The sequence below is a fragment of the Pelomonas sp. Root405 genome (genome assembly GCF_001425165.1).
Lineage (GTDB): Bacteria > Pseudomonadota > Gammaproteobacteria > Burkholderiales > Burkholderiaceae_C > Pelomonas.
In genome coordinates this window covers 164,850-220,593 of the sequence record NZ_LMDU01000016.1, presented here as the reverse complement: position 1 = coordinate 220,593, position 55,744 = coordinate 164,850, and the positions used below count along the sequence as shown (strand labels likewise).

The 55,744-nt window shown below is 67.7% G+C and carries 52 protein-coding genes and 1 tRNA gene; 36 read left to right on the top strand and 17 right to left on the bottom strand.

The window, feature by feature from the left end; genetic code table 11:
- Window positions 1-73: 73 nt before the first annotated feature.
- Complete coding sequence (locus ASC81_RS23825; RefSeq protein ID WP_056273404.1) at window positions 74-334, bottom strand: cold shock domain-containing protein; 261 nt, start codon at window positions 332-334, stop codon at window positions 74-76.
- A gap of 183 nt (window positions 335-517) precedes the next feature.
- Between ASC81_RS23825 and clpS the strand changes: the two genes are divergently transcribed.
- Complete coding sequence (clpS, locus tag ASC81_RS23820) at window positions 518-898, top strand: ATP-dependent Clp protease adapter ClpS (RefSeq protein ID WP_082536773.1); 381 nt, start codon at window positions 518-520, stop codon at window positions 896-898.
- The gene (gene clpA / locus ASC81_RS23815; RefSeq protein ID WP_056273071.1) at window positions 895-3,222 is read left to right on the top strand and encodes an ATP-dependent Clp protease ATP-binding subunit ClpA; all 2,328 of its coding nucleotides are present in this window, start codon (window positions 895-897) and stop codon (window positions 3,220-3,222) included. The genes clpS and clpA overlap by 4 nt, the downstream gene beginning before the upstream one ends.
- A 45-nt stretch (window positions 3,223-3,267) precedes the next feature.
- Here the strand turns inward: clpA and ASC81_RS23810 are convergent, their stop codons facing one another.
- From ASC81_RS23810 to ASC81_RS23790, 5 genes are read right to left on the bottom strand one after another with little or no spacing between them, the layout of a single operon-like run.
- A complete protein-coding gene (locus tag ASC81_RS23810) occupies window positions 3,268-4,041 on the bottom strand; it encodes a zinc-dependent peptidase (protein WP_369820874.1) in 774 nt (257 codons plus the stop codon).
- The gene (locus ASC81_RS27250; RefSeq protein ID WP_056273067.1) at window positions 4,041-4,787 is read right to left on the bottom strand and encodes a UDP-2,3-diacylglucosamine diphosphatase; all 747 of its coding nucleotides are present in this window, start codon (window positions 4,785-4,787) and stop codon (window positions 4,041-4,043) included. Before ASC81_RS27250 ends, ASC81_RS23810 begins: the two co-directional genes overlap by 1 nt.
- Entirely contained in the window at window positions 4,784-5,284 is a 501-nt protein-coding gene (locus ASC81_RS27245) for a peptidylprolyl isomerase (protein WP_056273063.1), read from the bottom strand. Before ASC81_RS27245 ends, ASC81_RS27250 begins: the two co-directional genes overlap by 4 nt.
- Window positions 5,281-5,841 (bottom strand): peptidylprolyl isomerase, encoded by a 561-nt coding sequence (locus tag ASC81_RS23795; protein WP_056273062.1) that lies wholly within the window; start codon window positions 5,839-5,841, stop codon window positions 5,281-5,283. Before ASC81_RS23795 ends, ASC81_RS27245 begins: the two co-directional genes overlap by 4 nt.
- Window positions 5,842-5,858: 17 nt before the next feature.
- Entirely contained in the window at window positions 5,859-6,389 is a 531-nt protein-coding gene (locus tag ASC81_RS23790) for a tetratricopeptide repeat protein (RefSeq protein WP_056273061.1), read from the bottom strand.
- Window positions 6,390-6,520: 131 nt separating this feature from the next.
- Between ASC81_RS23790 and cysS the strand changes: the two genes are divergently transcribed.
- From cysS to ASC81_RS23760, 6 genes are all read left to right on the top strand, one after another.
- Entirely contained in the window at window positions 6,521-7,891 is a 1,371-nt protein-coding gene (cysS, locus tag ASC81_RS23785) for a cysteine--tRNA ligase (protein ID WP_056273058.1), read from the top strand.
- Window positions 7,891-8,544 carry a DNA-3-methyladenine glycosylase gene (locus tag ASC81_RS23780; protein WP_056273056.1) on the top strand — a complete coding sequence of 218 codons (654 nt, stop codon included), beginning with the start codon at window positions 7,891-7,893 and terminating at the stop codon, window positions 8,542-8,544. The genes cysS and ASC81_RS23780 overlap by 1 nt, the downstream gene beginning before the upstream one ends.
- On the top strand, window positions 8,544-9,515 hold the full coding sequence (locus tag ASC81_RS23775; RefSeq protein ID WP_056273053.1) for an acetyl-CoA carboxylase carboxyltransferase subunit alpha: 972 nt from the start codon (window positions 8,544-8,546) through the stop codon (window positions 9,513-9,515). The genes ASC81_RS23780 and ASC81_RS23775 overlap by 1 nt, the downstream gene beginning before the upstream one ends.
- Entirely contained in the window at window positions 9,484-10,791 is a 1,308-nt protein-coding gene (tilS, locus tag ASC81_RS23770; RefSeq protein ID WP_056273052.1) for a tRNA lysidine(34) synthetase TilS, read from the top strand. The genes ASC81_RS23775 and tilS overlap by 32 nt, the downstream gene beginning before the upstream one ends.
- Window positions 10,792-10,851: 60 nt before the next feature.
- The gene (locus ASC81_RS23765) at window positions 10,852-12,129 is read left to right on the top strand and encodes an aspartate kinase (RefSeq protein ID WP_056273049.1); all 1,278 of its coding nucleotides are present in this window, start codon (window positions 10,852-10,854) and stop codon (window positions 12,127-12,129) included.
- 48 nt (window positions 12,130-12,177) lie between these two features.
- Window positions 12,178-12,270, top strand: a tRNA-Ser gene (locus tag ASC81_RS23760).
- Window positions 12,271-12,345: 75 nt separating this feature from the next.
- Here the strand turns inward: ASC81_RS23760 and fdhD are convergent.
- Window positions 12,346-13,110, bottom strand: a complete 765-nt coding sequence (gene fdhD / locus ASC81_RS23755) for a formate dehydrogenase accessory sulfurtransferase FdhD (RefSeq protein WP_056273047.1) — start codon at window positions 13,108-13,110, stop codon at window positions 12,346-12,348.
- Between the two features lie 38 nt (window positions 13,111-13,148).
- Between fdhD and ASC81_RS23750 the strand changes: the two genes are divergently transcribed.
- On the top strand, window positions 13,149-13,766 hold the full coding sequence (locus tag ASC81_RS23750) for an FMN-binding negative transcriptional regulator (protein ID WP_056273044.1): 618 nt from the start codon (window positions 13,149-13,151) through the stop codon (window positions 13,764-13,766).
- Here ASC81_RS23750 and ASC81_RS23745 read toward each other — a convergent pair.
- Window positions 13,763-14,578, bottom strand: coding sequence for a DUF72 domain-containing protein (locus ASC81_RS23745; protein WP_235533755.1), 816 nt, complete (start codon window positions 14,576-14,578; stop codon window positions 13,763-13,765). The genes ASC81_RS23750 and ASC81_RS23745 overlap by 4 nt on opposite strands.
- A gap of 68 nt (window positions 14,579-14,646) precedes the next feature.
- A complete protein-coding gene (locus ASC81_RS23740; RefSeq protein WP_056273039.1) occupies window positions 14,647-16,323 on the bottom strand; it encodes an electron transfer flavoprotein-ubiquinone oxidoreductase in 1,677 nt (558 codons plus the stop codon).
- Between the two features lie 132 nt (window positions 16,324-16,455).
- On the opposite strand from ASC81_RS23740, the gene ASC81_RS23735 reads away from it, so the two are divergent.
- Genes ASC81_RS23735 through ASC81_RS23725 form a run of 3 tightly spaced genes read left to right on the top strand, consistent with a single transcriptional unit; the run spans window position 16,456 to window position 18,298 of the window.
- Entirely contained in the window at window positions 16,456-17,238 is a 783-nt protein-coding gene (locus tag ASC81_RS23735; RefSeq protein ID WP_056273037.1) for an SDR family oxidoreductase, read from the top strand.
- Complete coding sequence (locus ASC81_RS23730) at window positions 17,238-17,882, top strand: YceH family protein (RefSeq protein ID WP_056273034.1); 645 nt, start codon at window positions 17,238-17,240, stop codon at window positions 17,880-17,882. Before ASC81_RS23735 ends, ASC81_RS23730 begins: the two co-directional genes overlap by 1 nt.
- Window positions 17,879-18,298, top strand: coding sequence for a thioesterase family protein (locus ASC81_RS23725; RefSeq protein ID WP_056273031.1), 420 nt, complete (start codon window positions 17,879-17,881; stop codon window positions 18,296-18,298). The genes ASC81_RS23730 and ASC81_RS23725 overlap by 4 nt, the downstream gene beginning before the upstream one ends.
- Here ASC81_RS23725 and ASC81_RS23720 read toward each other — a convergent pair.
- The gene (locus tag ASC81_RS23720) at window positions 18,295-21,036 is read right to left on the bottom strand and encodes a TonB-dependent receptor (protein ID WP_056273028.1); all 2,742 of its coding nucleotides are present in this window, start codon (window positions 21,034-21,036) and stop codon (window positions 18,295-18,297) included. The two genes, ASC81_RS23725 and ASC81_RS23720, sit on opposite strands and share 4 nt — an antisense overlap.
- 169 nt (window positions 21,037-21,205) lie before the next feature.
- On the opposite strand from ASC81_RS23720, the gene ASC81_RS23710 reads away from it, so the two are divergent.
- The 13 genes from ASC81_RS23710 to ASC81_RS23650 all read left to right on the top strand — a co-directional run bounded on the left by ASC81_RS23710 (window position 21,206) and on the right by ASC81_RS23650 (window position 35,574).
- Window positions 21,206-22,666: a cyanophycinase gene (locus ASC81_RS23710; RefSeq protein WP_162245957.1), complete on the top strand. Its 1,461-nt coding sequence runs from the start codon at window positions 21,206-21,208 to the stop codon at window positions 22,664-22,666.
- A 129-nt stretch (window positions 22,667-22,795) separates the two neighbouring features.
- Window positions 22,796-24,031, top strand: coding sequence for a cyanophycinase (locus ASC81_RS23705; RefSeq protein WP_162245956.1), 1,236 nt, complete (start codon window positions 22,796-22,798; stop codon window positions 24,029-24,031).
- Between the two features lie 51 nt (window positions 24,032-24,082).
- A complete protein-coding gene (locus ASC81_RS23700; RefSeq protein WP_056273017.1) occupies window positions 24,083-24,496 on the top strand; it encodes a hypothetical protein in 414 nt (137 codons plus the stop codon).
- A gap of 26 nt (window positions 24,497-24,522) precedes the next feature.
- Window positions 24,523-25,032 (top strand): YbaK/EbsC family protein, encoded by a 510-nt coding sequence (locus tag ASC81_RS23695; RefSeq protein ID WP_056273014.1) that lies wholly within the window; start codon window positions 24,523-24,525, stop codon window positions 25,030-25,032.
- Window positions 25,033-25,039: 7 nt separating this feature from the next.
- Complete coding sequence (locus ASC81_RS23690; RefSeq protein WP_235533754.1) at window positions 25,040-25,255, top strand: DUF1289 domain-containing protein; 216 nt, start codon at window positions 25,040-25,042, stop codon at window positions 25,253-25,255.
- The gene (locus tag ASC81_RS23685; RefSeq protein ID WP_056273009.1) at window positions 25,252-25,911 is read left to right on the top strand and encodes a 2-hydroxychromene-2-carboxylate isomerase; all 660 of its coding nucleotides are present in this window, start codon (window positions 25,252-25,254) and stop codon (window positions 25,909-25,911) included. Before ASC81_RS23690 ends, ASC81_RS23685 begins: the two co-directional genes overlap by 4 nt.
- Window positions 25,912-26,112: 201 nt before the next feature.
- Window positions 26,113-27,792, top strand: a complete 1,680-nt coding sequence (locus ASC81_RS23680) for an MFS transporter (RefSeq protein WP_056273006.1) — start codon at window positions 26,113-26,115, stop codon at window positions 27,790-27,792.
- Between the two features lie 210 nt (window positions 27,793-28,002).
- Complete coding sequence (locus tag ASC81_RS23675; protein WP_056273402.1) at window positions 28,003-29,070, top strand: LacI family DNA-binding transcriptional regulator; 1,068 nt, start codon at window positions 28,003-28,005, stop codon at window positions 29,068-29,070.
- A gap of 227 nt (window positions 29,071-29,297) precedes the next feature.
- Window positions 29,298-31,616 carry a TonB-dependent siderophore receptor gene (locus ASC81_RS23670; protein WP_056273004.1) on the top strand — a complete coding sequence of 773 codons (2,319 nt, stop codon included), beginning with the start codon at window positions 29,298-29,300 and terminating at the stop codon, window positions 31,614-31,616.
- Entirely contained in the window at window positions 31,616-32,503 is an 888-nt protein-coding gene (locus ASC81_RS23665) for a PfkB family carbohydrate kinase (RefSeq protein ID WP_056273001.1), read from the top strand. The genes ASC81_RS23670 and ASC81_RS23665 overlap by 1 nt, the downstream gene beginning before the upstream one ends.
- A complete protein-coding gene (locus ASC81_RS23660; protein ID WP_056272999.1) occupies window positions 32,500-33,798 on the top strand; it encodes an MFS transporter in 1,299 nt (432 codons plus the stop codon). Before ASC81_RS23665 ends, ASC81_RS23660 begins: the two co-directional genes overlap by 4 nt.
- Window positions 33,795-35,291 carry a sucrose phosphorylase gene (gtfA, locus tag ASC81_RS23655; RefSeq protein ID WP_056272997.1) on the top strand — a complete coding sequence of 499 codons (1,497 nt, stop codon included), beginning with the start codon at window positions 33,795-33,797 and terminating at the stop codon, window positions 35,289-35,291. Before ASC81_RS23660 ends, gtfA begins: the two co-directional genes overlap by 4 nt.
- Before the next feature lie 55 nt (window positions 35,292-35,346).
- Window positions 35,347-35,574: a hypothetical protein gene (locus ASC81_RS23650; protein ID WP_056272994.1), complete on the top strand. Its 228-nt coding sequence runs from the start codon at window positions 35,347-35,349 to the stop codon at window positions 35,572-35,574.
- Here the strand turns inward: ASC81_RS23650 and ASC81_RS23645 are convergent.
- Complete coding sequence (locus ASC81_RS23645) at window positions 35,568-37,196, bottom strand: sensor histidine kinase (RefSeq protein ID WP_056272991.1); 1,629 nt, start codon at window positions 37,194-37,196, stop codon at window positions 35,568-35,570. The genes ASC81_RS23650 and ASC81_RS23645 overlap by 7 nt on opposite strands.
- Window positions 37,197-37,371: 175 nt before the next feature.
- On the opposite strand from ASC81_RS23645, the gene ASC81_RS23640 reads away from it, so the two are divergent.
- The 6 genes from ASC81_RS23640 to ASC81_RS23615 all read left to right on the top strand — a co-directional run bounded on the left by ASC81_RS23640 (window position 37,372) and on the right by ASC81_RS23615 (window position 43,748).
- Window positions 37,372-38,484, top strand: a complete 1,113-nt coding sequence (locus ASC81_RS23640) for an ABC transporter substrate-binding protein (protein ID WP_082536788.1) — start codon at window positions 37,372-37,374, stop codon at window positions 38,482-38,484.
- Between the two features lie 62 nt (window positions 38,485-38,546).
- Window positions 38,547-39,335: an SDR family oxidoreductase gene (locus ASC81_RS23635; protein WP_056272988.1), complete on the top strand. Its 789-nt coding sequence runs from the start codon at window positions 38,547-38,549 to the stop codon at window positions 39,333-39,335.
- Entirely contained in the window at window positions 39,335-41,695 is a 2,361-nt protein-coding gene (locus tag ASC81_RS23630) for a penicillin acylase family protein (RefSeq protein WP_056272987.1), read from the top strand. Before ASC81_RS23635 ends, ASC81_RS23630 begins: the two co-directional genes overlap by 1 nt.
- 84 nt (window positions 41,696-41,779) lie before the next feature.
- Window positions 41,780-42,727 (top strand): CsgG/HfaB family protein, encoded by a 948-nt coding sequence (locus ASC81_RS23625; protein WP_056272984.1) that lies wholly within the window; start codon window positions 41,780-41,782, stop codon window positions 42,725-42,727.
- Complete coding sequence (locus ASC81_RS23620) at window positions 42,727-43,452, top strand: SDR family oxidoreductase (RefSeq protein WP_056272981.1); 726 nt, start codon at window positions 42,727-42,729, stop codon at window positions 43,450-43,452. The genes ASC81_RS23625 and ASC81_RS23620 overlap by 1 nt, the downstream gene beginning before the upstream one ends.
- A 20-nt stretch (window positions 43,453-43,472) precedes the next feature.
- The gene (locus tag ASC81_RS23615; RefSeq protein ID WP_156392396.1) at window positions 43,473-43,748 is read left to right on the top strand and encodes a hypothetical protein; all 276 of its coding nucleotides are present in this window, start codon (window positions 43,473-43,475) and stop codon (window positions 43,746-43,748) included.
- Between the two features lie 3 nt (window positions 43,749-43,751).
- On the opposite strand, the gene ASC81_RS23610 is transcribed toward ASC81_RS23615, so the two are convergent.
- From ASC81_RS23610 to ASC81_RS23595, 4 genes are all read right to left on the bottom strand, one after another.
- Window positions 43,752-44,432 (bottom strand): DUF3047 domain-containing protein, encoded by a 681-nt coding sequence (locus ASC81_RS23610; protein WP_056272974.1) that lies wholly within the window; start codon window positions 44,430-44,432, stop codon window positions 43,752-43,754.
- A complete protein-coding gene (rsgA, locus tag ASC81_RS23605) occupies window positions 44,432-45,334 on the bottom strand; it encodes a ribosome small subunit-dependent GTPase A (protein ID WP_056272971.1) in 903 nt (300 codons plus the stop codon). The genes ASC81_RS23610 and rsgA overlap by 1 nt, the downstream gene beginning before the upstream one ends.
- Before the next feature lie 82 nt (window positions 45,335-45,416).
- The gene (locus ASC81_RS23600; RefSeq protein ID WP_056272969.1) at window positions 45,417-45,752 is read right to left on the bottom strand and encodes a 4a-hydroxytetrahydrobiopterin dehydratase; all 336 of its coding nucleotides are present in this window, start codon (window positions 45,750-45,752) and stop codon (window positions 45,417-45,419) included.
- On the bottom strand, window positions 45,749-47,020 hold the full coding sequence (locus tag ASC81_RS23595) for a M48 family metallopeptidase (RefSeq protein WP_056272966.1): 1,272 nt from the start codon (window positions 47,018-47,020) through the stop codon (window positions 45,749-45,751). Before ASC81_RS23595 ends, ASC81_RS23600 begins: the two co-directional genes overlap by 4 nt.
- 51 nt (window positions 47,021-47,071) lie before the next feature.
- Between ASC81_RS23595 and orn the strand changes: the two genes are divergently transcribed.
- From orn to ASC81_RS23575, 4 genes are all read left to right on the top strand, one after another.
- Entirely contained in the window at window positions 47,072-47,629 is a 558-nt protein-coding gene (gene orn, locus ASC81_RS23590) for an oligoribonuclease (RefSeq protein ID WP_056272963.1), read from the top strand.
- On the top strand, window positions 47,626-49,392 hold the full coding sequence (locus tag ASC81_RS23585; RefSeq protein ID WP_056272962.1) for a chorismate-binding protein: 1,767 nt from the start codon (window positions 47,626-47,628) through the stop codon (window positions 49,390-49,392). The genes orn and ASC81_RS23585 overlap by 4 nt, the downstream gene beginning before the upstream one ends.
- 310 nt (window positions 49,393-49,702) lie before the next feature.
- Entirely contained in the window at window positions 49,703-51,316 is a 1,614-nt protein-coding gene (locus ASC81_RS23580) for a DEAD/DEAH box helicase (RefSeq protein WP_056272959.1), read from the top strand.
- A 74-nt stretch (window positions 51,317-51,390) separates the two neighbouring features.
- Window positions 51,391-51,981 (top strand): cold shock and DUF1294 domain-containing protein, encoded by a 591-nt coding sequence (locus tag ASC81_RS23575; protein WP_056272957.1) that lies wholly within the window; start codon window positions 51,391-51,393, stop codon window positions 51,979-51,981.
- Here ASC81_RS23575 and ASC81_RS23570 read toward each other — a convergent pair.
- On the bottom strand, window positions 51,959-52,633 hold the full coding sequence (locus ASC81_RS23570) for a hypothetical protein (protein ID WP_056272955.1): 675 nt from the start codon (window positions 52,631-52,633) through the stop codon (window positions 51,959-51,961). The two genes, ASC81_RS23575 and ASC81_RS23570, sit on opposite strands and share 23 nt — an antisense overlap.
- Window positions 52,634-52,754: 121 nt before the next feature.
- On the opposite strand from ASC81_RS23570, the gene ASC81_RS23565 reads away from it, so the two are divergent.
- Entirely contained in the window at window positions 52,755-53,684 is a 930-nt protein-coding gene (locus ASC81_RS23565) for a Gfo/Idh/MocA family protein (protein WP_056272953.1), read from the top strand.
- A 15-nt stretch (window positions 53,685-53,699) separates the two neighbouring features.
- Here ASC81_RS23565 and ASC81_RS23560 read toward each other — a convergent pair whose 3' ends face one another.
- On the bottom strand, window positions 53,700-55,667 hold the full coding sequence (locus ASC81_RS23560; RefSeq protein ID WP_156392395.1) for a hypothetical protein: 1,968 nt from the start codon (window positions 55,665-55,667) through the stop codon (window positions 53,700-53,702).
- Window positions 55,668-55,744: the final 77 nt, after the last annotated feature.

Sequence of the window (55,744 nt, the reverse complement as noted above, 5' to 3'; positions counted from 1 at the left end):
GCCGGCGCCAGGTGCACACAAAGCAAAAGCCCCGTGGCGGCAGGCCACGGGGCTTTTGCGTTGGCAGCTCAGATCAGGAGGCCAGTGTTTGCTGCTGCTGTTGCTGCTGCTCGGCAGCGCGCGCGGCGGCTTCCATGGGCGTGATGTTCTGGGCCAGTTGGCCCTTGGGGCCCTGAACCAGATCGAACTGGACCTGGCTGCCTTGTTTCAGCGTCCGGAATCCTTCCATCTGGATCGCGGAGAAATGGGCGAAGACGTCATCACCGCCGGCTTCCGGCTCGATGAATCCGAAGCCCTTGGCATCGTTGAACCACTTGACTTTGCCCAGCGCCATCATCTTGTCTCCATTCTTTGTGGCACCTCCCAGGGAGGCGGACGGAGATTCTGGTAGCGCGACGAAAGGCGTCAATTCGGGACCTTCCCGGCCGGGTTGACCCGGGGGCGCTTGCAAATTGGCGATATGCCGCCACCTGCCCGCGGTCGGCGGAGGGAATACCCCCGTCGATAGAATCCCGACATGCCTGTGCTCCCCGTTTTCTCAACGCAAAACCAGTCGGTTCCTCCGCCGCCCGCGCCTCCTGTGAAGCCGGGCAAGGAAGAAGGCGACGGGGCGGTTGTCGTCGAGCGTCAGACGCAGAAAACCGAGCCGCCGCGGCTCTACCAGGTGCTGCTGCTGAACGACGATTTCACGCCGATGGAGTTTGTAGTCATGGTTCTGCAGGAATTTTTCCGGCATGACCTCGATACGGCGACGCAGATCATGCTCAAAATCCACCACGAGGGTCGCGGGGTCTGCGGTGTGTTCACCAAGGACGTCGCCGCGACCAAGGTGGAGTTGGTTCTGGCCGCCTCCCGGCGTGCCGGCCACCCCCTGCAGTGCATTATGGAGGCCGCATGATTGCGCAAGAGCTTGAAGTCAGTTTGCACATGGCGTTTGTCGAGGCACGCCAGCAGCGGCACGAATTCATCACTGTCGAGCACTTGCTGCTCGCGTTGCTGGACAACCCCAGCGCGGCGGAGGTGCTGCGCGCCTGCGCCGCCAACCTGGATGACCTGCGCAAGAGCCTGACGCAGTTCATCAAGGAAAACACGCCGATGGTGGGCGGCAGCGACGAGGTGGATACCCAGCCTACGCTGGGCTTCCAGCGCGTCATCCAGCGCGCCATCATGCACGTCCAGAGTACGGGCAGTGGCAAGAAGGAAGTGACCGGCGCCAACGTGCTCGTCGCGATCTTTGGCGAGAAGGATTCGCACGCCGTCTACTACCTGCACCAGCAGGGCGTCACCCGCCTGGACGTCGTCAACTTCATCGCCCACGGCATCAAGAAGACCGACCCCGAGCCGCCCAAGGGCCCCGAGGGGCAGGCGCCCGGCGCGCAGGAAGGCGAGCGCGAGGAAGGCGAGGGGGCCAGCGCCAAGGCCTCGCCGCTGGAGCAGTTCACGCAGAACCTCAACCAGTTGGCCAAGGACGGCAAGATCGACCCGCTGATCGGCCGCGAGGCCGAGGTCGAGCGCGTCGTGCAGGTGCTGTGCCGTCGGCGCAAGAACAACCCGCTGCTGGTCGGCGAGGCCGGTGTGGGCAAGACGGCCATCGCCGAGGGCCTGGCCTGGCGCATCACCGAAGGCGAAGTGCCCGAGGTGCTGGCCGACGCCATCGTCTATTCGCTGGACATGGGCGCGCTGCTGGCCGGCACCAAGTACCGCGGCGACTTCGAGCAGCGCCTCAAGGCCGTGCTGAAGTCCTTGAAGGACCAGCCCAATGCCGTGCTGTTCATCGACGAGATCCACACGCTGATCGGCGCTGGTGCGGCGTCGGGCGGCACGCTGGACGCGAGCAACCTGCTCAAGCCGGCACTGTCGAGCGGCCAGATGAAGTGCATCGGCGCGACCACGTTCACTGAGTACCGCGGCATCTTCGAGAAGGACGCGGCGCTGTCGCGGCGCTTCCAGAAGATCGACGTGCCCGAGCCGTCGGTTGAGCAGACCATCGAGATCCTGAAGGGCCTCAAAAGCCGCTTCGAGGAGCACCACTCGGTCAAGTACGCGCTGGGCGCCCTGCAGGCGGCGGCCGAGCTGTCGGCCAAGTACATCAACGACCGCCATCTGCCGGACAAGGCCATCGACGTCATCGACGAGGCCGGCGCCGCGCAACGCATCCTGCCCAAGAGCAAGCAGAAGAAGACCATCACCCGCGTCGAGGTCGAGGACATCGTCGCCAAGATTGCGCGCATTCCGCCCGCGTCGGTCAACAGCGATGACCGCAGCAAGCTCAAGACGCTGGACCGCGACCTGAAGAGCGTCGTCTTCGGCCAGGACCCGGCCGTCGATGCGCTGGCCGCCGCCATCAAGATGGCGCGTTCCGGCCTGGGCCGGCCCGAAAAACCGGTCGGCTCCTTCCTGTTCAGCGGCCCCACGGGCGTCGGCAAGACGGAGGTGGCCAAGCAGCTCGCCTACATCCTGGGCATAGAACTGATCCGCTTCGACATGTCGGAGTACATGGAGCGTCATGCCGTCAGCCGCCTGATCGGCGCGCCGCCCGGCTACGTCGGTTTCGACCAAGGCGGGCTGCTGACCGAGGCCGTCACGAAGAAGCCGCACGCGGTGCTGTTGCTGGACGAGATCGAGAAGGCGCACCCCGACGTCTTCAACGTGTTGCTGCAGGTCATGGACCACGGCACGCTGACCGACAACAACGGACGCAAGGCCGATTTCCGCAACGTCATCATCATCATGACGACCAACGCGGGCGCCGAGGCGCTGAACAAATCGACCATCGGCTTCACGACGTCGCGCCAGCAGGGCGACGAGATGGCCGACATCAAGCGCCTGTTCACGCCGGAGTTCCGCAACCGCCTGGACGCCATCGTGTCCTTCCGCGCGCTGGACGAGGAGATCATCCTGCGTGTCGTCGACAAGTTCCTCCTGCAGTTGGAAAGCCAGCTGCAGGAGAAGAAGGTCGAGGTCAGCTTCTCCGATGCGCTGCGCAAGCAGCTCGCCAAGAAGGGCTTCGACCCGCTGATGGGTGCGCGGCCGATGCAGCGCCTCATCCAGGACACCATCCGCCGTGCTTTGGCCGACGAGCTGCTGTTCGGCAAGCTGGTCGACGGCGGCCGGCTCAGCGTGGATGTGGACGACAAGGGCGAGACGGTGCTGGACATCCAGCCCACGCCGCCCAAGCCGGCCAAGGACAACAAGCCCAAGGCCGAGCCGGCGACAGCCTGAACCGGCGGGCTTGTGCAAGAAGGGACGCCTTGGCGTCCCTTTTTTTCAAGCCGCCGGGTCCTGCTTGAAGAAGCCGGCCAGCAAGTCGTACATCGCCGGCTCCTCGGCCCGCATCGCGGCGGGCGCGGCGAAGAAGGCCTCAACGGCCACGGCGAAGAACTCCTCGACCGCCTCGCCGCCGTAGGGGTCGATCAGTGTCTCCTGGCCCGCGTCGATGCGCTTGCAGAAGCTTTCCCACTCGGCGTCGATGACCGTGATCCAGCGCTCGCGTTCGTCGGCATCCAACGGCGGCACCCCGTCGGCCAGGCCATCGCGCATGTCGATGACATGGGCGAACTCATGGATGACGACATTGAAGACGTTGTCAGCGCTGAACTGGGTCGGGTCGTTGCTGACGGCGATCGCGTTCCAGCTCAGCATCAGCGGCCCGCCCTCCATCGCCTCGCCGGCCAGTTCCTCGTCGTACTCGTGGACGACGCCGTCTTCGTCCTGGTAAGAGCGCTGGGCCACGACCTCGCCCTCGTGCATGACGATGCCGACAAAGCCGTCGTACCAAGCGAGACCCAGGCGCAGCACCGGCAGGCAGGCCTGGGCGGCGACGGCGACGGCGACTTCGTCGGTCACCTCGAAGCCGTCGACGCCATGGAATTCCTTGGTCGACAAGAACAGGCTGGACAGGCGGCGCAGCTCGGCGAGGTCGTCCTCGCTGCGCTGCGCCAGGAAGGGGTAGCGCAGCAGCGTGAGCTGCCACAGCCCGTCGGGAATCGAATGGCGTTGCACTGCGCGCTGTTCGCGCCAGTAGCGCAGGGCTCGCAGGATCACAGCGGCAGACGTTGCAAACCGGCGGCCGACAAACGGATCACATCGCCTCGGGGGTGCTCGGCTTCGAAATCCCAATCGGACAACACGACGCGCTTCCGGCCGTCGCCCAGCGCGTGTTCGGCCGGGCGATGGGTGTGACCATGGATCAGCGTCGCCGCGCCGGCCTCGGCCATCAGCGCGCGGCAGGCGTCGGCATCCAGATCGGTCGCCATCAGCTGCGCTGCCTGTGCCGCGCGGCTGCCCTCGCGCATCCGGCGGCCCAGCGCCTGGCGAGCGTCGAGCGGCTGGGCCAGCACCTGCGCCTGCCATTCGGGTGAACGCACCTGGCGGCGGAAGGCTTGATACGCCGCGTCGGCCAGGCATTGCGCATCGCCGTGCACCAGCAGCCAGCGCTGGCCGAAGGCGTCGAGCACGGTGGGGTCGGGCAGGGCGGTCATGCCGGCATCCGCCAGCAACTCGGCGCCGACCAGGAAGTCGCGGTTGCCATGCATGAAGAAAAGGTCCAGCCGCTGCGATGCTTTGCGCAGCAGGTGCGCGACGCCGGCTTCGAAGGGCTCGTGGCGCACGTCGTCGCCGACCCAGACTTCAAAGATGTCGCCGAGCAGCAGCACCGCCTGCGCGGGCGTCTCGGCGAGATGCCGATCAAGCCGCGCCTGCGTGCCCGGCGTGTCCGGCCCGAGGTGAAGGTCGGACAGCAGGTCGATCTGCTGCCATTGCCTCGGTGCCGTCAGCGTGTGGATCAAACGACTTCGACGGCTTTTTCGATGATGACGTCTTCGACCGGCACATCGCCGTGGCCGCCGCGCGTGGCGGTCTTGGACTTCTCGATCTTGTCGACGACGTCCTGACCCTCTACGACCTTGCCGAAGACGGCATAGCCCCAGCCCGACGGGCTCTCGGACTTGAAGTCCAGGAAGCCGTTGTTCGTGGTGTTGATGAAGAACTGGGCCGTTGCCGAATGAGGCGCGTTGGTGCGCGCCATGGCCAGCGTGTAGTGAGCGTTCTTCAGGCCGTTGTTGGCTTCGTTCTGGATCTGCGCGTCGGTGGGCTTTTGCTTCATGCCGACCTCGAAACCGCCGCCCTGGATCATGAAGCCCTTGATGACGCGGTGGAACACCGTGCCGTCGTAGTGGCCCTTGCGGACGTAGCTGAGGAAGTTGGCAACCGACAGCGGCGCCTTCTCGGCGTCCAGCTCGATGAGGATGTCGCCGTGGTTGGTGGTGAGTTTGACTTGGCTCATTTTTTGACGGGCTCGATGAGAGCCTTGGTGATGAAGATGGGCTTGGCGGGCAGGTGCTGGTGAATGCCGACCGACGAGACCGCGGTGGTGCGGATCTTGTCGACGACGTCCATGCCCTCGATGACCTGGCCGAAGACGGCATAGCCGGTGGCCGGGTTCTCGGGTTCTCCGTCCAGACGGACGTTGTCGGCCACGTTGATGAAGAACTGCGACGTGGCCGAGTTGGGGTCGCCGGTGCGCGCCATCGCGAGGCTGCCGCGCACGTTGGACAGGCCGTTGTGCGACTCCAGCGGGATGGGCGGTTTGGTCGGGCGCTGGTTGAGCTTGCCGTCGTAACCGCCGGTCTGGACCATGAAGCCGTCGATGACGCGGTGGAAGATGACGCCGTTGTAATGGCCCGCCTTGACGTACTGCAGGAAGTTGGCGACCGACTTCGGCGCCTTCGCGGCGTTCAGTTCGATGCGGATGTCGCCTTCACTGGTCTGCAGCTTGACGGTCTGGGCTGAGACGCTGGCGGCGGCGAGCAGGGCGGCCAGAAAGAGAGCGGTCTTGGTCATGAAGGAAGGGGATTGCGTCAGCGGGTCTTGTTGAGGTCACTGGTCATTGCCAGTGTGCGGCTGATCTTGCCTGCCAATGCATCGCTGGGCGCCAGGGCGGCTTTCTGGGCGCGCTGGTAGGCACGCAGTGCCAGGCGCAACAGCACGTCGCCCAGATTTTCCTGCGCCTGCGCGTGTTCGGGCTGCAGGCGGAGCGCCTGTTGCAGCGCGGCATGGGCCTCGTCTAGCTCACCAGCGGCGGCGCGCAGCACGGCCAGGTTGTTGTACGGGTCGGCGAGATCGGGGAAATCCTGGGTCAGCCGCGTGAAGATGCTCAAGGCCTTGGCGCGCTCGCCGAGATCCATGCGCATCACGCCCAGGGCGAAGCGCAGCTGCAGGTCGTCGGGCGTGCGGGTGAGCGCCTGCTCGACTTGCTCGACTGCCTGTTGCCGCTGGCCGGCCAGCCAGAGGCGCTGGGCGCCAGTCAGGTCATCGGCGCGGACCGGCAGGGCGATCAACGCTGCGACCAGCAACAGGGGCAGCGCAAGGGTGGGGAGGGGCAGGCGCATGAGGGTTGTAGCGGGGAGCGGCGCGAGGGTCGGCCGCTATACTGATTTCATTCTATGAGCCCCGCCTGGCCGGCCCGGTGCGGGGCTTCTTGTTGGTGGCTTCTTAGGGGTGTCGCCCCTGTCCCCGTCTCATGTCCTTGCGCGTCCACAACTCCCTCAGCCGCACCCTCGAAGACTTTCAGCCGCTCGTGCCGGGCCAGGTGCGCATGTACGTGTGCGGCATCACCGTCTACGACCTGTGCCACATGGGGCACCTGCGCATGAACATGGCGTTCGACGTCATCTACCGCTGGCTGCGCGCCAGTGGCTTGCGTGTCACCTATGTCCGCAACATCACCGACATCGACGACAAGATCATCAAGCGTGCGGTCGAGCGCGGCATCAGCATCCGTCAGCTGACGCAGGAGATGAGCGACGCGATGCACCAGGACTTCGCGGCCGTCGGCTTGCTACGCCCGGACCACGAGCCGCGGGCCACCGATTACGTACCGCAGATGCTGTCCCTGATCGAGCGACTGGAAGAACGCGGCCTGGCCTATCGCGTCGACGGTGGCGACGTGAACTATGCGGTGCGCAAGTTCGATGGCTACGGCAAGCTCAGCGGCAAAAGCATTGACGACCTGCGGGCTGGCGAGCGTGTGGCGGTGGACGACGGCAAGCTGGATCCGCTGGACTTCGTGCTGTGGAAAGCGGCGAAGGCTGACGAGCCGGCGGATGCGAAGTGGGGCGCGCCTTTCGGCGAAGGCCGCCCGGGCTGGCATATCGAGTGCTCGGCCATGAGCTGCGCGCTGTTGGGCGAGAGCTTCGACATCCATGGTGGCGGCACGGATCTGCAGTTCCCTCACCACGAGAACGAGATTGCGCAGAGCCAGGGTGCCGGCTACGACTTCGCCCGTTATTGGCTGCACAACGGCTTCCTGAACGTCGACGGCGAGAAGATGTCCAAAAGCCTGGGCAACTTCTTCACCATCCGCGATGTGCTCCAGAAGTTCGACGGCGAGACGCTGCGTTTCTTCATGCTGCGCACCCACTACCGCCGACCCTTCAACTTCAGCGACGCCCATCTGGAAGATGCGCGTACTGCGCTGACGCGCCTCTACACCGCGCTCGAAGCCGTGCCGCCTGCTGACGTCGCCATCGACTGGAGCGAGCCCAGCGCCGCAGCCTTCAAGACGGCGATGGATGAGGACTTCGGTACGCCAGGTGCCATCGCGGTGCTGTTCGACCTGGCCAACGAGGTCAACCGCGACCGTTCGCCGCAGCTGGCCGGCCTGCTGAAGGCGCTGGCGGGCGTGCTGGGCATCCTGCAGCAGGAGCCGCTGGCTTATCTGCAGGGCGGCTCCAGCGACGAGGCTGCCTGGATCGCCGAGCGCATTGCCGCCCGCGCGGCGGCCAAGGCGGCCAGGGACTTTGGCGGCGCCGACGCGATCCGCGCCGAACTCTCGGCCAAGGGCATCACGCTGAAGGACGGTGCCGCCGGCACGACCTGGGTGAAGAGCTGATGGCGTCGAAGACCCCTGCCGAGGTCGCCCCGGAAGTGATCCCGCCCTATTGGGACGAGGCTTGCAAGCACCTGGTCAAGCGAGACCGGGTCATGAAGAAGCTGATCCCGCAGTTCGGCGAGGCGCGCCTGCAAAGCCGCGGTGATGCTTTCGCCACATTGGCGCGCTCCATCGTTGGCCAGCAGATCTCGGTCAAGGCCGCGCAATCCGTCTGGACGCGCTGGATCGCGTTGATGCCCAAGTTCCAGCCCGCTGCGGTGCTGGGCCTGGGTGCGGACGAGCAGCGTGCGGCAGGGCTGTCGGCCCGCAAGGTCGAATACCTGGGCGACCTGGCCAAGCATTTCGACTCCGGCCAGGTCCATCCGCGCCAGTGGGCGCAGATGGACGACGAAGCCATCATTGAAGAACTGGTCGCCATCCGCGGCATCGGCCGCTGGACGGCTGAGATGTTCTTGATATTTCACCTGATGCGCCCCAACGTGATGCCGCTCGACGACGTCGGCCTCTTGAAGGGCATCAGCCAGAATTACTTCTCCGGCGAGCCCGTGTCACGAGCCGAGGCGCGCGAAGTCGGCGACGCCTGGGCGCCATTCCGGTCTGTAGCGGTTTGGTACATTTGGCGCAGCCTGGATCCCCTACCGGTGGATTACTGATGAGCAAAAAACATTTCCTTGAATTCGAGCAACCCATTGCGGAGCTCGAGACCAAGATCGAAGAGCTGCGCTACGTGCAGAGCGAGTCGGCCGTCGACATCTCCGAGGAGATCGACCGCCTCTCCAAGAAGAGCCAGCAGCTGACCAAGGAGGTCTACTCCAACGTCGCACCCTGGCAGGTCTATCAGATCGCGCGCCACCCACAGCGGCCGCAGACGCTGGACTACTGTTCGGAAGTCTTCACCGAGTTCCAGGAACTCCACGGTGACCGCCACTTCGCGGACGACGCGGCGATCGTCGGCGGCATTGCGCGGTTCAATGGTCAGGCCTGCATGGTCATCGGCCACCAGCGCGGCAGTGACGCCAAGGAGCGCACGCTGCGCAACTTCGGCATGCCGCGCCCCGAGGGCTATCGCAAGGCGCTGCGCCTGCTCAAGCTGGCCGAGAAATTCGGCCTGCCGGTCTTCACCTTCATCGACACCATGGGCGCCTATCCGGGCATCGGTGCCGAGGAGCGCAGCCAGAGCGAGGCCATCGGCCGCAACATCTTCGAGATGGCGCAACTCGAAGTGCCCATCATCGCCACCATCATTGGCGAGGGCGGCTCCGGCGGCGCGCTGGCCATCGGCGTGGCTGACCAGGTGCTGATGCTGCAGTTCGCGGCCTACTCCGTCATCTCGCCCGAAGGCTGCGCCTCCATCCTGTGGAAGAGCAGCGAGCGGGCCTCCGAGGCCGCGGACGCCTTGGGCATCACCGCCCATCGCCTGAAGGCGCTGGGGCTGATCGACAAGATCGTCAGCGAGCCCGTCGGCGGCGCGCATCGCGATGCCAAGCAGATGGCGTCCAATCTCAAGCGCGCCTTGTCCGACGCACTGCGCCAAGTCAGCGACCTGAAGACCCGCGAGCTGCTCGACCGCCGCTACGAGCGCGTTCAGGCCTATGGCCGCTTCAGCGACACCAAGAACCGCTGACACCGTCGCGGTCGCCTTCAGCGGCGGCCTTGATTCCACAGCCCTGTTGCATGCCACTGCCCGCGCGGCAGAGGGCATTCGGGTTGTCGCCCTTCATGTCCATCATGGCCTGCAGCCGCAGGCCGATGCTTGGGCGCTTCACTGCAAGCGTGTGGCCAGTGAACTGGGCGTCGCCTTCGAATGCACGCGGCTCAGTGGTGCCCCCGGGCCCGGCGACAGCATCGAGGCCTGGGCCCGCGCGGGCCGCCACGCGGCGCTGCACGACATGGCCGCCGCGGCTGGCGCCGATCTGCTGCTGCTGGCTCACCACAGGCGCGATCAGGCCGAAACCTTTCTGCTGCAGGCCATGCGCGGCGCCGGCACGGCAGGCCTGGCCAGCATGCCGCGGGTGCAATGGCGCGACGGCATCTGTTGGGCTCGGCCTTGGCTCGACCTGCCTCGGGAAGCCATCGTCGCCTATGCAGAGCGGCATGGCCTGCGTTGGATCGACGACCCGAGCAATCTGGAGACGCGCTTCGCGCGCAACCGTCTGCGCCAGGCACTGTGGCCGGCCTTCCCGGCTGCCGAGGCGGGCTTGGCGCAAGCGGCACGCTGGGCCCAGCAGGCCGACGCGCTGGCGGCGGAGGTTGCAAGTGATGACCTGGCCGCTTCATCGACACCTGAGCGCCTGGATCTGGTCGCTTTGTCTGAACTGTCGCCGGCGCGCTGGAGCAACGCGCTGCGCGCCTGGTTGTCGCGGCACACGGCGGCGCCCGCCAGTTTGGTCGAGCGCCTGCGAACGGAGTGGCGGCCTGGCGCGACGCTGTCCTGGCCCGCAGCGGGCGGCGAGTTGCACGCCTATCGCGATGGGCTGTTCTGGGTCGCCGCGGCTCCGCATCAAACGTCCGAGGCGGCAAACATCGACCTCAGCCGCCCAGGTCGGTATCCGCAACCGGCCTGGCAGGGCAGTTGGCTTGTGGAGGCCAACCGCCCGGGCATCGCGGTGGCGCGCCTTGAGCAGTTGTCGCAGCGAAGTCGCGATGGTGGCGAGCAATTTCAGCGTGCACCGGCTTCAATTCCGCGCAGTCTCAAGAAAGCCAGCCAGGAGGCCGGCCTGCCGCCGTGGCGGCGCAGCGGCCCCTTGCTGTTCGACCAGGCCGGCCGGCTCGTCGCCATCGCAGGTCTGGGCATGGATGCGCGTGCCTTCGCGAGCCAAGATGAACCGCAGCTGGCCTTGCGCTGGGCGGAGGACTCAGCCTTGCCGCAGAGCGAAGGCGCTGGCGGTGATGACGCATAAAATCAGGGGTTTGCGAGCGTGCTCTCCTGGCCGCTCCGTCTTCAGCCTTCGCTCAAACACATGGCTCTGATCGTCCACAAGTACGGCGGCACCTCGATGGGGTCCACCGAGCGCATCCGCAACGTCGCCAAGCGGGTGGCCAAATGGGCGCGTGCCGGCCACCAAATGGTGGTGGTGCCTTCCGCCATGAGCGGTGAGACCAACCGCCTGCTCGGCCTGGCCAAGGAACTGTCGCCCCCCGGCAGCAGCCCGGCGCTGATGCGTGAGCTGGATGTGATTGCCGCGACCGGTGAGCAGGTGTCGGTCGGTCTTCTGGCCATCGCGCTGCAGGCCGAGGGCATGGAAGCGGTCAGCTATGCAGGCTGGCAGGTGCCCGTCGCCACCGACTCGTCCTACACCAAGGCACGCATCGAGAGCATCGACGACGCTCGCGTGCGGGCTGATCTTGCAGCGGGCAAGGTGGTCGTCATCACCGGCTTCCAGGGTATCGACCCGCTGGGCAACCTCACCACGCTCGGCCGCGGGGGCTCCGACACCTCGGCTGTCGCCATTGCTGCCGCGATGAAGGCCGACGAGTGCCTGATCTACACCGATGTGGACGGCGTCTACACGACCGACCCGCGCATCGTGCCGGAGGCGCGCCGCCTGCACACCATCAGCTTCGAAGAGATGCTGGAAATGGCGTCGCTGGGTTCCAAGATCCTGCAGATCCGCTCGGTGGAGTTTGCCGGCAAGTACCGCGTGCCGCTGCGCGTGCTGTCCAGCTTCACGCCCTGGGACATCGACATCAACGAGGAAGCCAAGTCCGGCACCCTGATCAGTTTTGAAGAGGACGAGAAAATGGAACAAGCCGTCGTTTCGGGCATTGCCTTCAACCGTGACGAGGCCAAGGTGACGCTGCTCGGCGTGCCCGACAAGCCCGGCATCGCCTTCCAGATCCTGGGCCCCGTCGCCGAGGCCAACATCGACATCGACGTCATCATCCAGAACGTCTCGCACGACGGCAAGACGGACTTCTCCTTCACCGTGCACCGCAACGACTATGCGCGGACGATGGACTTGCTGCAGAACACCGTCGGCCCGGCCACCAATGCGAGCAAGGTTGCTGGCGACCCCAAAATCTGCAAGGTGTCCATCGTCGGCATCGGCATGCGCTCGCATGTCGGCGTGGCCAGCAAGATGTTCCGCGCGCTGAGCGAGGAGGGTATCAACATCCAGATGATCTCCACCAGCGAAATCAAGACCAGCGTCGTCATCGACGAGAAGTACATGGAGCTGGCCGTGCGTGCCCTGCACAAGGCATTCGATCTCGACCAGGAGAACGCGGCCGCCGCCTGATTTCTCCAAATAGGACGCCAAGCGTCGTGTAGAATGCGCGGCTGTGCTGGAGTCGTGACCGAGTGGCCGAAGGTGCTCCCCTGCTAAGGGAGTATGTGGGCAAAACCTGCATCGAGGGTTCGAATCCCTCCGACTCCGCCAACGCTGAACCCCGAGTTGTTATGACTTGGGGTTTTTCGTTTTTGGGCCCTTGAAGCAAGCTTGGACGTCACACCCTCAGGCGTAGCGGGTCGCGCGCCCCTCCCGCACAAAGGCCCACAACTGCAGGCCCACGGCGCGCGCCGTCGCGATGGCCAAGCTGCTGGGCGCGGACATGCACGCCAGCAGGCCCACGCCGGCCATGGCCGTCTTGTGCACCAGCTCATGGCTCGCTCGGCTGGACATCAGCACGAAGCCGTCACGCGGGTCGGCGCCGCGGCGAGCGAGGGCGCCGGTCAGCTTGTCCAGCGCGTTATGGCGGCCGATGTCCTCACGCGCGAACAGCAGCTCGCCGCTGGGCAGGCACCAGGCCGCGCCGTGCAGGCCGCCGCAGCGCGCATTGAGCGGCTGCGCATCGGGCAGGCTGACCAGGGCGCGGTCCAGCGCGGCCGGCGAGAACGACGGCGCGGCGACGCCAGCCGGCTGCAGGGCGCCGAGCTGGGCCAGGCTTTCGACGCCGCACAGGCCGCAACCGGTGCGGCCCGCCATCACGCGGCGGCGCACCTTCAGGCGCTGCTCGCAGGCCGCCGTGACGCGCATGGCCAGCTCCATGCCCTCGGCCCGGCACTCGACCTCAACGTCAAGCAGGTCGCGAGGCGCGCTGAACCAGCCCTCGGCAAGCCCGAAGCCCAGCGCGAAGTCCTCCAAGTCCGTCGGCGTTGCCAGCATCACGGCCTGCGAGATGCCGTTGACAGTGAGCGCCACGGGCACCTCGACGGCGACCTCCTCGTCGGCCGCGGTGTTCAGGGGTCTGAGGGTCTGCAATGCGGCTGGTGGCTCCATGGCGGCGATGATAGGCACCTCGTTTTGCCGGAGCCCCCGTGTACCTGCCCGCCCAATTCAAATCTGCCGATCTGGACCATGCGCAGCGGCTGATTGCCGAGCATCCGCTGGCGCTGCTCGTCGGCCCGGATGCGGCGGGCGACAGCTTTGGCAGCCATTTGCCGCTGGTTGCGGTGCCGGACGAAAGCGGCCTGGTGCTTGAAGGCCATATGGCGCGCGCCAATCCGCATTGGGCTTGGCTGTCTCGGCAGCAAAGCTTGCTCGCCGTCTTCGGCGGTCCGAGTGCCTACGTCAGCCCGCGCCATTACGACAGCGTGCAGAACGTGCCGACGTGGAACTACGCGGCCCTGCATGCTTACGGCGACATCGCGCTGATTGACGGCCAGGCCGACAAGGATGCGCTGCTCAAGCGCCTCATCGGTCGCTTTGAGCCCGAGTACGCCGAGCAGTGGCGCGGCCTGCCCGAGGACTACCAACGCAAGCTGCTTGGCGCCATCGTCGGCTTTCGCATCCGCGTGAAGCGCTGGGAGCTCAAGCTCAAGATGAGCCAGAACCGTGCCGCCGTGGAGCGTCAGCGCATTCGCGAGTCGCTGGCGGCTTCGGAGCGCGGCGAGGACCGCGCCATTGCCGAGTGGATGGCGCGACTGGAAATTTAGGTCGCCACGTCTTCGCCCAGCGCCCGCCGCAGCGCCATCGCGGCGTGCGGCGCACGCTCCTTGGCGCCACTGATGAAGTAGACAAAAACGTCGCGCGGCGCCACGGTTTGGGCCGACGCCGGCTCGATGCGCGGCACGCCGTCCGGCTCGCCGCCGGTGGCCCACGTGCGCGCCGCCTCCGCCAGTTGTGGGAAGACCTCGGGCTTGCAACCCAGCGGCTCGTCGGAGTGGGTGCGCATGATGCGGGTGTAGACGAAGTCGCCGGTGGGCTCGGCAATCGGCGGGTAATCGTCGGACTCGGTGAACACCGTCGCCGCCTTGTATTGGCGCGCCAGCGCCAGGTACTCGGCGCATTGAAAGCTGGCGTGGCGCACGTCCAGCGCGTGGCGCAGCTTGATGCCGTCGACGTCGGCCGGCAGCAGCTCAAGAAAGGCCGTCAAGTCGGCCGCGTCGAAGCGGTGCGAGGGCGCCAACTGCCAGACGATGGGGCCGAGCTTGTCGCCCAGTTCCGCAATGCCGCTGTCGATGAAGCGCTTGATCGAATCGGCCCCGGCGGCCAGCACGCGGCGCTGCGTGGCGAACCGGATGGCCTTGAGCGAGAACATGAAGCCGTCGGGCGCCGCGTCGCGCCACTTCGCGAAGGTGGCCGGCTTCTGGGCACCGTAGTAGGTGCTGTTGATCTCGATGGCCGTGAGGCGCTGGCTGGCGTACTCAAGCTCGCGCGCCTGCGGCCAGCCCTTGGGGTAGAAGTTGTCCCGCCAGGGCTCGAAGTTCCAGCCGCCGATGCCGACCCTGATGGTGCCTGTGCTCACGCTGACTCCTGCCGATGACTGGATGGAAAACCAGTCTATCGGTCAGTGCAGATAGCGCGCAAGCGCGTTTACATCCCCGCGTAGTTCGGCCCGCCGCCGCCCTCGGGCGTCACCCAGACGATGTTCTGCGTCGGGTCCTTGATGTCGCAGGTTTTGCAGTGCACGCAGTTCTGCGCGTTGATCTGCAGGCGCTGGTTGCCGCCCGCCTCATTGGGCACGAACTCGTACACACCCGCCGGGCAGTAGCGGCTCTCAGGGCCGGCGTACTTGGCCAGGTTGACCTGCACCGGCACCGAGTCGTTCTTCAGCGTCAGGTGGGCCGGCTGGTTCTCTTCGTGGTTGGTGTTGGAGATGAAGACGGAGGACAGTTTGTCGAAGGTCAGCTTGCCGTCCGGCTTGGGGTAGGCGATGGGCTTGCACTCCGCCGCGGGGCGCAGTGACTGGTGGTCGCCCTTGTGGTTGTGCAGCGTCCATGGCGGGTTGCTGACGCCAAGCTTGGGCAGCAGCCACTGCTCGATGCCGGTCATCAGCTGGCCCGTCGTCTTGCCCTTCTTGAACCAGAGCTTGAAGTTGCGCGTCTGCTGCAGCTCCTCGTTCAGCCAGCTCTTCTCGAACGCCTCGGGGTAGGCGACCAGCTCGTCCTGCGCGCGGCCCGCGTCCAGCGCCGGGGCGAGGGCTTCGGCGGCCAGCATGCCGCTCTTGATGGCTGCGTGGCTGCCCTTGATGCGGGCGGCGTTCAGGTAACCGGCATCGCAGCCGATCAGGCAGCCGCCGGGGAATACCGTCTTGGGCAAGGCCTGCGGCGTGCCGTTGTTGATGGCGCGGGCGCCGTAGCCGATGCGCTTGCCGCCTTCGATGTGGGCGCGGATGGCGGGGTGGGCCTTCCAGCGCTGCATCTCGTCGAAGGGGCTGAGGTAGGGGTTGTCGTAGTCCAGGCCGATGACGAAGCCGAGCGTGACCTTGTTGTCCGCCAGGTGGTACAGGAAACCGCCACCGAAGGTGTCGCCCTCCATCGGCCAGCCGGCGGTGTGCACGACCCGGCCGGGCTGCGCCTTGCCCGCCGGGATCTCCCACAGTTCCTTGATGCCGATGGCGTAGGTCTGTGTGTCCTTGCCTTCGGTGAGCTTGTACTTCGCCAGCAGCTGGCGGCCGAGGTGGCCACGCGCACCTTCGGCAAACACCGTGTACTTGCCCAGCAGTTCCATGCCGAGCTGGAAGTGGTCGGTCGGCTCGCCGTCCTTGCCCAGTCCCATGTTGCCGGTGGCCACGCCGCGCACGCGGCCCTGCTCGTCGTACAGCACCTCGGCCGCGGCAAAGCCGGGGAAGATCTCGACGCCGATTGCCTCGGCCTGCTGGGCCATCCACTTGACGACGTCGGACAGGCTGATGACGTAGCCGTCGTGGTTGTGGAAGTTGCGCGGCACCAGCCAGTCGGGCGTGCGGGTGCTGCCGGTCTCGCTGAGGAAGAGCACGTCGTCACCGGTCACCGGCTGGTTCAGCGGGGCGCCGAGTTCCTTCCAGTTCGGGAACAGTTCCGTGATGGCGCGCGGGTCCATCACAGCACCCGACAGGATGTGCGCGCCGGGCTCCGAGCCCTTCTCCAGCACGACGACATTGGCGTCGGGCTTGATCTGCTTCAGGCGGATGGCCGTGGCCAGGCCGGCGGGCCCGCCGCCGACGACGACCACGTCGTACTCCATGGACTCGCGGGGGCCGAATTGGGCCAGGATTTCTTCGGAGGTCATTGCCAAATCTCCAGCAGCATTGAATTGCGCGCGATTCTAGAGAGGACGAATCGCAAATCGAACGGTCGTGCTTTTTTAGTGCGAGCAGCCTATGTCGGTAGGATGGCTGCAACCCACTCACAAGGCAGTCTCATGAGTTACTCCATCAACCTCGAAGGCCGCGTGGCCTTGGTCACCGGCGCATCCAGCGGCCTCGGCGCGCAGTTCGCCCGCACGCTCAGCAAGGCGGGCGCCTGCGTCGTGCTGGCCGGCCGGCGCATGGAACGGCTGAAGGACCTGCGCGCCGAGCTCGAAGGCAATGGCGGCGACGCCCACGTCGTGCAGCTCGACGTCACCGACGTGGCCAGCATCAAGGCGGCCGTGGCCCATGCCGAGACCGAGGTCGGCACGCTCGACATCCTCATCAACAACTCGGGTGTCAGCCGCACCCAGCGCCTCACCGACGTCACCGAGAACGACTATGACTACGTGATGGACACCAACACGCGCGGCGCCTTCTTCGTCGCGCAGGAGGTGGGCAAGCGCATGCTGGCGCGAGCCCGTGGCTCGGCACCGGGCACCTTCATCGGTGGGCGCATCGTCAACGTCGCATCGATGGCCGGCCTGCGGGTGCTGGGCCAGATCGGCGTCTACGCGATGAGCAAGGCCGCCGTCATCCACATGACCCGCGCGATGGCGCTGGAGTGGGGCCGCTACGGCATCAACGTGAACGCGATCTGCCCCGGCTATATCGACACCGAGATCAACCATCACCACTGGGGCACCGAGCAGGGCAAGAAGCTGATCGACATGCTGCCGCGCAAGCGTGTCGGCCAGCCGCAGGACCTGGACACCTCGCTGCTGATGCTGTGCGCCAACGAAAGCCATTTCATCAATGGCGCGGTCATTCAAGCCGACGACGGGTTTGGCGTCTGATGGGTCGGCGAGACCTGACCCCGCTGGAGGCGCGCGTCCTCGCCGTCCTCGTCGAAAAGGAAAGCACCGTGCCGGACAGCTATCCGCTGTCGGCGAATGCGCTGACCTCGGGCTGCAACCAGAAGACGGCGCGTGACCCGGTCATGGACGTCAGCGAGGCCGAGGTGCTGTCCACCGTCGAGGAATTGAAGGCGCTGCACCTCGTCAACACGGTCAGTGGCAGCCGGGTGGTGCGCTACGAGCACAACGCGCCGCGGGGTCTCGGCGTGCCGGGCGCCGCCATGGCGCTGTTGACCCAGTTGATGCTGCGCGGCCCGCAGACGGCCGCCGAACTGCGCCAGAACACCGAGCGCCTGCATCGCTTTGCCGATGTGTCGTCGGTCGAAGGTTTTCTGGAGGAACTGGCCGCGCGGGAGCAACCATTCGCGGTCAAGCTGCCGCGGGCGCCAGGTGCGCGAGAGGCACGCTGGGCGCATCTGTTGTGCGGCCCGGTGGCGTCGGTCGAGCACGCGGTGGCGGCAGCGCTGCCGCGCGACGAAGAGGTCGCCCTGCAGAAAGTGGAACTGGCTGCGCTCCGGGCCGAAGTCGCTTCACTGCGCAGTCTCGTCAACCGCATCGCGGCTGAGCTGGGCATCGCACCATGAGATACCTCGTCCCCGCCGAGAAGAAGCTGACCTTCGAGCTCCGCGTCCAGTTGCGCTGGGGCGACATGGATGCTATGGGACACATCAACAACACGCTGTACTTCCGGTATCTAGAAATGGCGCGGGTGGATTGGCTGGCGTCCATCGGCGCGCCGCCGAATCCGGGCGGGCAGGGTCCTGTCATCGTCAACGCCTTCTGCAACTTCTATCGGCAGTTGAAGGCGCCGGGCGAGGTGCTGGCGAAGCACTACGTCAGCGACCCCGGCCGCACCAGCTTCGAGACCTGGATCACGCTGGAGCGCACCGACGAGCCCGGCGTCATCTATGCCGAGGGTGGTGCGACGACGTTGTGGTTCGACGCCAAGACCGACAAGGCCATCGGCTTGCCGGACCGCGTGCGCGAGCTGGTCAGTTAGCGAAAGCTGTACTTCGCGCTGACGTAGCCGTAGCGCCCGCGCGGGTCGGTATAGCTCGGGTCGTAGCCCGACAGGAAGAACCAGGCCTGCTGCGAGAACGGCGGCGCCTTGTCGAAGGCGTTCTGCACGCCGGCACGCAAGGTGAGCGACTTGGTGGCCTCCCAGGCGGCCGACAGGTTCCACAACGAATAGGCGCCCACCTTGCGGTCCGGCTTGCCGATGATGTGCTGGTCGTCGTAGCCGGACAGGAAGCTGTTGGACACGGTGGCCGAGAACGGGCCACGCTCCCAGTCCATGCTGACCGTATGGCGCCAGCGCTGCACGACGCCGTCGTTGATGAAGCGGCCGAGGTTGCTGACGAAGGGATCGCCGTCGCCGGTCTGCTGCTTGGACTTCAGCGTCAGCGTGCCGTTCAGCCGCAGGCCGAACTGACCGAACCCGGTCTTCAGTCCGGACAGCGCGATGCCCAGGTCAACGCCCGAAATCTTTTGCTTGCCGCGGTTCTCCTTGACGAGGTCAATGGCGCAGATCTCGTAGTCGTCAGGGTCGTAGCTGTCGGCGCAGTCCGCCGGCAGGTTGGCCGTGTCCCAATAGCGGTGAACGAGCGAGCCGTACTTGTCGAGGTTGCCCAGAATGACATCCACGCCCAGCGTGCTGATCAGGTTGCTCTTCTCGATGTTCCAGTAGTCGACGTTGAGGTTCACGCCGCGCCGCGGCTCGAAGACGACACCCATGGAGAACTGGCGCGACTTTTCCGGCCTGAGTTCCGGGTTGCTGAAGTGCTGCGTGCTCCAGCCTTCCGAGCAGTCGGTCGGCGTGGCGTCGGGATCCTGCTGCAAGCAGACCGGGTCGACCAGGGTTGCCGCGTTCCCCGATGTGACCGGGCGGTACAGGTCGGTCAAGCTGGGCGCGCGAAAGCCTTTACCGACAGAAGCGCGCAGCAGCATCTCCGGCATCGGCACATATCGCAGCCCCAGCTTGGGACTGCCCGCGCCGCCGCTGACCTGATAGCGCTCATAGCGCACTGCCGCCTGAAGTTCCAACTGCTTGGTGACCGGCGCGCTGACTTCGGCGAATACGCCGCCCACATTGCGTGAGCGGCCGAAGTCGGCATCGGGCCCCTGCGAGGTCTCGCCAAGGATGATGTCCTGCGCCAGCGCCTCGGACTGGTAGTAGCGCTGCTTCTCGCGGCGGAACTCGCCGCCGAACGCAAGTGCGAGGTCGCCGCCGGCCAGCTTGGCAATGGCCTTGGAGGCTTTCATGTCAAGGCTGGCCATCGTGCCAGTGGCGCGGCGCACCTCGCCGCGGATCTGAGCGCTTTCGTACAGTGCCAGGCCGGCCGCGCTGGACGGGCCGAAGCCGTTCAGCGTGCCGTTGGCGAAGCCTTCGAGCACGAGGTCCTCGTTCAGATAGCCGTGGTGATCGCGGTCCGAAACCTTGCTGCGGCTGTGGTTCAACGCCCATTCGTAGTCCCAGCCGGCGACGAGGCCGTTCATGCCGAGGACGACGCGCTGGCTGTTCGACACCAGTTCGCTGGTGCGCAGCCCCGCCTCGGTCAGCCGCATGCGCAGCGTGATGAGGCGTTCGTCGTCGTCGGCATCGAGGTTGTTGAGCGCGCTGCCCGCCAGGATGGGAACGCGGGAGACGTCCACGTCCGCGTCGGTGCGATTGGGTGTGCCGGTGTAGTAGGTGCGGGCCCGCGCCAGCGAAACCTCGGCGAACGCCTGGTGACCGCCACCGACGTTCAGCACGCCGCGCACCAGCCCGCTGGTCTTGTTCGACTTCGGGTACAGCTCGATGTCCCGCATGTAGTCGAAGGTGCAGCCATCGACGCCCCCGATGCCGTCTGGCAGGTAAAGCGTGCCATTCGCCGGGAGGCAGCCCGTGGCGGCGGCCGGATTGATGGTGCGCGCATCGATGACGGTCTTGCCGTTGGTGGACAGTCCTTCGTCGAACAGCACGTCGTACTGGTAGGAAGACAGCCGGATATTGCCGGGGAAGCCGTAGCTGGACAGCAGGTCGGGCAAGCGGCCCGGGATGTCCAGTTCCTTGATGAACTTGCGCTGAGACGCGTTCAGGCTGCTGGTCTTCTGCATGTCGACGACGGCGAAGACATTCAAGCCGTCGCGCGCGTAGTCGCCGAACCCACCGGCCAGCGTCGCCGAGCGCTTGCCGCCGCCGCCTTCAGATGTGTCGCCATACAGCGCCGAGACCTCGATGCCGGTGAAGTCCTTGCGCGTGATGAAGTTGATGACGCCGCCGATGGCGTCGGAGCCGTAGAGCGACGAGGCGCCGTCCAGCAGGATCTCGACGCGCTGGATGGCCGCGGCCGGGATGCTGTTCAGGTCCACGCCGGCCGCGTCGCCGGGCGAGGCGAAGTTGGCCATGCGCCGGCCGTTCAGCAGTACCAGCGTGGACGACACGCCCAGGCCGCGCAGGTTCGCGCCGTTGAAGCCCATCTGGTCACGAAAGCCGCCGGTGCCGACACTGCCGCCATCGGTCAGGTTGTTGGCGCTGGCGCTCAGGCGCGCGATCAGCTCCGCCGCCGTCGTCACACCGGCCTTGTCGATCTCGCCGCGCGTGATGACCTGCACCGGCAGCGCCGTCTCGCCCTCGATGCGCTTGATGGCCGTGCCCGTGACCTCCACACGCTCGAGCGAGGGCTGCGCCTGGGTGTTGAAAGCGGCGACCAGCAGGGCCGCAGCGGCGGCGATTCGAGACGGGCAGGGGGTTCGCATGGGCACACTCCAATGGGTTGGGGCGAGTCTATGCACGGCTGCGCTAGCTCACAGTTGGCACTGCAGGCATTCGTCTCGCCCGCGCCACGTGTCCGCTTGTTTGAGTTAGGGGCGGGTCGTCATGCGGGCTCTGTCATCATGTGCGCGACGGACCAAGGAGGTTGTGGGCATGAGGGCATGGATCTGGGCGGGTTTGGCGGCAATGGCCGTGGCGATGGGCGTGCAGGCGGCGCCCCCGACGACATCGGCCGCCAGTACATCGGCACAGAGCAGCAGGCAGCTGCGTGCAACGCCACCCGCGGTGGCACCGCGCACGGCCGCGCCCACACCTGCCAGGCCCGCGCCGGTTGAATCGGCGCTGGTGCCGGTCCCGGATGCCGAACCGCCGATCCGCGGTTACGCCGTGCCCATCGGCGGCGCGCTCAAAGCCGACAACGATGAGGTGTGGCAGCGCATCGTGCAGCTGGCCGGTGGCAAGGGTGCGCGCTTCGTCGTGTTCGGCACCGCGAGCGAGGACCCGGAGGCCAGCGCCAAGCAGGTGGTCGACCTGCTGCAGCGTCGCGGCGCCGTCGCCGAGGCCTTGCCGGTGGCGCCCAAGTTCTCCTGGGTGGACCTGACCAAGGTCGTGCGTGACCCCGCGCTGATCGCCAAGGTCAAGGCCGCCAAGGGCGTGTTCTTCACCGGCGGCCTGCAGGAGCGCATCGTCGACGTGCTGCAGCCCGGTGGCCAGAGCACGCCGATGCTGGAAGCCATCTGGGATGTCTACCGCAAGGGCGGCGTCGTCGCAGGCACCTCCGCGGGGGCTGCCATCATGAGCACCATCATGTTCCGCGACGCGCCCAGCGTCATGAATGTGCTCAAGGGTCGCTTCGCCGATGGCAAGCAGGTCGACCGCGGCCTGGGCTTTGTTGGGCCGCACCTTTTCGTCGACCAGCACTTCCTCAAGCGCGGCCGCTTCGGCCGCATGATCCCGCTCATGATGGCCAAGGGCTACAAGCTGGGCCTGGGCGTGGACGAGAACACGGCGGCGGTCATCCGCGGTGACGAGATCGAGGTCGTCGGCGACCGCGGCGCGCTGATCGTCGACCTGACCGAAGCGAAGAGCGACGCGTCACTGGGTGCCTTCAACGTGCAGGGCGCCCGGCTTTCCTACCTGGAGCACGGCGACCGCTTCCACATGCGTGCGCGCTCGACGACGCCGTCGGCGCCCAAGCTGCGCGGCGAGGTCCACGACGCCGAGTCCCCCAACTTCAAGCCGTACTACACCGACGACGTCTTCCACCTCGACATGCTGGGCGATTCGACGATCTCGGGCGCGATGAGCCGGCTCATCGACAGCGTGCGCAAGGAGGTCAAGGGCCTGGCCTTCGACGTGCTGCCGCGCACCAACGACCCGCTCGGCGAGCTGGGCTTCCTCTTCCGCATCTACAAAGGCTCGGACTCACTGGGCTGGAGCACCGAGGAGTTTGGCGGCGAACAGTTCACCGTCACCAACCTCTACCTCGACATCACGCCCGTGCGACTGCCCATGCCGCTGTACGGCGGTTGGGCGCCACCGCGGCAGCCGCTGGCTGCACCGGCTACCGCGGCTTCGGCGGCTTCGGCCGCAGCCGCTTCGGCGCCCCAGTAGCCTGGATCGGCGACACGCCGGCATCGTTTGGTCACCGGCCTTTCTTCTCTCCGGACCTCTCCCGGTATCGGACGGGTCGCGGGCCTGCCAAGATGACGGCTTGTGAATCCCGAACGCCCGGCGGCCATCTTGCCCAGTCCAACCCATGCAGGCACCGTCATCGTCATCGGCGGCGCGCTCAAGGCGGACAGTGACGCCGTCTGGCAGCGCATCGTCGATGAGGCTGGCGGTGCCGGCGCTGCCATCGCCGTCTTCCCGACGGCGGCGGCTGATCCGGAGCGCGTCGCTGCCCAGATCGTCGGGGCGCTGAACCGCTGCGGCGCACGCGCCGAGGTCATCCCGGTGGCGCCGCATCTCGAAGGCGTCGACCTGCAGACCGCCTTGCGCAATGAGGCCTTGATCGCCCGCGTGACTGCAGCCCGGGGCGTGTTTTTCTCGGGCGGCTCTCAGGAGTTCATCGTCGACACGCTGCAGCCGGCGGGCCAACCGACAGCGATGCTGGACGCCATACGTGCCGTCTTCGCGGCGGGCGGCGTCGTGGCTGGCACCAGCGCGGGCGCGGCCGTCATGAGCCGGCTGATGTTCCGTGACGCGATGGACAACCTTGCCGTGCTGAAAGGCCAGTGGCGCGCTGGCCGCGAGTACGACCAGGGTTTCGGCTTCGTCGATCCGGCGCTGCTGATCGACCAGCATTTCCTCAAGCGCGGCCGCATCGGTCGCATGTTGCCGGCCATGCAGGCCCTGGGCTACCGCCTCGGCCTGGGCGTCGATGAGAACGCGGCCGTTGTCATCAAGGGAGGGCGGCTGGAAGTGCTGGGCGGCAGCGGTGCCCTGCTCGTCGACCTGGGCGGGGCGACCCACGACGCTGCCCTGCCGGCCTTCAACCTGCGCGGTGCGCGGCTGTCATACCTGGACCGCGGCGACCACCATGACCTCGCCAGCGGCGCGACGACGCCCGCACCACACAAGCTGCGTGCGCCGTGCATCGACCCGGCTGCTCCCGGCTTCAAGCCCGGCTTGGAGACGGACCGCTATTTCCTCGACATCCTCGGCGATGGCTGCATCCTCGGTGCGATGACCCAACTGCTCGACGGCCCTGCTGCCGAAGTGCGCGGCCTGGCCTACCGGGCCAACCCGCGGCCCGACGACACGGCGCCGGACATCGGCTTCGAGTTCCGCCTGCACCGCAGCCCGGGGCTGGTGGGCTGGTGCAGCGCCGGGCATGGAAGCGAGGACTACACGGTGCTTGGTGCGAGCCTCGACGTCGTTCCGGTGCGTGTGGCGAACCCGCTTTTCGTGCCATTGACCGCTGAACGCCCGCGCGTGGTCGAATCGGTGCAGTGCCAGGCGGGCGCAGAGCCGTGACGATGATCGGCAAAGGCCGCCGTGGCATGCCCCCGCCGTGAAGGAAACATCATGAGAAAAATCGTCCTCGCCCTGAGCGCCACTCTGCTGGCCGGCACCGTGCACGCCACGGATGTCGGCGTGTCCGTGCAGATTGGCCAGCCCGGCTTCTACGGCCGCATCGACATCGGCAACGCACCGCCGCCGGTGGTGTTGCGCGAGCCCATCTGGGTGCAACGCCGGCCGGTGCATGTCGAGCCTGTCTACATGCGCATCCCACCCGGTCACCAGAAGAACTGGGCCAAGCATTGCGGGCGCTACAACGCCTGTGGCATGCCGGTCTATTTCGTCCGTGAGGATTGGTACGAACAGCGCTACAGCGGGCATGACCACGGTGGCAAGGGCCCAGACAAGGGTCACGGCAAGGACAAGGGCCATGGCAAAGACAAGGACAAAGGCAAGGGCCATGGCAAGGGTCACGACTGAGCAGGCGCCGCGACACAATCGCGGCCATGGCTGAACTCGAACCCCGCGACACCCGACCCGAAGGCTTCCAGCGCGTCAGCGCCGCGCTTGCGGCACGGCAGCATCCGTACCCACCGCTGTGGCTGGACGTTGCTGCCCGAACCGCGCAGGAAGCGGCCGACGCGCTGGGTGTGGCGCTCGGCCAAATCGCCAAATCCGTCGTGTTCCGCCGCAAGGGCGACGACTCGGCTGTGCTCGTCATCACCTCGGGCGACAAGCGCGTTGACGAAGTGAAGCTCAAGCCCCACACCGGCCCGCTCGGCCGGGCCGATGCCGATTTCGTCAAGGCGCGCACGGGCTTCTCAATCGGCGGCGTCTCGCCAGCCGGCTTCGCACCTGCCGACGGTTTGTCTGCGCCCCAGCTCTTCATCGATCGCGAGCTGTTCCGCTTCGACATCATCTGGGCTGCGGCCGGGCATCCCAACGGCGTGTTCAAGCTGACGCCGGCCGATCTGGAGAAGCTCACTGGCGCGCCGGTCATCGATGTCGTGCAGTGAGGGTGACATGCTGAAGTCGCCCTGCATCAACGTCTGCCAGATGGATGCCGCCAGCGGCTGGTGCCGGGGCTGCGCTCGCAGCCTCGACGAGATTGCCGGCTGGGGCGGCGCGCCTGATGCCGTGCAACGCCGCGTGCTCGATGAACTGCCGCCGCGTCGCGTCGAACTGCAGCGCCTCGGCGTCTGGCTGGGCCCAGCAACCAACCCGCAAGGCTGCCTGTGAAACAGCTGACCTTCTACTTCGACCCCATCTCACCCTACGCCGCGCTGGCGTTCGAGGCCCTGCCTGAAGCGTTGGCGGGGCACAGCGTGGAGGTCGTCTACCGGCCCATTCTCTTTGCAGCCCTGCTGCAGGCGCTGGGTCAGAAAGGGCCGGCGGAGATCGAGGCCAAGCGCCGCTGGACCTTCCGCCAGGTGGCCTGGCTGGCGCACTGCCAGGGGGTCGTGCTGGACGCACCCGCCCAGCATCCCTTCAACCCGCTGCCGCTGCTGCGCCTGGCTTGGGCCTGCGCCGCCCTCGAAGGTCAGCCGGGCGATACGCCGGGGCGCTGGGTCGTCGAGCAGCTCTTCCACCATGTCTGGCGCGGTGGCGGCGCGGATGCCGGCGATGCTGCCCGCCTCGCCGCACTGTCCGAACGCCTGGCGCCCGCGCAGGACCCGGCCGGGGACGCCATCAAGCAGCGGCTGCGCAGCGAGACGGAGGCAGCGCTGGCGCTCGGTGTGTTCGGCGTGCCGACGGTTGAACTTGATGGTCGCCTGTTCTGGGGCCAGGACGCCTTGCCCATGCTGCGCGCCGCGCTGGCGGGTGACCCCTGGTTTCGGACGGGCATATGGGAAGAGGCCGGCCGTCCGCGCCCTGGCGTCACGCGGCGGCATTAGTCAACTTCGGTTCACAACCAGACTCGGGACTTACCCGTGACGCCCGCGATTTCCCGCATTGAGAAATGTTGACCTGGGGTTCGTGCGGAGTTTGTCAGCCTCGATTCAGACTCGCGTCAGAACACGGTCAGAGGCGGTGTGAATAGTCCGCCCCAAGGACGGCCCCGGCGTGGGGCGGTCCGACTACAGACGGAGACTTTCATGGCAACTGCGACTTCCACGGCCGCGACGCCGATGACCAAGGAGGAGAAGAAGGTCATCTTCGCCTCCTCACTGGGCACGGTGTTCGAGTGGTACGACTTCTATCTCTACGGTTCGCTCGCGGCCATCATTGCGAAGCAGTTCTTCGCGGGCCTTGAGCCTGGCGCCGCGTTCATCGCGTCGCTGATGGCCTTTGCCGCCGGCTTCATCGTGCGCCCCTTCGGCGCGCTGGTGTTCGGCCGCCTTGGCGACATGATCGGCCGGAAGTACACCTTCCTGGTCACCATCCTGATCATGGGCCTGTCGACGTTCATCGTCGGCGTGCTGCCCACCTACGCGACCATCGGCGCTGCCGCTCCGGTCATCCTGATCATCCTGCGCCTGCTGCAGGGCCTGGCCCTCGGCGGCGAGTACGGCGGTGCCGCCACCTACGTGGCCGAGCATGCGCCGCACGGCAAGCGCGGCGCCTACACCTCGTGGATCCAGACGACGGCGACGCTGGGCCTGTTCCTGTCGCTGATGGTCATTCTCGGCACGCGCACCGCGCTGGGCGAGAAGGAGTTCGGCGACTGGGGCTGGCGCATTCCGTTCATCCTGTCCATCCTGCTGCTGGGCATCTCGGTGTGGATTCGTTTGAGCATGAACGAGTCGCCCGCCTTCCAGAAGATGAAGGCCGAGGGCAAGACCTCCAAGGCGCCGTTGTCCGAGTCCTTCGGCCAGTGGAAGAACCTGAAGATCGTGCTGCTGGCCCTCTTCGGCCTGGTGGCCGGCCAGGGCGTGGTCTGGTACACGGGCCAGTTCTACGCGCTGTTCTTCCTGACGTCGGTGCTCAAGGTCGAAGCGGCCAGTGCCAACATCTGGATTGCGATCTCGCTGATTCTGGGCACGCCGTTCTTTGTCATCTTCGGCACGCTGTCGGACAAGATCGGCCGCAAGCCGATCATCATGGCCGGCCTGCTGCTCGCTGCCGTCACCTACTTCCCGCTGTTCAAGGCGCTGACCGCTGCCGCCAACCCGGACCTTGCCAAGGCCCAGGAGACCCAGAAGGTCACGCTGACCACCAACATGGCCAGCTGCTCCTTCCAGGGCAGCCCGCTGGCACGTGAAGTCGACTTCACGAGCGCCTGCGACATCGCCAAGCGCGCGCTGGCCCAGTCGTCGGCCAGCTCCGAGACCGTCGAGGCCCCAGCCGGTGCGCCGACCGTGGTCAAGGTGGGCGACAAGGAAATCGCCGTCCCGACCGCCAGCAAGCTGACCGAGCACAAGTTCGACGAAGCCAGCGTCAAGGCCATCGCCGCCTTCAAGAAGGACCTGGGTGCTGCGATGACGGCCGCCGGCTACCCGGCCAAGGCCGACATGGCCAAGGCCAACGTGCCTCTGGTCATCGGCATCCTGTTCATCCTGGTGCTTTACGTGACCATGGTCTATGGCCCGATCGCGGCCATGCTGGTGGAGATGTTCCCGACCCGTATCCGCTACACCTCGATGAGCCTGCCGTATCACATCGGCAATGGCTGGTTCGGCGGCATGCTGCCTTCGATCACCTTCGCCATGGTGGCCCAGAACGGCAACATCTATCACGGCCTCTGGTACCCCATCGTCATCGCCGTGATGACCTTCGTCATCGGCGTGCTGTTCGTGCGTGAGACCAAGGACGTCGACATCTACGCAAAGGACTGAAGCCGCACCGAGGATGGGCCCCGCGGCCTGTCCGACGGCTGCCGAAGTACGGCCGGCATGCGAGCCGGCTGGCAAGAATGAGCCATGTCGCGCGGTAAGCACGCCGCCCGACCCGACTCAACCCAAAGGCCGGCACCCGCCGGCCTTTTTTCGTTGTGCGCTGCGTGGCTTGTGTAGCGGTTGTGCCAGGGCCTGCTTACGATGCCGCCGATGCCCAAGTCCAAAGCTTCGCCGAGTTCCACCGATACCAGCACCAGCGAGCAGCGGCGGCTGCAGATGGTGGACATCGCGCGCCTGGCGGGCGTCTCCGTGTCCACCGTGTCGCGGGCGCTCAACGGCAGCGAGCTGGTGAATGCCGAGACGCGCCAGCGCGTCGCCGAACTGGCTCGATCGCTGAACTATTCGATCAACCTGGGCGCACGCAACCTGCGGCTGCAGGAGAACAGGACCATCGCCGTCGTCGTGCCGTACGACGCCAAATCGCGCCAGCACATCTCCGATCCCTTCTTCCTGTCCATCGTCGGCTCTATCGCCGACGCATTGACGGACCGCGGCTACGACATGCTGCTGTCGCGAGTCGACGCCGAGCGCCTGGATCTTGCGGCGGGCTGGTTCGATTCCGGCAAGGCCATCGGCGTCGTGCTGATCGGCCAATGGCGCCACCATGACCAGCTCAACGAGATGGCCGCGCGCAAGCTGCCGCTGGTGGTGTGGGGCGGCGAGCTGCCGCAGCAGCTCTACTGCAGCGTCGGCGGCGACAACGTGCTGGGCGGCACGTTGGCCACGCGCCATCTGCTGCAGCTTGGCCGGCGTCGCATCGCCTTCGTTGGCGATGCCCACCTTCCCGAGGTCTGGCTTCGCCGCCAGGGCTATGCGCAGGCGCTGCGCGAGGCTGGGCTCGCGGTCGATGCGGGACTGGAAGTGGCGGCCCCCTTCGAGCCCGGGGTGGCGACCGGCGTGCTGCAGCAGTTCTGCGCGATGCGACGTGACTTCGACGCCGTTGTCTGCTGCAGCGATGTGCTGGCGCTGTTGACCATCCAGGCTCTGCGCGCCGGGGGCCGCAGCGTGCCGGGCGATGTCGCCGTCATCGGCTATGACGACATGCCGCTCGCCGCCTACTGCGAGCCGCCGTTGACGACGGTGCACCAGCCGGTGGCGGAAGCCGGCATTGAATTGGTCGAGGCCTTGCTGGCCCAGCTGCGCGGGCAACGCGCCGAGCCGCGCACGATGCCGGTCTATTTGAAGCTGCGCGAAAGCGCGCCCCAAACCGAAGGCTGAGCTTGAGCTGAACTACCGCGCGTCCCGTCTGCGGGACGCTTGACTATCGTTTGCAAGCTGCAGTCAATTGGTGAGAAGAATCTCTCGAAGATAGGTGTTTTCACTAAAATGCAATCGATTGCAAAACGATTGATGGCCGAGCAGAATGTCGACACGGACGGCGCACCGCTAGCGCGCCGCCGCCCCGCCTCGCAGAAGGCGAACGCATGCCGACAACAGGAGACACCATGACCAGCCAACGCCCGACCACCGCCGTCCGGACCCGCCGCCACCCAGCACTCAAGCCTCTCGCCGTCGCCGTTGCGCTGACCGTGGGTGGTGCAGCGGCGCAGGCCCAACAGGCGGCGAGCGAGACCGCCGACGGCCTCAAGCTCGACGCCGTCGTCATCACCGGCACGTCGACGGCCAAGTCCAAGATGCGCTCCAGCGTCGCCATCTCGACCATCGAGAGCGAAGGGGTCGCCGCCGTCACCGCCGCCAGTTCGACCGACCTGCTGCGCGGCGTGCCCGGTATCCGCGCCGAGGCCAGCGGTGGCGAGTCCAACGCCAATGTCGCCGTGCGTGGCATTCCGGTCTCCGCCGGCGGTGCGCGCTACATCCAGTTCCAGGAAGACGGCCTGCCCGTGCTGCAGTTCGGCGACATCGCCTTTGCGACGCCCGACACCTGGATGCGCGCCGATGCCGGATTCGAGCGGCTTGAGGTCGTGCGCGGCGGCTCCGCCGCGTTGCTGGCCACCGGCGCGCCGGGCGGCATCATCAACTTCATCAGCAAGACCGGCCAGGAGCCGGGCGGCAGCCTCCAGCTCACACAGGGTCTGGACTTCGACCAGACCCGTGTCGACATCGGCTACGGCGGCCGCCTGGCGCCCAAGACCCGCTTCTTTATCGGCGGCTTCTACCGCGTCGGCGACGGTGGCCGCAAGGGCGCCGACGGCGCCGAGAACGGTGGGCAGGTGCGGGCCAACGTCACGTTCGAGCTGGAGGGCAAGAGCTTCGTGCGCTTCAGCCTCAAGCACCTGGACGACCACACGCCGACCTTCATGCCCACACCGGTGCGCTATGTCAACGGCAGCATCCAGGAGATCCCCGGCCTGGACCCGCGCCGCGCCGCCTTCTACGACGCCGCCTGGCCGCTGGACAACACGCTGACCAACACCAACGGTCGCGCCGCCAGCAATATCCGCGACGGCCTCGCCGCCAAGAGCGATGCCTTCGGCGCCGAGGTGGACCTCGACGCCGGTGGCGGCTTCCGCCTGCAGAACAAGTTCTCGTGGAGCAAGAACTCCGGCCGCTTCATCGGCATCTTCCCTGGCGACGACGTGACCGCAGCGCCCGCCGGCACGATCCTCGCCACCGGCCCGGGCGCTGGTGCGGCCTACAGCGGCAACAAGTTCACCGCCGTCGTCTTCAACACCAAGGTGGACAACGCCGGCCTGATGGCCAACGACCTCAAGTTCTCGCGCGACTTCGCGCTCGGCAGTGGTGCCAAGCTCAGCGCCGTGGCCGGCCTGTACACCTCGGTCCAGAAGCTTGACCTGACGTGGAACTTCAACCAGTACTCGCTGTCGGCCGACCAGGACGGCGCCCGTGTGCTCAACGTGCCCGGCATCGTCAACGGTTCGCCCGGCTTCGGCGGCTGCTGCAGCAACACACAGGACAGCAAGTACACGACCAACGCGCCTTACCTCGTGCTCAACCTGGAGTCCGGCGCGCTGTCGGCGGATATCGGCTTGCGTCGCGACAACCAGAAGGCCAGCGGTGCCTACTACCAGTCCAACGCTGGCCTGGCCTATGACCTGACCAAGCCCAACGTCATCGACTACGACTTCGGCCGCACCTCGTACTCGTTGGGTGGCAACTACGCGCTGAGCAAGGACTTCTCCGTCTTCGCCCGCTACTCCGACGGTGCCGCCTATAACGCCGACCGCATCACCTTCTTCAACAACCCCGACCTCGTCAACGGCAAGAGCCCGACCATCCCGACCAACAAGGTTAAGCAGCTTGAGGCCGGCATCAAGATCCGCGGCAGCGGCATGAGCCTGTTCGCGACGCTCTTCCATGCCAAGACTGACGAGGTCAATGTCGACGTGACGACCAACCCCATCGTCGCTCGCGCCAACAGCTACCGCAGCAAGGGCCTGGAGCTGGAAGCCTCGGCGCGCTGGGGCGTCTTCAATGTGCTGGGCGGCCTGACCTACACGGATGCAAGCCAAGCCGATGGCCGTGCGCCCAAGCGCCAGGCCAAGGTTGTCTACCAGCTCACGCCCACCGCCAACATCGGCGACGACCTGACCGTGGGTGTCGGCATCGTCGGCACCACCAAGAGCCTGGATGACGGCCCGACCGGACCGCTGACCATCACGCTGCCGGCCTATACCGTCGTCAACGCATTCGCCAGCTATGTGCTGAACGACCGCGTGACGCTCTCGCTGGCGGCCAACAACCTCCTCAACGAGCTGGCCTACACCGAGAGCAACGACGGTCGGGGCGCTGCGCGGGCCTACACCGGCCGCACGGTGAAGGCGTCGCTGCGCTACAGCTTCTGATGGCGCCGATCCTCGTGCTCGGCGAAGCCCTGGTGGATGAGTTCCACGACGGCCCGGTGGCTGCGGGCGCGCCCTTCAACGTGGCGCGCTCGCTGGCGGCATTAGGCGTGCCGGTGCGCTTCGTCAGCCGCATCGGCGCGGACGACGCCGCCGGGCGCCTCGTGCTGGACAGCGCCGCACGCTTCGACCTCGCTGCTTGCGGCATCCAGCGCGATACCACGCACGCGACCGGCCGCGTCGGCGTGCATGAGGACGGTGTCGGTGGTCACCGCTTCGAGATCCATGCCGACGCGGCCTGGGACCACCTCGAAGCGCCTGCCGCAGCGGCCGCTGGCATCGTCTACTTCGGCAGCCTGGCCCAGCGCCATGCGGTGTCGCGTGCGGCCATACGCGCGAGCGTCAAGGGGGCGTCAGGTCCGCGCCTGCTGGACCTCAACCTGCGCCCGGGCACCGACACGCCCGAGCTGGCTGCCGAGTCGCTGATGCTGGCCGACTGGGTCAAGCTCAATGAGGATGAGCTCGACTGCCTGCTCGCGTGGTTCGAGCCCACGTTGCCGGCGCTGATGGCGCGCTTCGCATTGCAGCGCCTGGTCGTCACACGCGGTGCTGCGGGCTATGCGCTGTACGGCCAGCAAGGCCGCTTGCTGGCGGCGGGGGAGGGCGTGGCCCAGCGGGCCTTCGTCGACAGCGTCGGCGCGGGCGATGGCTTCACGGCCATGCTGCTGGCCGGCCTGTCGCTGGGCCGCGACCTTAGCGCTGCCCTGGCCCTGGCCAACCGCTACGCCGCGATGATCTGTGGCGCACGTGGTCCGCTACCTGCGGACGCGGCGTTACTGGTCCCGTGGCGCGAAGCCCTGCACGCCCTGCCGGTGGAGGACCGCGCATGAACAAGCCCCACCTGTCGTTCTCCCAGATCGTGAACATGAATGTCGGCTTCCTCGGCATCCAGTTCAGCTTCGGACTGCAGCAGGCCAACATGAGCCCGATCTACCAGATGCTTGGCGCCGAGGGCAAGGACCTGCCTTACCTCTGGCTAGCCGGCCCCGTCACGGGCCTGCTGGTGCAGCCCATCATCGGCGCCATGAGCGACCGCACAACCCATCGCCTGGGCCGGCGCACGCCTTATTTCCTGATCGGTGCGCTGCTCTGTTCCCTCGGCCTGCTGGCCATGCCCTTCAGCCCCGCGTTGTGGTTCGCGGCCAGCCTGCTGTGGATCCTGGACGCGGCCAACAACGTGACGATGGAGCCCTACCGCGCCTACGTCAGCGACCGGCTGCGGCCGGAGCAGCACGCCAGCGGCTTCCTCACGCAGGCGTCGTTCACCGGCCTGGCGCAGACGCTGGCCTATCTGACGCCCAGCCTCTTGGTCTTCTTCGGCATGAACAAGGACGCGCTCGGTGCCAACGGCATCCCCGTCGTGACGACACTGGCCTTCGTCATCGGCGCGCTGCTGTCGTTCACGACGGTGTGGTGGTCCGTGCGCAAGGTGCCCGAGTTGCCGCTGCCAGCCGAAGAGATCGCCCGCCTGCGCGCGCTCCCACATGGCTTGGGGCCGACGCTGCTCGAAATCTGGGCCGCACTGCGCGACATGCCTTCCACGATGCGCCGGCTGTGGTGGATGGCGCTGTTCCAGTGGTACGGAATGATGTGCTACTGGATCTACATCGTGCCCACGCTGGCCGCCACCGTCTTCGGCACGGATGACCCGCACAGCGCCGGCTTCCGCGATGCCGCCTTGTTGAACGGCCAGGTCGGCGGCTTCTACAACGCCGTCGCCTTTGTCGCCGCGTTCGCGATGGTGCCGTTCACAAAGCGCCTCGGCGCGAAATGGGTGCATGCCTTTGCGCTGACCTGCGCTGCGGCCGGCATGTGGGCCTTGCCCGGTATCCATGACAAGGCCTGGCTCTTCCTGCCCATGGTGGGCATCGGCCTGGCCTGGGGTTCCATCATGGGCAATCCGTACGTGCTGCTGGCGGGCAGCATCCCGCCCGAGCGCGCCGGCGTCTACATGGGCATCTTCAACATGTTCATCGTCATCCCCATGCTGATCCAGGCGGTGACCTTGCCGCTGCTCTACGACAGCCTGCTGGGCGGTCGGCCCGAGAACGTCATCCGCCTGGCCGGCGTGCTGCTGGCCCTGGCGGCCGTCTGCGTGCTGCGCGTCCGTCCCGCTCAATCATGAAGAACCAAGTCCAGCTCATCACCTATGTCGACCGCCTCGGCGGCCAGCGCGACGGCGCCGACCTTGCGCGCCTGAAGCGCCTGCTCTGCGAGCCCGGCTCGCCCCTGCATGGCGTGTTCGGCGGCGTGCACCTGCTGCCGTTCTTCCATGCCATCGACGGCGCCGACGCCGGCTTCGATCCCATCGACCACACGCAGGTCGACCCGCGCCTGGGGCAATGGGCCGACCTCAAGGCGCTGACCGAGGGCATCGACGTGATGGCCGACGTCATCGTCAACCACATGTCCAGCGAGTCGCCGCAGTTCCTCGACTACTCAGAGAAAGGCGATGCCTCAGCCTATGCCGGCCTCTTCCTGACGCTGGACGCCGTCTTCCCGAACGGCGCCACCGAGCGGGACCTGCTGGCCGTCTACCGCCCGCGACCGGGCCTGCCGTTGACCTATGCGCAGTTGAAGAACGGCGAGCGCCGCATCCTGTGGACCAGCTTCACCGCCGCGCAGATCGACATCGCCGTTCAACACCCGCAGGGCCGCGCCTATCTCGCCGGCATCCTGCGCACCTTCGCCGCCAACGGCATCCGCATGGTGAGGCTGGACGCCGTCGGCTATGCCATCAAGAAGGCCGGCTCCAACTGCTTCATGATGGCCGAGACCTTCGACTTCATCGCCGAGTTCGCGGCCGAGGCGAGGGCGCTGGACATCGAGGTGCTGGTCGAGATCCACGCCTACCACCAGCGCCAGATCGAGATCGCGGCCAAGGTCGACTGGGTCTACGACTTCGCGCTGCCGCCGCTGGTGCTGCACGCCTTCAACTTCAAGACGGCGGCAGCGCTCAAGCGCTGGATCGCCATCCGCCCGACCAATGCGCTGACCGTGCTGGACACGCATGACGGCATCGGCATCATCGACATCGGCGCCGATGCCAGCGACCGCGCTGCCCATCCCGGCCTCGTGCCGCCCGAGGAGTTGGACGCGCTGGTGGAACGCATCCATGCCGTCAGCGGCGGCCAGAGCCGCCAGGCCACCGGTGCAGCGGCCAGCAACCTCGACCTCTACCAGGTCAACTGCAGCTTCTTCGACGCCATGGGCCGCGACGAAACGGCCTATCTGCTGGCCCGCGCCCTGCAGTTCTTCTTGCCCGGCGTGCCCCAGGTCTATTACGTTGGCCTGCTGGCCGGCCACAACGACATGGACCTGCTGGCCAGCAGCCAGGTCGGTCGCGACATCAACCGTCACCACTACAGCCAGGCGGAGATCACGAGCAACTGCGAACGCCCAGTCGTGCGCCGCCTTATCGAACTGATCAAGCTGCGCAACCACCACCCGGCCTTTGCCGGCGGCTTCAGCGTCGAGGCCAGCGGCAATGACGAGTTGCGCCTGCGTTGGCAGCAGGCCGGCGAATGGGCCGCCTTGCGCATCGACTTCGCAAGCCGCGACCACGAGCTGAGTTTCAGCGCCGGCAACGGCGGCCGCGAGCGCTTCGCCTTCAGTTGAGCGTCAGCCTCGGCCGCCAGAATGCGCCGCAGTACAAACCTGTGGAGACACGAGCATGTGGAAGTTGATCGTCGCGTTTATCGCTTTTGCGGCACTGGCGCTGTTCATCCTGACCAAGAGCGGCGGCGATATCGACCTCAGCGGCGAATCGCATGGCATTGCCAGCAGCCATGAGCCGGCGCCAGCGGCATCCTCCGACATGGCCGCGTCCGCGGCAGCTTCTGCCGCCGTGGCGGCTGCCGTCGACGCAGCGTCGGCCCCCGCTTCGGCGGCGTCTCAGTAACTGTCCGCCGCCTCGCCGCCGGCGCGCTGAGGCGCGACCAGCGGCAGGCGCATCAGCATCTGCGTGCCCTCGCCGGGCGTCGACCGCACCTCGATCTGGCCGCCCAGCACATTGGTCACGATGCTGTGCACGATGTGCATGCCCAGGCCTGAGCCGCCCGTGCCCAGCTTGGTCGTGAAGAACGGGTCGAAGATGCGCCGCCGCACCGACTCGTCCATGCCGCGGCCGTCGTCGGTGACGCTGAGCTCCGCCTCGATGTCGTTCAGCGGCGCGCAATGCACGGTCACGCGGCCCTGCTCGACGCCTTCGAAGCCGTGCAGCAGGGCGTTCATCAGCAGGTTGGTCAGCACCTGGCCAAGCGCGCCGGGGTAGCTGTTCATCATCAGGCCGTGGCAAAGGTCGGTGTTGATGACAAAGGGCGTGTGCTTGAAGCTGGGTTCGACCATGACGAGCACGTCCTCGACCACCTTGCCGAGGTCGAAGTCGCGCCGCAGGTCGGCCGTCTGGTCGATGGCCACCTGTTTGAAGTCGCGCACCAGGTCGGCCGCCTTCTGCACATTGCGCTGCAGGATGTCCTGGGCGCGCCGCGTGTCGCGGGCCAGATCTTCCAGCGTGCTGCGGCGCATCTGCACGTTGCCGGCCAGCATGGCTTCGAGCTGCTTGTAGCGGTCGTCCAGCGTCGACACCACGGTCAGCGCATTGCCCAGCGGCGTGTTCAGCTCGTGCGCCACGCCGGCCACCAGGCGACCCAGCGAGGCCAGCTTCTCCGACTCGACCAGCTCGCGCTGCGCGGTCTGCAGCGTCTCCAGCGCCTCTGACAGTTCAGCGTTGCTGGTCGTGAGTTCGGCCGTGCGCTGGGCGACGGTCTCTTCGAGGTTGAGGTTGTGCTGGCGCAGCGCCTCGAAGGCCGACAACAGCGCCTGGCGCATGCGCTCCATGGCCACGCCCACACGCGCAATCTCGTCGGCGCCACCCACGCGCAGCGGCTGCTCCAGCCGGCCGGCGGCCAGCGCCTCGGCCGCGCCGGTCAGCTCGGTCATCGGCCGCATGACATAGCGTTGCAGCACCCAGAGCATCAGCACCAGCGACAGCGTCAGCGTGAGGCCGCTGCGCCAGACGGTGCGCCACACCTCGGCCTGCTTGGCCTGCAGCAGCGGCGCGGCACTCATGCGCACGGTCAGCTTGGCGATCTCGCGGCCGTCGCGCTGGATGGGGCGGGTCTGGCTCAGCACCAGGTCGCTGTCGACGTCGCCCGGGCGCTGCTGCGACAGGAAAGGCGTTGACGACGCCGGCTCAATGACCTGCACCGAAACGAAACGCGGGTCATCCATCTGCGCCTTGACCATGGGGTCGGCCAGGTCGGGCGACACCTGCCAGACCGGCTCGGCTAACGACAGCGCCATCACCTCGGTGGCGCGCGCGAGGTCGCGCTTGAGGTCCTCCATCGCCGTCGCACGTGTTTTCTGGCCGTCGTAGAGCAGCACGGCCGTCGTCGGCAGCAGCAGCCCCAGCAGAAGGGCCAGCACGACGGCGAAGGTGAGCGAATTGCGCTGCCAGCCGAACAGATGTGCGGGCTTCTGTGGCGGTCGAACGGTTGGCGGTGGCAGGGGGCTTTCCGGCATGGGGGTGCGCGAGGGCGGCCAGAGTGTAGGCCCGGCAAAAGCGGTCGAAATGCGCATTCGGACCCGGTGAAGCCCGGGTTTTTCCTGGGGCGGCGGGGCTGCTGGCAGCGGGGGAGGCGGCCCCACAATCCGCCGCCAGATCGCGCCTCCTCGGCGCGTGGCCAGGAGAAAAACAATGAAGCGTTGGGTCGGCTTTGTGGCGTCGTTCGCCACCTGCATGGCAATGAATGGCGCGTTAGCCCAGAGCAACTTGCGCATCGGCATGGTGGCCGGGTTCTCGGGGCCGGTGGCCGGCATCGTGCGTGAAAGCGCCGAGGGCGCGCGCCTGTACTTCGACGCCGTCAACGCCCAGGGCGGCATCAACCGCCAGAACATCGAACTCGTCACGCAGGACGACAAGTACGACACGGCGACCGCCGTCGCGGCGGCGAAGTCGCTGGCCAGCCAGGGCGTTCTCGCGTTGATGCTCAGCCGCGGCACCGGCCCGACCGAGGCCATGCTGCCGGTCCTGAAGGAAAACAAGCTGCCGCTGATTGCGCCTGCCACCGGGGCCATCGGCCTGCGCGAGCCGGTGCAGCCCTGGGTCTACCACCTGCGCGCCAGCTACCAGAAGGAGGCCGAGCGCGCGGTCAAGCACCTGGTCGGCATAGGCGTCAAGCGCATCACCATCGTGCAGGTCAACGACCCCTTCGGCAACGACGCCGGTAAGGGCGCGATCAAGGGCCTGGACGATCTCAAGCTGCGGGCCTTGTCCAACCTGCGCTTCGACCGCAACAAGCCCGACCTGGCGCCCACCATGCAGGCGATCGCCAAGGCCGGCATCGAAGCCGTCGTGCTGATCGGCCCGGCCTATGCCGTCGTCCAAGGCGTCAATGCGTTGCGCGCCGCGGGCTCGACGGCCCATGTGGCGACGCTGTCCAACAACGCCTCCAGCGAGTTCGTCAAGGCGCTCGGCGAAAACGCCCGCGGCATCGTCGTGACCCAGCTTTTTCCGTACGAGCGCTCCACCTCCAACCCGCTGGTGCGCGAGGCCCTGGGCCTGGCCAAGGCCGCCGGCCGAGGCGAGCTGACGCCGGCCCAACTCGAAGGCTTCGCCGCTGCCAAGCTCATCGTCGAAACCCTCAAGCGTGCCGGCAAGGACATCAGCCGCGACAGCTTTGCCAAGGCGCTGGAAGGCTCGCGCATCGACCTCGGCGGCCTGCAGGTGAACTACACCGAGAAGGAGCACAACGGTCTGGAGTTCACCGACGTGTCCATCGTCGGCCCTGACGGCAAGTTCTGGCGGTGACCGGCGGCAGCCGGCTCGGCTCGCGCGATGATGCGCGCTGCTTGTGATGCCGGAGAGCTGACATGGATCTGGGACTGAATGGCCGCTGGGCGCTGGTCTGCGCCGCCAGCAAGGGGTTGGGCCGCGGCTGCGCCGAGGCGCTGGTGGGCGAGGGCGCCCATGTCGTCATCACGGCGCGCGGTGAGGCGGATCTGCTCGCGACGGCCGCGGCGCTGCGGGCGCTGAACCCGGCCGTCGAGGTGCGCGCGGTTGCCGGTGACATTGCCACAGCGGAAGGCCGTGCCGCCGCGCTGGCCGCCTGCCCCCAGGTCGACATCCTCGTCAACAACGCCGGCGGCCCGCCGCCGGGCGACTTCCGCGACTGGGGCCGCGAGCAGTGGATCGCCGCGCTCGACGCCAACATGCTGACGCCCATCGAGCTGATCAAGGCGACCGTCGATGCGATGGCCGCGCGCGGCTTTGGCCGCATCGTCAACATCACCTCCGGCGCCGTGAAGGCGCCCATCGACGTGCTGGGCCTGTCCAACGGCGCGCGCTCGGGGCTGACCGGTTTCGTTGCTGGCCTGGCCCGCCAGCCGCGCCTGGCCGGCGCCAACGTGACGATCAACAACCTGCTGCCGGGCGCCTTTGACACCGACCGCCTGAAGAAGACCATGGCCGCGGGTGCGGCCAAGACCGGGGTCGCGGTCGATGAAGTCGCGGCCAAGCGGCGTGCGGCCATTCCGGCCCAGCGCTTCGGCAGCGCCGCCGAGTTCGGCGCCATCTGCGCCATGCTGTGCAGCGCCCAGGCCGGTTATCTGACCGGGCAGAACATCCTGCTCGACGGCGGCAGCTTCCCCGGCACCTTCTGATGGTCTGGCTGAAGCGCGTCCTTGGCGGCCTGCTGCTGCTCGTGCTGCTGCTCGCCCTGGCGTTGTGGCTGGCCTTGCGCGGCAGCCTGGCTCAGCTCGACGGCGAACGGGCGCTGCCGGCGCTGGCTGCGCCGGCGGAGGCGCAGCGGGACGCCCGCGGCTACCTGACGCTGACGGCCGAGACCCGGCTGGACGTGGCGCGTGGCCTGGGCTTCGTCCATGCGCAGGAGCGCTTCTTTCAAATGGACCTGATGCGGCGCAATGCCGCCGGCGAGCTGTCGGCGCTGGTGGGCGCGAAGGCGCTGCCGCTGGACAAGGCGCGCCGGCTGCACCGCTTCCGCCACCGCGCCGAGGCCGGTGTCGCCGCGCTGCCGGCCGACGAACGCGCGCTGCTGGACGCCTATGTGAGCGGCGTCAACGCCGGCCTGGCGGCACTGTCGAGCCGGCCGCCCGAGTACTTCCTGCTGCGCCAGGTGCCGAAGGCATGGACGGCGGTCGACACCTTGCTCGTCGGCTACGGCATGTACCTCGACTTGCAAGGCGCCCAGGGCCGCGACGACATCGCGATGGGCCTGCTGCATCAGGCTGTGCCGGCCGACTGGTACGCCTTCCTGACCCAGCACAGCGCCGACTGGCAGGCCGCGCTGGACGACAGCCGCATGGCCGCCGTGCCTTTGCCCGCCGGACCCTTGCCCGATACGCTGCGCGCCGCCAAGACGGCCTGCAGCGACTGCAGCCTGCGGGATTCGCGCAGCCTTGGTAGCAACAACTTCGCCGTCGCCGCATCGCGTGGTGCCGAGGGCCGCGCCATCGTCGCCGACGACATGCACCTCGGCTTGCGCTCGCCGGGCACCTGGTTCAAGACCCGCGTGAAATGGAAGGGCAGCGCCGGCAGCCACGACATCGCCGGCGTGACCCTGCCCGGCACGCCGCTGCTGCTGGTCGGCAGCAACGGCCGCGTGGCCTGGGGCTTCACCAACACCACGTCCGACTGGGCCGATGTCGTCACGCTCAAGCTCAACGCCGCCGGCTCCCACTACATGGCGGGCGGTACGGAGCGGCCGCTGCGCCGTGTGGTCGAGCGCATCGAGGTGGCCGGCGAGGCGGCGGTCGACCATGTCGTGCTGGAAAGCGAATGGGGTCCCGTGATGCCGCAGAAGGCGCCAGCGGGCCAGGCCTATGCGCTGCGCTGGGTGGCCCATGACGCTGAAGGCATGAACCTTCGGCTGATGCAGCTTGAGGCCGCCACCAGCGTCGACGACGCCGTGCAGCTGGCAGTGGGCGCGGGCATGCCGGCGCAGAACCTGGTCGTGGGCGATGCCAGCGGCCGCATTGCCTGGACCGTCATCGGCGCCATCCCGAGACGCGTGGGTGGCGATGACCCGGACCGCCCGCAGGACTGGAGCGACGGCCGCTCGCGCTGGCAGGGCTATCTCAACGCTGCCGAGCACCCCCGCCTGGTCGATCCGCCCGACGGCCGGCTGTGGACGGCCAATGCCCGCATGATCGGCGGCGAGGCGATGAAGCTCGTCGGCAATGGCGGCTGGGATGTCGGCGCACGCGGCCAGCAGATCCGAGACGGCCTGCGAGCCCATGAGAAGCTCGACGAGGCCGGCCTGCACGCCATCCAGCTCGACGACCGCGCGCTCTTCCTGCAGCGTTGGCGGCAGCTGTTGCTGGCCCAGGTCTTGACGCCCGACTTCGTCGCCGCGAACGGACTGGCCGACTACCGTGCCGAAGTCGAGCAGAGCGCCGATGCCGCGCGCCCCGATGCGGTCGGCTATCTGCTGGTGCGCTCGTTCCGCCTGAAGACGCTCGGCAGCCTGTTCGCACCGCTGGCCGGCCTGATGGAGGCGCAGGGCGCCAAGCTGAGTGACCTGAAGTTGGTGCCGGAGACGCCCGGCTGGGCACTGGTGCAGACCGCGCGGCCCGACACCTTGCCGGCGGGCTTCAAGAACTGGCCGGAGCTGCTGCAGCGCGCCGTGCTCGACAGCCGCAAGGAGCTGCTCGCCAAGCACGGCAGCCTCGCCGCCGCCACCTGGGGCGCTGAGAACCTCACCCACATGCGCCACCCGCTGAGCGGCGCCGTGCCGCCGCTTGCTCCCTGGCTGGACCAGGCCTCCCAAGGCATGGCCGGTGATGCCCACATGCCCCGCGTGCACGACCGTGGCCACGGCCAGAGCGAACGCATGGTGGTCTCGCCCGGTCATGAGGAGCGCGGCATCCTCGTCATCCCGGGTGGCCAGAGCGGCCATCCCTTGTCGCCCTTCTACCGCAGCGACCACGCCGCCTGGCTGGCGGCTGAGCCGCTGGCCTTTCTGCCCGGCGAGACGGCGCACCGCTTCGTGCTGCGACCCTGATCCAGGCGACCTTGCTCATGGGGAAAGGGGATGCCGACAGCGGCCGGCCTGGGCACAATCCTCGTTTTCTGGAGGAATGACGATATGAACAAGACCCTGTGCGCGCTGATGCTGGCTGGCCTGACGACATCCGTCATGGCCCAAACGGAGGAAGGCGGCTCCGCCGTCGAGAAATGCCCCAAGAAGTTGGGCGTGCTGGCGGTGACCGAACCCCAGCATGGCTGGAACCACCTGTCGCAGTACGGCCTGGGCTCGCCCGCCGCCCTGCTGCGGATGATGGTCCAGCAGTCCGGCTGCTTCGACGTGGTCGAGCGCGGCCAGGCCATGCAGAACATCCAGCAGGAGCGCTCGCTGGCGGCGGCCGGCGAGATGCGTCAGGAGTCCAACATTGGCAAGGGCCAGATGCAGGCGGCCGACTTCGTCATGACGCCCAATGTGCAGATCGGCGCCAACACCAGTGGCGGCCTCGGCGGCTTCCTGGGCGGCAAGCTCGGCGTGCTCGGTGCCATCGCCGGCGGCCTGAAGTTCAAGGACGCTTCCACCAGCCTGCTGCTGGCCGATGTGCGTTCCAGCATCCAGGTGGCCGCGGCCGAGGGCAAGGCCAGCAAGATGGACTTCTCCATCGGCGGCTGGGGCTTCGGCGGCGGTGCCATCGGCGGCATGGGCGGCTACACCAGCACGGCCGAGGGCAAGCTCATCGCGGCCAGCTTCCTGGACAACTTCAACAAGATCGTCCTCACCATCCGTGACCAGGGCAGCCTGATCCGCACCGGCAGCGCTTCCGGCGACGCCAACGCCGGGGCTTCGACGCAAGCCGGCGCGCCGGTCAATGCCGGCCAGATGATGGCAGCCAAGATTTCCAACGTGAAGGCCTATGCCGCGCCGTCGCGCGACAGCAAGGTCGTCGCGACGCTGAACCGCAGCGACGAGCTGGTCGCGACGGGCGAGGTCAAGGACGGCTTCGTCAAGGTCGACGCCGCCAACTTCAGCGGCTGGGTGCAGCGCACGCTGCTCGCGCCCATCGGCCGCTGATGAAGGTCGCCCTCGTCACCGGCGGCGGCTCGGGCATCGGCCGGGCCGTTGCCCGCGCGCTGGCGGCCAAGGGCTGGACGCTGGCGCTGATGGGCAGGCGCGAGGCCGCCCTGCGCGACACCCTGCCCGAGGCGCTGGTGCTGCCCGCCGACGTGGCCGACGAGGCCCAGGTCGACGCGGCATTTGCTCAACTGCGCGAGCGCTTCGGTCGGCTGGACCTGCTCTTCAACAACGCCGGCATGGGCGCGCCGCCGGTGCCCATCGACGAGCTGACGGTGGCCCAGTGGCGCGCGGTTGTCGATACCAACCTGACCGGCAGCTTCCTTTGCGCCCGTGCCGCGTTCGCGTTGATGAAGACGCAGGACCCGCGCGGCGGCCGCATCATCAACAACGGCTCCATCTCGGCCCATGCGCCGCGGCCGTTCTCGGCGCCCTACACGTCCACCAAGCATGCGATCACCGGCCTGACCAAGGCGCTGAGCCTGGATGGCCGGGCCTTCGACATCGCCTGTGGCCAGATCGACATCGGCAATGCCGCCACCGAGATGACCGAGAAGATGCTGCGTGGCGTGCCCCAGGCCAACGGCAGCATCGCCGTCGAGCCGCGCATGGACGTGGAAGACGTCGCCCGCGCCGTCGTCTACATGGCCGGCCTGCCGCTGTCGGCCAATGTGCAGACCATGACGGTCATGGCCACCAACATGCCTTTCGTCGGGCGCGGTTGATCCGGTTCAGAATGTTGGTCATGCGCCTGTTTCGTTCGCTGTTTCGCCTGCTGATGCTCGTCGTCGGGGCCCTCATCGGCCTCGGCCTTTTCGTGATCGCCTTGCTCGGCTTTGTCACCTTCCTGCTGATCAGCCTGCTGACCGGCCGCAAGCCGAACCTGAGCTTTCGCGTCAACAAGAACCCGTGGGCCGGCCACAAGCCGCCGGCTGGCGATGTCGTGGACATCGAGGCGCGCGAGGTGACGGACGCTGTGCCGCTGTCGCTGCGGCCGCCCGAGCGGCGCTCGCCGCAGTAAACCTCACCTCAGTTCGACGGGGCCGTACCAGGTGCGGGCCGACGCGCGGCTGTTGTCGCTGTCCGTCATGACGGCCATCGACAGCAGCGGGCCGGCTGTCTCGCCGAAAGCCAGGCGGAAATCGGCGGCCAGGTCGCGACGGTGCTCACGCCAGCGGCGCAGCTCCGTCGGGCCCGAGTCGACGACGATCTTGCGGATGCGGTCACTGCGCGGGTTGACGACGACGGTGCCGACCGGCAGCTTGCTGTCCCAGACATACATCAGCGTCGCATAGGGCGGCACCTCGCCGGTCAGCGCCTGGGCCAGCTCGAACTTTATGCGCGTGCGCAGGGGAAGGGCGTCGATATCGCCGCCGAAGCCGAAGATGACGCGCGCAACCGAGTCCTCGCGCGCCATGTCCGACACATTGGCGTCGGGGATCAGCCCCTGCACCCACCACGAAAAGCTGACCTCGCCAACCTTGAGCAGCGCCGGGTCAAGCCGCTTGCGCCAGATGCTGGCCGAGCGCTCGGACGAAGCCTCCAGCGCCGGGCGGCCGTCCTTCTCGGTCCAGCTGTAGCGGGTCACCGCCTTGCCCGGCAGCGTCAGCGGCTGCCAGCCTCGGGAGGCGGGCGGGGGCGTGTTCGGGGTAGCGCAGCCGGCCAGCAGGGCCAGCGCGCCGACGGTCAGCAGCAGTCGGCGCATCACCAGCTTTTGCGTTGCAGCTCTTCGAGGATTTCGCCGTAGATGCGGTAGCGGCCGGCGCTGATCTGCCCGGCCGCGACGGCCGCGCGCACACCGCAGTCGGGCTCATGGATGTGGCTGCAGTTGGCGAAGCGGCAGTTCGCATGCTCGCGCAGGTCGGGCATGTAACGCCACAAGTCAGCGGCATCGATCTGGCGCAGGCCGAATTCCTGGAAGCCCGGTGAATCGATCAGCGCCGTCGTGCGCGTGTTGTCCGTCCAGTACCACTGCGTTGTCGTCGTCGTATGGCGGCCGGAGTTGAGCGCCTGCGAGATCTCGCCGACCTGCGCCTGCGCGTCTTTCACCAGCAGGTTGATCAGCGTGCTCTTGCCCGTGCCGCTGGGGCCCAGCACGAAGGTGCGCTGGCCGGCCAGCCAGGGGTCCAGCGTCGCGCGCGAGCCCTCGCGGTCGGCCTTCAGCGCGACCTCGAACATCTTCAAGCCCATGGCGTGATAGGGCTTGAGGCGCTCGCGGGCGGCGTCGGTGCCGGGCAGGTCGGTCTTGTTCAGCGCAATGGCCATGCGGATGCCGGCGGACTCGGCGGCGATCAGCGAGCGCGTGAGCTGAGATTCGCTGAACACCGGCTCCACGGCGACCAGCACCAGCAACTGGTCGAGATTGGCCGCGAAGCTCTTGGTCTTCCATTCGTCCTGGCGGAACAGCAGGTTGCGCCGCGGCTCGACCGCCTCGATGACGCCTTCGTCACCGGAATCGGCAAAGCGCACCTGGTCGCCCACCACGGCGTCGCTCTTCTTGCCACGGGGGTGGCAGACGAAGCGCTTGCCGTCGGTGTCTTCGACGATGTAGTGCCGGCCGTGGCCGCGCACGACCAGTCCCAGGTCCAGCGCCTGGAACTTGTTCATTGGAGCCCCTCGTTCGATGAGTACATCGACCGATCCCCCGAGGGGATGCGTGCCGGCTTGGGAGCGGCCCTGCGCTCGGCACTCATGCAGCGGTCGCTTCGGGCAGGGCGCTCACCTGTGCCGCGCAGATCGCGTCGTTCAACGTCAGCCCGCCGCGCGAGTGCGTGGTGTAGCTGACGGTGCAGGCGTCATAGCTGACGAGCATCTCGGGGTGATGGTCCTGCGCATGCGCGATTTCAGCGACCGCGTCGACAAAGGCCATCACTTGGTAGAAGTTGGCGAAGCCGAAGCGCCGACCGATCAGCTTGGCCTCGGGGTCGGGCAGCCAGCCGGGCAGGGCGGCGAGCACGCGGGTGCGCGTGTCGGCGTCCAGCAGCGCGGCCTTGGGGTCACATTGGGCGAGCAGCAGATCGTTCATGAGGCGAGGGCTGCAAGACGTTCAGCAGCGGGTGGGTGTGAGTAATAGAAGCGGGCGTAGACCGGGTCCGGCGTCAGCGTGCCGGCGTTGTCCTCGTGCAGTTTGAGCAGCGCAGATGACAGGTCGGCACCGCTGGCCTGGGCGCGGGCATAGGCGTCGGCCTGGAACTCGTCGCGACGCGAGAAGTGGCTGGCCAGCGGCGTGACGAAGAAGCCAAACACCGGGCCGGCGAGGAGGAAGAGGATGAGGGCCAGCGCATCGTTGGGCGCGCCGAGCGAGGGGCGCACGCCCAGGCCGGCGAAAAAGGCTGGTTGCTGTGCCAACCAGCCCAACAGCGCAAAGCCAGCCAGGCTCATCGCGAACATCAGCGCGATGCGCTTGGTGATGTGCTTGTGCTTGAAGTGACCCAGCTCATGGGCGAGTACCGCCTCCACCTCGCCGCCGTTCAGCTTGGTCAGCAGCGTGTCGAAGAAAACGACGCGCTTGGCCGGGCCGAAGCCGCTGAAGTAGGCATTGCCATGCGCCGAGCGCCGGCTGCCATCCATGACGAACAGGCCCTTGGCCGCGAAGCCGCAACGGGCCATCAGGCGCTCGACACGCTCCTTGAGCGCCGCGTCCGTCAGTGGTTCGAACTTGTTGAACAGCGGCGCGATGACGGTCGGGTAGAGCACCATCACGAGCAGCTGGAAACCCACCCACGCGCCCCAGGCCCACAGCCACCAGCGCGGCCCGGCGGCGCCCATCAGCCACAGGATCAGCGCGACGATGGGCAGGCCGAGCAGTGCGCCGACAGCCAAGCCCTTCAGCATGTCGGCGAAGTACAGACGCAGCGTAGTCCGGTTGAAACCGAAGGCCTGCTCAATCTTGAAGGTGGACCACATCTCCCAGGGCAGATCCAGCAGCGAGCCGATCAGCACGAAAGCACCGACCAGGCCGAGCTGGTAGCCCATGGCCCGCCAAGCCTCGGGCAGCGCGCCGCTCCATTCGAGCACCCAGCCGTTGAGCGCATCCAGGCCGCCGAGCAGCGTCCAGCCCAGCAGCACCGCGGCATTGAAGGCCAGGGCCAACAGGCCGAAGCGGCTGCGGGCGATCGTGTAGTCGGCGGCTTTCTGATGCGCCGCGAGCGTGACGCTGCCGGCAAAGGCGGCGGGAACCTCGTTGCGGTGAGCCGCCACATGGCGGATCTGTCGCGTGGACAGCCAGAACTTGACCAGAAGGGAGGCGGCGAGCGCAAGTGCGAACGCGAGGGACAGCAGCGTGGCAGACATGGTGCGAAGTTTAGGCTGCGAGAATTCGCAGCTCTTCAGAGCGAGCCCACCATGTCCGACACCCTTGCCTCCAGCGACAACAACCTGATCTGGATCGACCTTGAGATGACGGGGCTCTATCCCGACACCGACCGAATCATCGAGATTGCCGTCGTCGTCACGGATCCCAACCTCGCGACGCGCATCGAAGGCCCCGTCTTCGCCATCCACCAAACCGACGCGACGTTGGACGCGATGGACGCCTGGAACAAGGGCACGCATGGACGCAGCGGCCTCATCGACCGCGTGAAGGCCTCGACGATCAGCGAGGCCGATGCCGTCGCCCAGACCATCACCTTTTTGAAGCAGTACGTGCCCAAGGGCAAGAGCCCGATGTGCGGCAACAGCATCTGCCAGGACCGCCGCTTCCTCGCCAACTACATGCCGGAGCTGGAGAGCTTCTTCCACTACCGCAACCTGGACGTGTCGACGCTGAAGGAATTGGCCAAGCGTTGGAAGCCGTCCTCGCTGGAGGGTTTCAAGAAGGCCCAGGCGCACACGGCGCTGGCGGACATCCACGAATCCATCGACGAGCTCATCCACTACCGGACGCATCTGCTGGCGCTTTGATCCAAGCTGCGTTTGACTTCCCTCGGCATCCGCTCGCCCGCGAAGACGGCGAGCGGCTGCTCGGTGTCTGGCGCGAGGCACCCGCGCGCTGGCTGAGGGCGGCGCGACACGAGGAGGTGAGGGCGGTCATCGCCGAGGCGGAGGGCGCGGCCCGTGCGGGCGCCTGGGTGCTGGGCGGCTTGCGCTATGAGGCGGCCGCGGCGTTCGACAAGGCGCTCAGCACGCATGAGGCTGCCGCGCCGCTGGCCGAGTTCGCCGTCTACGAGAAGCCGCCAGAGCCTTGGCCGGACGACGCTGCCGCCCATACCGGCTTGCTGGGCTGGCGGGACGCCGAACCCGATGCGAACGCCGCCATCGAGCGCATCCGCGAGTACATCCGCGATGGCGACTGCTACCAGGTCAACCTGACGACGCGGCTGCGCGCGGCGGCGGGCGATCTGGACCCGGCCCAGCTTTTCCTGGCACTGCATGCCAGCCAGCCCGGCGGGTTCAGTCTTTTCCTGCGCGAAGCGGGCGCTGCCAGCGTGTCACCGGAACTCTTTTTCGACTGGCGCCCCGTGCCTGGGGCGAAGGCGAGCTGGCTGCTTGCTGCCCAGCCGATGAAGGGCACCGCCCCGCGCGGCCGCGACCGCGTCGACGACGAGGCGGCCCAGGCCCATCTGCGCACCAGCGAGAAGGAGCGGGCGGAAAACCTGATGATCGTGGACCTGCTGCGCAACGACCTCAGCCGCGTCGCCCAACTCGGCACCGTGCGCGTGCCGCGCCTGTTCGAGCTGCATGCGCTGCCGACCGTCTGGCAGATGACATCCACCGTCACGGCGGTCAGCCGTCCCGGGCTGGCGCTGGCGGACGCCTTCGCGGCGCTGTTCCCCTGCGGCTCGGTGACCGGCGCACCCAAGGTCCGCGCGATGCAGGTCATCCGCGAGCTGGAGCCGACGGCACGTGGCTGGTATTGCGGCGCGCTCGGCCTTATCCAGCCGGGCGGTGTGGCGACTTTCAATGTGCCCATCCGCACTGTCGAGTTCGGATGCGAGGCGCTGACCTGCGGCATCGGCAGCGCCATCACGCTGGACAGCGAACCGGCCGCCGAGATTGCGGAATGGCGGGCCAAGTCGCGCTTCCTGGCCCGTGCCGAAGCGCCGGTCGAGGCGCTGGAGACCTTGCGTCTGAACCACGGCGTGGCATTGCGCGGCGAGGCCCATCTGGCCCGCATGCAGCGCACGGCGCGGCACTTCGGCCTGCGCTTCTCGCTGGCCGAGGCACGCGCTCATCTGAAGGCGGTCGCCGAAGCGAACACGCAAGGCAGCTGGCGGCTGCGCCTGACCTGCGACGCGGAAGGGCGCATCGCCCACACGCTGGCCGCCTTTGCGGCCACGGCCGAACCCGTGCGGCTGGCCCTCGCCGACCGGCCCATCGCGACGCGCGGCCCGGCCGCTGAATTCCTCGTCCACAAGACGACGCGCCGCGAGATCTATGCCGGTTTCGCCAAACCGGCCGAGGCGTTCGACCTCATCCTGTGGAACGAGGCCGGCGAGCTGACCGAATGCAGCTTTGGCAACCTCGCTGTCCAGCTTGGTGGCCAATGGCTCACGCCGCCGCTGGCCGCCGGCCTGCTGCCCGGCGTGCTGCGCGCCGAACTGCTGGCGCAAGGCCGTATCACGGAGGCCCGGCTGACCTGCGATGACCTCGCCCGGGCCGAAGGGTTGGCATTTTTCAACAGCCTGCGCGGCTGGCTGACGGCGGAACTCGTTCGCAATGCTTGAGTAAAAACCCTGAGCCGTGCTATAGTCGCGGCTTCGCTCGGTTCCAACCGAGCTTCGTACGTCTCCTCTGACCTCGTTCGGCCCACAGTTCTTGTGGCTTCTCGAACACCCCTCGTGGATCGGTCGGCGGCGATGAAGCCGTCGCTTTGACTGTTCCCCCGTGCCGCACCCGGCCTTGTCCCAGGCAAGCCGAGCCGCCCGACACGAGCTTTCTCCCAGCGACTATGACTGCCAGACGGCTGTATGCCGTCCGGTGCCTGCGCGCCCGCTCAAGCAGCGGCGTGGACGGGCTTTTGACTGAAAGATTGACATGAGTTTCGAGAACCTTGGCCTGAGCGACGTCGTGATGAAGGCCGTGAAAGATTCCGGCTACGAGACCGCCACCGACGTGCAGTCCCTTGCCATCCCCGCGGGCATCGCCAACAAAGACCTGATGGTCTCGGCGCGCACCGGCTCCGGCAAGACCGCTGCCTTCATCCTGCCGGCGCTGGAGAAGATCCTGGCCGCGCGTGGTGCCGACAACACGCGCCGCGAAAAGGGCAAGATCTACGGTCCCAAGATCCTGGTGCTGGCGCCCACCCGTGAGCTGGCCATGCAGGTCGCCAAGGCCGCGCAGACCTACGGCCGCTTCATCCCCGGCCTGAAGGTCGCGACGGTGCTGGGCGGCATGCCCTACCCGCTGCAGATCCGCCAACTGATGGGCCCGCTGGACATCTTGATTGCCACGCCCGGCCGCCTGATCGACCACATCCAGTCGGGCAAGTGCGTGCTGTCCAACGTCGAGATGCTGGTGCTGGACGAGGCCGACCGCATGCTGGACATGGGCTTCATCGACGACATCACGATGATCGCCAGCCACACCCCGGCCGAGCGCCAGACGGTGATGTTCAGCGCCACCTTTGCCGGCCATGTCGGCCGTCTCGCTCAGGACCTGCTGAAGGACCCGCAGCGCATCGAAGTCGCGTCGCACACCGACACCCACGAGAACATCACGCAGCGCCTGCACTGGGCCGACAACCCCAACCACAAGGACCAGCTGCTGGAAGCCATCCTGGCCAATCCGGAGATGGACCAGGCCGTCGTCTTCACCAGCACCCAGCGCGATGCCGACTGGCTGGCCGATCGCCTGGCCGAGATCGGCCACTCGGTTGCCCCGCTGCACGGTGCGATGCCGCAAGGCAAGCGCAACCGCGTGCTGCAGGCCCTGCGCAGCAAGCAGGTGCGCGTGCTGGTGGCTACCGACGTTGCCGCCCGCGGCATCGACGTGCCGACCATCAGCCACGTCATCAACTACGGCCTGCCGATGAAGGCCGAGGACTACGTGCACCGCATCGGCCGCACCGGCCGCGCCGGTCGTGCCGGCCTGGCCATCACGCTGGGCATGCGCGAGGACGTGTCGATGATCCGCCGCATCCAGCAGTTCACGACGCAGCAGATCCCGGTCGAGCAGATCGCGGGCCTTGAGCCCAAGACGCAAGAACCGCGCATCTTCCCGCCGCGTCCGGCCGGCTCCTTTGACGACCGCGCCCCGCGTGGCAACTTCGGCGGCCGCCCCAGCTTCGGCAACAAGCCTTTCCGTCGCGACGACCGCCCCCAGCATGGCGGCGGCAAGCCCTTCGGCCAGCCTGACCGTGGCTTTGCGCCCCGTGGCGATGATTCGCGTGGCTTTGCGCCGCGTGAGGACCGCGGTTTCCAGCCGCGCCCGGAAGGCTTCCAGCCCCGTGGTGAAGACCGTGGCTTCGCGCCGCGTGACGACCGTGGCTTCCAGCCCCGCGACGACCGTGGTTTCGCGCCGCGCGGTGACCGCCCCTTCACGCCCGGCGCCAAGCCCGGCTTTGGTGGCAAGCCCAGCTTCGGCGCCAAGCCGGCCTTCGGTGACCGCCGCCCGCCGAGCGGCCCCCGCAAGGGTGGCTTCGGCCGCTGAGCCTTGGGCCTGTGACCCAGGCTGAGGGATGATGAAAGGCCTGCGCAAGCAGGCCTTTTTCTTGGCAGAAAGACATGCGACAAAACGGCAGGCTGACCCAGTGGGACGACGCCAAGGGCTATGGCTTCGTCACGCCCGACGGCGGCGGCGCCCGGCTCTTCGTGCACATCAAGGCGTTCGGGCTGAGGGCACAGCGCCCCTTCGTCGGTGAGCGGCTCAGCTATCTGCCCGGGCTGGATGCCCAGCGCAAGCCACGCGCGCTGGATGTTCAAAGCCTGGAACCGCGCCGCACCCCACCGGCCCAGGCGCCGCGCGACGACGGCCGCGTGCTGCTACTGATCCCGGCGTTCGCCGGCTTCGTGCTGGTCTGCCGCCTGCTCTGGGGCCTGCCCAACTGGTTCTGGGGCGCCTACTCGGCCATGAGCACGGCCACCTTCATCGTCTACTGGCTGGACAAGCGTGCCGCGGCGCGCGGCAGGTGGCGCGTGGCCGAGAACACGCTGCATGGGCTGTCGCTGGCCTGCGGCTGGCCGGGCGCGCTGCTCGCCCAGCACCTGCTCCGCCACAAGAGCGCCAAGCGCGAGTTCCGCCGCATCTACTGGCTGACGGTCGCCGTCAACATCGCTGCTTTCGTCGCCGTCTTCACGCCGCTGTTGAAAAGCTGAACTCGCCCAGGCCGTCAACGCTCAGCGTGCCGCGCACCGCGCCAGTCCAGGAATGCAGCCCGCCCCAGGCGCCCGTCGTCACGACCGTGCCGGCTGGCGGCGTCCAGCCGTTGCGCGTGACATGGCGCAGCCAGCTTGGCAGCACGCCGGCCGGGTCGGCCAGTGAATGCCCGCCGCGTCGCACGATGTCCGGCTGACCGGGGATCGCCAGGCGCCACTCCAACAGGCCCCAGTCCAGCGCACGATACGGCTGCCACGGGCCCAGCAGCAGCCCGGCGTTCGATTGGTGATCGGCCATGCGCAGCAGGGCAGGTGCGTCCAGTCCTTCCGCCCATCTCGAAGCGACCAGCTCGATGGCGACGCACATGGACTGCGGCGAGCCATCCGCGCCGACGCGCAGCGCCACCTCGGCCTCGACACCCAGCAGCGCGGTGCCGGCGACCGGGTTCACCGGCGAGTGGCTGAAAGGCCCTTGCGCGCTGGCGCCACCGGACTTCCATCGGTCCAGCCGCCAGCCGAGCGCGGCCGCCACCCCCATCTGCACGGCATAGGCATCGGCTTCGTCGTGCACCGTGCCGACCCAGTCGGCCGCCAGCAGCGCCGTGCCGTTGCGGTGGGCGGTAACAAGGGCCTGGATCAGGGCTTCGGTCATGAGCGTGAGTGGGTGGCCGGAGGACCGGACCTTAAGATGAAAGTACGTCGGGCCATGTGCCCGCGAGCAACGTCAACACTGCGGCGCAGCGCGCGGCGCGACAGCATTTTCTGGGAACAGCATGGCACTGAAGTTGGGCTTGGTAGGTATTGGCAAGATCGCCCGCGATCAACACATTCCGGCGCTCGCCGCCGACCCGCGCTTCGAGCTGATGGCCACCGCCAGCCGCAACGCCAGCGTCGACGGCGTGGCCAGCTACACCAGCGTCGAGGCCATGCTGGCCGCCGTGCCGGAGCTGGACGCCATCTCCATCTGCACGCCACCGCAGGCGCACTTTCAGGCGGCGCTGGCCGCGCTGCGTGCCGGCAAGCACGTGATGCTGGAGAAGCCGCCTGCAGCGACGACGCGCGAGATCACGCTGCTGCAGGCCGAGGCGGCCCGCCATGGCCGCACGCTGTTCCAGACCTGGCATTCGCGTTTCGCCGCGGGCGTGGACGCGGCGCGCGACTGGGTCCGTGACCGCACGCTGACCGGCGGCCGCATCATCTGGAAGGAAGACGTGCACCACTGGCACCCGGGCCAGCAGTGGATCTTCGACGCGGGCGGCCTGGGCGTGTTCGACCCGGGCATCAACGCGCTGTCGGTGCTGACCGAGGTGCTGGCCGAGGAAGTCGTCGTCCACAAGGCGGTGCTGGAGTGCCCGGCGAACCAGCAGGCGCCCATCGCCGCCCTGCTGGACCTGCGCACCGAGGCTGGCGTCACGGTGAACGCGGAGTTCGACTTCCGCCAGAAGGGCGAGCAGACCTGGGACATCGAGCTGGTCGCCACGAACGGCCGCCTGCGTCTGTCGCACGGCGGCGGCGCGCTGGAGATCGACGGCCAGCCCATCGGCGCCGACGAGGCGCTGGCGGGCGAGTACCCGCGGCTGTATGCCCGCTTCGCCGAGATGGTCGCGGCGGGCCGGTCCGAGGTCGACTGGCGGCCGTTCCAGCTGGTGGCCGATGCCTTCCTGATCGGCGAGCGCCGGACGGTGGCGGCGCACCAGGTCTAGGCGCGGCGCCGCAGCTCAGGCCGTCAGCGCACGCACCAGCCGCTTGCCCGGCCGTGTCGGGTCGGCGGGCTCACCGGCTTGAAGCTGCGCCGCGCGGCGCCACGCGGCGCCGGCAATCGTGGCCAACGCATCGAGCGCCGTATGCTCGACGCCCTCCGTCGCGCGCCCATGGGCCACGGCATTGCGCAGAGCGCGGCCGTCGCTGACAAACCAGGCGGCGCTCGCATGCTGCTCGCCGAGCAGTCGCGTGACCAGCGCCTCCAGCGGCATGGCATCGCCGGGCATGCGGAAGCGGCCCAGCAAGGACTCGATCGTCGCGAAGTGCAGACCGGCGCAGGCATGCGTCGTGTTGAAGCGCCGATCAAAGCCCCGCCGATACAGCGACAGCGCGCGATCCAGATCGCCGTGGCCGCCCGCCCGGCGGTAATCGTCGACCGTGCGCCAGGCTGAAGCCAGCGGCGCGGCATGCGCGGGTTGCAGCGCCGTGGCCTCGTCGCGCTTGTGCGCCACGATCTGCCAGACCGATTGCCGGAGCACCGAGGGCTGCCGAAAGCGGATCGCCTTGCGCATCGCCACGGGGCCGGCCAGCGCCGGGTCGCAGAAGCCGTGCAAGCCGGCCAGGCGCAGGGCTGCCACCGCGAGGTCGCGTTCCTGCTGCAGCCGGGCCATGGCGCCAGCCGCGTCCTCGTCGTCGCCCGGCACGAGGAGGCACAGCGCGGCGATCTCGTCCTCCTGCGCGCGCAGGGCGCCGGCGAAGTCACGCGCGATGTCGCGCTCTTCCAGCATCAGCAGCTCATGGCCGGACAGTGACAGCAGCAGCCGGCGGCGCTCGTCGTCCAGCGCCAGCGGCTGGTGGTTCAGCAGCCCTGGCAGCGGTGCCCACATCAGCCAGCCTTCTTCGGGCGAGGCCAGCTCCGGCGCGACGATCGCGACCCTGCTGGTCCGCGCGCGCAACAGCGCCGGCGCGCAAGGCGGGGCGCTACGGGGCAGCGCCTCGCCCAGCGGCTGCTCGTCCAGGCGCGGCAGCAGATCGGCTACCGCCGTGGCGCTGGCCGTGGATTGGCGGTCCAGCGCAATGATGGCTGCGGCCAGCCAGGCGCCGCCGGCAGCGTCGTGCGGGCTCGGTGTCTCGCCGTGCACCGAGGCGCTGCGCGCCTTGTAGAGCGCGCGCGCACTCGCGCGGCTGTGCTGACGCTCGGCCTCGTCGCGCCCCAGCAGATGGCCCAGCCGGCGCTCCAAAGTGGCGGACAGGCCGCTGCGCGCTTCGGGCAGCAGCAGCGTTTCCAGCGCCATGGTTGCCAGCACCGTGCGCTCGGCAGCGCCCAGCAGTGGCGACGCGCATTCGGCCAGCGCATCCAGCGCCGGGCCCAGGCGCGCATCGACCGAGGTCGCGGCCGACAGGCGTTCCGTCCAGACCGCGGCTGCCTCAAGTTCTGCACTGTCGAAGTGCCGGGTGGGGAAGCCGTCGCTGATCAGGTACTCGATGTCGGCATCGCCGTGCACGCTGGCCACGCGCGAAGGCTGCTCTCCGCCGCTGAAGCCGAAGCCCTCGTCCGCGATGGCCAGCGTCAGCGACCAGCGCGGCGGCGGCAGCACGGCATCGGGCGCCTGCAGCAGCAGCGCCTGCCAGGCGGGCTGCACGGCGAGGTCGTGGAACCTGACGAGGATGTCCAACCCAAACTCCGTCAGCAGCGGCCAGGACCGTTCGGGCAGCTTCAGCTGCAAGCTGGAACTGCGTGCCTGCGGCTCGTGCAGCGCCACCACATTGGGCAGGCGGGCGCGCAGCACGACGCGCAGGAACACGGGCGCCATCGCCGCATAAGCCTTCTGGTGGTCCGAGAAGGCACCGACCGTGAGTGCATCGAAGACCTCGAAGGGCATGCGCCACAGGTCGCCGCCGGCAAACGGAACGCTGTCTGCGGCGATGCAGACCAGCGGTAGATGGGAGACGAGGACGATCTCGTCGCCGTTTGAGACGCTCACGGCAGCCTCCTTGGGCCAGAGTAGCCGCGTCATTCTGGCGCCGCAGCGCGCGCCTACGATGCGCCACGTCCACCCTG

What these genes read in the sequence shown, in the direction of transcription:
- ASC81_RS23825 (WP_056273404.1), bottom strand. Translation starts at nt 334, where the DNA reads ATGGCGCTGGGCAAAGTCAAGTGGTTCAACGATGCCAAGGGCTTCGGA.
- clpS (WP_082536773.1), top strand. Translation starts at nt 518, where the DNA reads ATGCCTGTGCTCCCCGTTTTCTCAACGCAAAACCAGTCGGTTCCTCCG.
- clpA (WP_056273071.1), top strand. Translation starts at nt 895, where the DNA reads ATGATTGCGCAAGAGCTTGAAGTCAGTTTGCACATGGCGTTTGTCGAG.
- ASC81_RS27245 (WP_056273063.1), bottom strand. Translation starts at nt 5,284, where the DNA reads ATGAGCCAAGTCAAACTCACCACCAACCACGGCGACATCCTCATCGAG.
- ASC81_RS23795 (WP_056273062.1), bottom strand. Translation starts at nt 5,841, where the DNA reads ATGACCAAGACCGCTCTCTTTCTGGCCGCCCTGCTCGCCGCCGCCAGC.
- ASC81_RS23790 (WP_056273061.1), bottom strand. Translation starts at nt 6,389, where the DNA reads ATGCGCCTGCCCCTCCCCACCCTTGCGCTGCCCCTGTTGCTGGTCGCA.
- cysS (WP_056273058.1), top strand. Translation starts at nt 6,521, where the DNA reads ATGTCCTTGCGCGTCCACAACTCCCTCAGCCGCACCCTCGAAGACTTT.
- ASC81_RS23780 (WP_056273056.1), top strand. Translation starts at nt 7,891, where the DNA reads ATGGCGTCGAAGACCCCTGCCGAGGTCGCCCCGGAAGTGATCCCGCCC.
- ASC81_RS23775 (WP_056273053.1), top strand. Translation starts at nt 8,544, where the DNA reads ATGAGCAAAAAACATTTCCTTGAATTCGAGCAACCCATTGCGGAGCTC.
- tilS (WP_056273052.1), top strand. Translation starts at nt 9,484, where the DNA reads ATGGCCGCTTCAGCGACACCAAGAACCGCTGACACCGTCGCGGTCGCC.
- ASC81_RS23765 (WP_056273049.1), top strand. Translation starts at nt 10,852, where the DNA reads ATGGCTCTGATCGTCCACAAGTACGGCGGCACCTCGATGGGGTCCACC.
- fdhD (WP_056273047.1), bottom strand. Translation starts at nt 13,110, where the DNA reads ATGGAGCCACCAGCCGCATTGCAGACCCTCAGACCCCTGAACACCGCG.
- ASC81_RS23740 (WP_056273039.1), bottom strand. Translation starts at nt 16,323, where the DNA reads ATGACCTCCGAAGAAATCCTGGCCCAATTCGGCCCCCGCGAGTCCATG.
- ASC81_RS23735 (WP_056273037.1), top strand. Translation starts at nt 16,456, where the DNA reads ATGAGTTACTCCATCAACCTCGAAGGCCGCGTGGCCTTGGTCACCGGC.
- ASC81_RS23730 (WP_056273034.1), top strand. Translation starts at nt 17,238, where the DNA reads ATGGGTCGGCGAGACCTGACCCCGCTGGAGGCGCGCGTCCTCGCCGTC.
- ASC81_RS23725 (WP_056273031.1), top strand. Translation starts at nt 17,879, where the DNA reads ATGAGATACCTCGTCCCCGCCGAGAAGAAGCTGACCTTCGAGCTCCGC.
- ASC81_RS23720 (WP_056273028.1), bottom strand. Translation starts at nt 21,036, where the DNA reads ATGCGAACCCCCTGCCCGTCTCGAATCGCCGCCGCTGCGGCCCTGCTG.
- ASC81_RS23710 (WP_162245957.1), top strand. Translation starts at nt 21,206, where the DNA reads ATGAGGGCATGGATCTGGGCGGGTTTGGCGGCAATGGCCGTGGCGATG.
- ASC81_RS23700 (WP_056273017.1), top strand. Translation starts at nt 24,083, where the DNA reads ATGAGAAAAATCGTCCTCGCCCTGAGCGCCACTCTGCTGGCCGGCACC.
- ASC81_RS23695 (WP_056273014.1), top strand. Translation starts at nt 24,523, where the DNA reads ATGGCTGAACTCGAACCCCGCGACACCCGACCCGAAGGCTTCCAGCGC.
- ASC81_RS23690 (WP_235533754.1), top strand. Translation starts at nt 25,040, where the DNA reads ATGCTGAAGTCGCCCTGCATCAACGTCTGCCAGATGGATGCCGCCAGC.
- ASC81_RS23680 (WP_056273006.1), top strand. Translation starts at nt 26,113, where the DNA reads ATGGCAACTGCGACTTCCACGGCCGCGACGCCGATGACCAAGGAGGAG.
- ASC81_RS23675 (WP_056273402.1), top strand. Translation starts at nt 28,003, where the DNA reads ATGCCCAAGTCCAAAGCTTCGCCGAGTTCCACCGATACCAGCACCAGC.
- ASC81_RS23670 (WP_056273004.1), top strand. Translation starts at nt 29,298, where the DNA reads ATGACCAGCCAACGCCCGACCACCGCCGTCCGGACCCGCCGCCACCCA.
- ASC81_RS23665 (WP_056273001.1), top strand. Translation starts at nt 31,616, where the DNA reads ATGGCGCCGATCCTCGTGCTCGGCGAAGCCCTGGTGGATGAGTTCCAC.
- ASC81_RS23660 (WP_056272999.1), top strand. Translation starts at nt 32,500, where the DNA reads ATGAACAAGCCCCACCTGTCGTTCTCCCAGATCGTGAACATGAATGTC.
- gtfA (WP_056272997.1), top strand. Translation starts at nt 33,795, where the DNA reads ATGAAGAACCAAGTCCAGCTCATCACCTATGTCGACCGCCTCGGCGGC.
- ASC81_RS23650 (WP_056272994.1), top strand. Translation starts at nt 35,347, where the DNA reads ATGTGGAAGTTGATCGTCGCGTTTATCGCTTTTGCGGCACTGGCGCTG.
- ASC81_RS23645 (WP_056272991.1), bottom strand. Translation starts at nt 37,196, where the DNA reads ATGCCGGAAAGCCCCCTGCCACCGCCAACCGTTCGACCGCCACAGAAG.
- ASC81_RS23640 (WP_082536788.1), top strand. Translation starts at nt 37,372, where the DNA reads ATGAAGCGTTGGGTCGGCTTTGTGGCGTCGTTCGCCACCTGCATGGCA.
- ASC81_RS23635 (WP_056272988.1), top strand. Translation starts at nt 38,547, where the DNA reads ATGGATCTGGGACTGAATGGCCGCTGGGCGCTGGTCTGCGCCGCCAGC.
- ASC81_RS23630 (WP_056272987.1), top strand. Translation starts at nt 39,335, where the DNA reads ATGGTCTGGCTGAAGCGCGTCCTTGGCGGCCTGCTGCTGCTCGTGCTG.
- ASC81_RS23625 (WP_056272984.1), top strand. Translation starts at nt 41,780, where the DNA reads ATGAACAAGACCCTGTGCGCGCTGATGCTGGCTGGCCTGACGACATCC.
- ASC81_RS23620 (WP_056272981.1), top strand. Translation starts at nt 42,727, where the DNA reads ATGAAGGTCGCCCTCGTCACCGGCGGCGGCTCGGGCATCGGCCGGGCC.
- ASC81_RS23615 (WP_156392396.1), top strand. Translation starts at nt 43,473, where the DNA reads ATGCGCCTGTTTCGTTCGCTGTTTCGCCTGCTGATGCTCGTCGTCGGG.
- ASC81_RS23610 (WP_056272974.1), bottom strand. Translation starts at nt 44,432, where the DNA reads ATGCGCCGACTGCTGCTGACCGTCGGCGCGCTGGCCCTGCTGGCCGGC.
- rsgA (WP_056272971.1), bottom strand. Translation starts at nt 45,334, where the DNA reads ATGAACAAGTTCCAGGCGCTGGACCTGGGACTGGTCGTGCGCGGCCAC.
- ASC81_RS23600 (WP_056272969.1), bottom strand. Translation starts at nt 45,752, where the DNA reads ATGAACGATCTGCTGCTCGCCCAATGTGACCCCAAGGCCGCGCTGCTG.
- ASC81_RS23595 (WP_056272966.1), bottom strand. Translation starts at nt 47,020, where the DNA reads ATGTCTGCCACGCTGCTGTCCCTCGCGTTCGCACTTGCGCTCGCCGCC.
- orn (WP_056272963.1), top strand. Translation starts at nt 47,072, where the DNA reads ATGTCCGACACCCTTGCCTCCAGCGACAACAACCTGATCTGGATCGAC.
- ASC81_RS23580 (WP_056272959.1), top strand. Translation starts at nt 49,703, where the DNA reads ATGAGTTTCGAGAACCTTGGCCTGAGCGACGTCGTGATGAAGGCCGTG.
- ASC81_RS23575 (WP_056272957.1), top strand. Translation starts at nt 51,391, where the DNA reads ATGCGACAAAACGGCAGGCTGACCCAGTGGGACGACGCCAAGGGCTAT.
- ASC81_RS23570 (WP_056272955.1), bottom strand. Translation starts at nt 52,633, where the DNA reads ATGACCGAAGCCCTGATCCAGGCCCTTGTTACCGCCCACCGCAACGGC.
- ASC81_RS23565 (WP_056272953.1), top strand. Translation starts at nt 52,755, where the DNA reads ATGGCACTGAAGTTGGGCTTGGTAGGTATTGGCAAGATCGCCCGCGAT.